Source organism: Paenibacillus tyrphae (genome assembly GCF_000722545.1).
Lineage (GTDB): Bacteria > Bacillota > Bacilli > Paenibacillales > NBRC-103111 > Paenibacillus_G > Paenibacillus_G tyrfis.
In genome coordinates this window covers 1-57671 of sequence record NZ_JNVM01000026.1, presented here as the reverse complement: position 1 = coordinate 57671, position 57671 = coordinate 1, and the positions used below count along the sequence as shown (strand labels likewise).

The window sequence follows — 57671 nt, the reverse complement described above, 5'->3', positions numbered from 1 at the left end:
AAACAGGTTGTTGCTTGCATTATTCCACTTCCGGCTGTACTTTGGCAGCTTCTTTTTATTAAAGGCATACAGCTTCGAGCCCTCGTCAAAATAAAAATACGTTTTGTTCGTGCGGACGAGCGAATTGAATTTCGCCGGGGCATACCCGGGTACATATGTCCTCTTATCTGGATCCCATAGGCTAGAAGGGACTAAGAGAGGCGTACTGGTAAGCGAGGAATTGCCGTTCTCCCACTTGTATACTGTCCCCTTGTACGAGCTGATAAAGTTCGCTCCGAACCCGAGGTCCGGCCATAGGAATGTTCCGAAAACGTTGGTCGGTCCTTGTGGTGGGTTATCCCGCTTGATAATGCTTTCCTGGCGTTCCATTTCTCTTCCCAAGCCCGCCCGTAGGACGGCGTTGCCCTCGGCAGCCCACCGGTAAACATAGTTATTGATCCGGTTATTCGTGTTCGTATCGAACAGAGCCCACGAATTTACGATTGTATTGGCATTAAACATAATAGGTGGATTCATACCCGGCTGATCGTTCTGCCCTTCGATGGCAAAGGAAACGTGCGGCGCATTATTGACAATATCCAGCGTTCGCGGCGCTTCCGGCTGCGTATCGGATGCCAGGGCGCTTTTCCCGTAATCCTCCGTCACTTGGACATCGAACAGATATTTACCGACCATGTCGGTCTTAAATACAAGCGTATTGTTGTCAAGGGATACGACTCTGCCGTCTGTCCCAAGGACATCTAGCCATGGATCGTCCTGGAAACCGTTGTTTGCCGCGTCGTATTTGAACCGCCATTTGACGGAGACGATCTGATCGCCGTCCGGTGAGTACGATTGGTTCCGGATGGTGATCGGCTGATTCCGGATACCGAGCGGCGGTACGACGATTTTGCCGACGGGAGGCAAGTCCGGGTGCACGGTAATGCTGCACGTGCTGTAGCCGGTCGATGCCATGCCCGAGATGTCCACGACTTTTGCTAGCGTGACGGTCGTTGTAACGTCCTGCAAGGTGCCGTTATAGTACTTATCGAGCTTGTTGACCCACAAATCCTTCAAATGGTCGATGGACCGTCTCGCCGGGCTCCAGCTTTTATCGGCATGGATCGCTCCGGGAGGGACGGGACGATTTTCCTTGATTTCTGCGGGCGCGGTGCAGACCGGAATGGGATTCGGTTCCATCACAGTCAAAGATACGTTTTCCGTTCTTGTCCCGCCGCGCCCGTCATCCGCCGTAGCTTTCACGGAGAATGTTCCCGGCGTATCCGCTTTGATATGATAATAGCCTTCGGCGTCGAGCGTCTTGCCCCAATCCTCGTGCAACTGCTTCGCTATTTTTTGAATCCAAGGGTGCGTACCGGAATCGAAGTCCCATTTCCACTGGATCGGATCGTTGTCCGGGTCCGAAGGCGACTTCGGGTCCGTGTACTGGTTATGAATAACGCGGACATTCACCATGTCGCCTACCAAAAAATATTCCGGCGGATAGATCCCGTTCCGATCTTGATCGTAAAACCAGCCAGCCTGAAAATAGGGCGGTTTATTGTTCGGATCGGGGAGAACCGTTAACGGTTTTTCCTTAATCCAGTCCGTTTCGCCACAAGAAGTTTGAATTTTCAGACTTATGAAGTTGCTGCCTTCTCCAAAATAAAACGGTCTCCCGTTCGGATAGGGGAATGCGCTGTTCTGCGACTGCCCTTTCACCCGATTCGTCGACCATGTCTGGCCGTTATAGTTGAACCGATATTGATGACCGAAATAAGTACAGCCTTTCGGGATTTTAAAATCAACGGGCTCCAGCTCAAAATTATCCCGGATTTTGATCGTCGGTCCGGGCCTAATTCGAAAGTCGCCGTCGATGCCGATATCGACCGGAAAATCAAACGGCTTATAGTTGTTGTCTTCCCCGCCTGTCGTACCTTCATCAATCGTATTGTCCGAATCGACATAAAATCCGGTTAAAAGCTTCCCTGGGTCCGTTACCGTATACTGAAACGTGCCCGTAATATCCACGTTCTGCTCGGCGTTCGTAAAGGATTCCTTATGAATCGTTTTGCCGTTGGAACGGTTCTGGATCAGGATCGAGAATGTTTTGTTCTTGATCGGCTCTCCGACGTTACGGAACGTGTAGGTGAACGTCGCCGGTTCGCCGATTTTGACCGGTCCATTCGATTTGAGATCGATAGGGATCAGGTCGGGAAAGGTCGGTGCTTTGTAGAATACTTCAATGCGGCCTTCGAATTTGTAGGTCTTGGCGGTCCAATATGTATCCGCACCCATTACGTAATTTCGTCCTTGTTGGTACTTGTTGTAGGTTGAATTACCTTCTGGCCAAAGTAGATAGTCCATATTTAACCGATTGTATGACGAGGTAAAAGGCTTCGATACTTTTAAGTATCCAAAACCGTCCACCTTTCTCCCAAATTCCTCAACTAGCAATCCTTCGGCTTTAGCAATTGCATTTTTGATTGCAATACTCTTAGGCTCTATTCGATCAAAATTTATAGGCTCTCTTCTCTCTTCATCAAAAAAGAACTGCGTTGGTGGGGGAACTCGATATGCCGTAGTTACTGCCGATCCATCAAATTTCCTTAAATCAGGTTCATCAAAGACAGCGTAATCCCCAGGGAAAGTTTTTCCATCGGGAGGATAGATTGTTGCATCATTAGGAAACAAACCAGGGCAAGGAGAAGGAATTGGATCCGGTGAACCAATACAACTTCCCGGGAATTGATAATGTTTCGTTCTTTCTCCTTCGGTATCCCAATACTTCCCACTAGGATCACGCCATATGATGTGTCCAGGGTTTGCATACTGTCTTCCATACAATGGAGTAGGGACGCCATCTGTTAAATTTTTGAATATAATTTGATCGTTGACTACTTCATATAAATTTACATCAATCTTTCTTTCCACACCTTTAGAGTCCTTCATATACACATCGACACGTTCTACTTTTTGAGTACCCGAGGTTAAGGAGACTGAATAATTCGTCAGGGTAGATGTTGGCTCGAAGGTTTTAAAGTTGATCGCAGCCATGATGTAGTCCGGCCGTAGAAATATAAATACGGAGAAAACTAATATGAAGATTAAGGCTGCTATTATGATTCTTTTCCATTTGCTTTTTGTAAACATAGCAGCCTTCCTCCTCTACTATCTTTTTTTGCCAAGTTCAATAGAAGTCCCATTATTTTCAAGCAATCTAAGATATACAAAACCATACTTTTTTAGATCTTTCTCAGCTTCTTTTCTTGGGGTCACTAAAAGATACCATCCTTCAGAGTTCATTCTAGGTATAAAAAAACGATCATCTACTTCATGATTCTTATCAAGCATATTTACTTGTGTAGCCTCTAAATCCGGAGATAATTGTCCCCACAATGAGTAATCCAGTGGGCTCCCCGTTTCGTTTTTTAGATCTATTTTCAAAGCAACCAAATATTCATCATCAATTGGTTTACCATCAACTTTCCTCAGTTCACCATTAAACATTGACCTAAATGCCCCGTTATTTTCCTTCAAGTCCATGATTAAAATTTGCTTGATCGACACGGTTGCTTTCGTATTCTCCAACGGCATCTTATAAGGTAGCTCAACCACATGGCTCCCCCACATCGTTTGAACGTTACTCCCCGTCAATTCCACTTCCGCATAGCTCGCTGCACGCTTATCCACTTCAAGCTTCTTACCTTGGCCCACGTCCAAAATCCGCTGAATGATCTTCACGGACTGCGCCCTTGTGGCCGATTCTTCTTTACCAAGCTCGCCGCCGGCCAGACCCGTAATCAATCCCTTCTGCGTCGCTAAAAACATAAACTTTTTCGCATCGGTGCTGTCCTCAGGCGATTGCAGCGATTTGTCCGATGCCCGGACGGCAAGGCGGGCCATTTCCATCCGGGTAATTGGCGTATTCCAGTCACCGGAAGAAAAGTCCTTGTATTGGTGAATTTCGGCTTGCACAAGCGCTGCGACATAAGGGGCATACCACTCTTTGTTATCGCCACCCGGTACCGGCTTCAAACCGGCTGCTTTTGCCGTCATGGTAATAAACTCCGCCCTCGTAACGGTGTGGCCCGGCTTGAATGATCCGTCCGGATAACCGTCGACGTACCCGGCTGCCACAATAGCCTTAATATCGGATTCCGCCCAATGCCTGGAAATATCGTTTAAAGAGACACCCGTTTTTGACTCCGCAGCCGCTTTCGGCTGCTCTGCGGCAACCAGCGTATTGGCATTGGGGCTGCAGGCGCTCATTAACATCATAGATACAACTAAAGGGACAACTCGTTTCATCAAAAATCTTCCTTTCGAGTGAATATGGATTTCTAGATTCAAAAGAACTAGGTCTATTGTACCATGACTGTGCTTAATTTACAGATTTTTCTTGCGCCAAAACACAAAAACCGCCCTACCCATTAAAGCATGGATAAGGCGGTTCTTCCGCTCATCATTCGTTGTTATATTACCATCTTATTCCGAAACCTTCAAGAGGTTTTGCAATTTTGGTCGTAATTTCTATTTTCCGAAGTCGTCTGACATACAGTATTTAGATCAAACGAACCAGGGACTGTTTAACATGAAGAAAATAGGGTTAGTAGTAACGATGTTGGCGGTTGTACGTTCAGCCTGCCGCACTGGCCGAGGGTACCATCCAAGTGAAGGTGAATCAATCGCTGCTGGGAACGGAAGCGCAGGCTCAAATGAACGCCGTCACGGTTGCGGATGCCTTCCTTTTTCTTGCAAAATCTTACCTTTAGCTCATAGATCGGCTATAATAAAGGTTTAAGAAGAGAAAGGAGCCACGCACACCATGGCAGGAAGAAAAGAAGACGAGCTCGACTTGACGCTGCTCGGCAACCAGCAAACGAAATATCCGATGAACTATGCGCCGGAGATGCTCGAATCGTTTGATAACAAGCATCCTTACCGCGATTATTTTGTCAAATTCAATTGTCCGGAATTTACCAGCCTATGCCCGATTACCGGCCAGCCGGACTTCGCGACTATTTATATCAGCTACATCCCGGACCTCAAAATGGTCGAGAGCAAGTCGCTCAAGCTGTATTTGTTCAGCTTCCGCAATCATGGCGATTTCCACGAGGATTGCATGAACATCATCATGAACGATTTGATAAAATTAATGGACCCCAAATACATTGAAGTGTGGGGCAAATTTACCCCGCGCGGAGGCATTTCCATCGATCCTTACTGCAACTACGGACGTCCCGGGACGAAATACGAACAGATGGCCGAGCACCGGCTGCTGAACCATGACCTATACCCGGAGAAGGTCGACAATCGCTAAGCTGATTGCAAGCCTGTTATAAAAAGAACGAAGCCGCACCCCCTGGCAGAAGGGGCGATGCGGCTTTTTGGCATCCGACGGCACCGAAACGTTTATAAATCTCTTTCTTGTTCGTCGCTTTTCACCGCCAAATCCATTCCGTAGAATGTACCACTGTCAGGAGTGCGGGCATCAGCAACCATTTTTTTGAAAACTACGTTGATCGTCTTTTTCTGCCTGGAAGGCATGGTCAAGGTTTGATCCCCAAGGATGTCAAGCGATTCCAAGAACGAGCCGACGAGATATCGCTGATTGCGGATGGAAGCGGTGAATTGGATATCTTGACCGCTATGGTTAACGAAGGTCAACGAACAAGTACCGGTGACCTGTTCGTCTTCTTTTTTGTAGTTGCAGCTGCTTTCGTCCTTGACGTATTCCAAGGCATAGATGCCTTTGGCCCACACGCTTTGGTAAGCTGCAACCAGTTGAGGGGGCAGCCAGAAGGGCAAAATTAAAGCGAGCAGGGTGATCTTTCTTGCATGGCGCTGCAGCGAGGCCCTGAGCGTGAACAGACCTGCGAACAGCAGCAGCAGCGAGGTGATGCCGACGTAGTTCAAGCCGCTGGTGCCTCGCGACCATACGGGCAGTCCGACCCATTGAAAAAGCCGCTCTCCGAGCGCTTTGGCATCCGGATAGGACCAATTCAAAATAATGGTGCTTGCGATGAGCATTAAAGCGATAGCAAGCCGTTGGCGCCTGCTCATTTCGCGTTCCCTCCTTCGCTCGGGAATAGAATCGTTCCGAACGCTATTTACATTAAATTAAACGTAAAATCTATGGAAAATGTTTCTTGCCTATACCACTGAAAAAAACAAACTAGTTATGACAAGAAGGAAGAAACGAAAAAAGGACCCCTCAAAAACGGAGGAGTCCTAAAAAATCTTTTAAGTAACAAACGCGGTTCTCCGTTCTACTTGGCAGCCGCAACAAGCTCCCGCGCTTCGGAGCGTCTGGCGATAGAGGAGGAGGCAGCAGCGACCTGAACCGGCCGGCCGTGACCTGCCAGCTCAAACGGAATGCACAGCGGAACGCCGGTGCGGGGGTCCGGCACAATGTCCGCTTCGATGCCGAAGACGTTCTGCAGCATCTCCGGTGTCATCACTTCCGCCGGACTGCCTACCGCCGCTACCGTTCCGCGTTTAATCGCCACCATATGGTGCGCATAGCGGGTCGCATGATTCAAATCGTGAACGACCATAACGATGGTGCGTCGCTCTTCGAGGTTCAGTTTTTCCAGCAGTTTGAGCACTTCAAGCTGGTGAGCCATATCGAGGAACGTTGTCGGCTCGTCAAGGAACAGAATGTCGGTTCCTTGCGCGAGCGCCATAGCAATCCATGCGCGCTGACGCTGCCCGCCGGACAATTGGTCGACGGGACGGTCGTGAAATTCCTCCATTCCGGTCATGGCAATCGACCAGTGTACGATCTCGCGATCTTCCTTGGTCAGCGAGCCGAAACCTTTCTGATGGGGGAAGCGGCCGTAGGTGACGAGTTCGGAGACGGTCAATCCGTCCGGGGCCGTCGGGTTTTGCGGCAAAATGGCGAGCTGCTTGGCCACTTCCTTGGTCGATTGCTGATGGATCGACTTGCCGTCCAGAAAGACGCTGCCTTGCTTCGGCTTCATCATGCGGGCCATCGCTTTCAGGATCGTCGATTTACCGGACCCGTTCGCGCCGACCAACGCCGTAATTTGTCCCGAGGGAATGCTGATATTTAAATTTTGCACAATGGATCGTTCCCCGTAGGCAATTTCCAACCGTTCCGTATATAACCGTTCCAACCCAACCACTCCCTTAAAATTTAGCTGAACTCCGAGGCAGGAGAACTTATTCAACAAGTACCGGCGAGGGCACAATGACAAGGACGATGATAATGAGAATCTTTATCAATTGAATTGTATAACAGAACGCACTGGAATTTCAACCCTTTTTGGGAATTTTCCTTGTCCGTTTTCCAACAAGTTGTGAATCCCCGATCGAAAGAAGGTGGCGCGGAACGGGTTAGAGTGCACAACCGGGTTTCTGGGCGTATAATGAATGGAGAAACAAGTGGCCTCCTCCGGCTTCATGAACGCGTCCGAACGTCATAAGAGGAGGGGAATGGAGGATTCGAATGTTAAAGCTGGGCGTATTGGATCAATCGCCGGTCATTCCGGGAGAAACGGCGGCAGACGCGATGGCGCGCACTTTAGAGCTGGCTAAGACAGTTGAGCGGCTCGGTTATACGCGATACTGGGTGTCGGAGCATCATGACACGCCCGGCCTCGCCGGTTCTTCCCCGGAAATTCTGATCGCAGCCATTGCCGCGCATACGTCGCGGATTCGGGTCGGTTCGGCCGGTGTGCTGCTGCCTCACTATAGCCCTTATAAAGTCGCGGAAAATTTCCGGGTGCTGGAAGCCCTGTACCCGGGACGGATCGATCTTGGCATCGGAAGGGCACCCGGCGGCATGCCGATCGCTTCGGAGGCGCTGCGGTACGGCCGGCCGAAGGAGCGGGAAGAGCATTTCGCTGAGATGCTCCGCGATCTCGGAGGCTTTCTTTCCGACTGGCTTGGGCCAGGACACCGCTTCGAAGGCGTGCGGGCGACCCCGCTCGTCGATACGGCGCCGGAGCTTTGGCTGCTCGGCTCCAGCGGCTTCAGTGCGGACCGGGCCTCGGAGCTGGGCGGGGCGTTCTCGTTCGCGCATTTCATTAACGGCGACGGCGGTCATGAAGCGATTCGGCGGTATTTTGCCAATTACCGGCCCGGCTCGCTCGGCGCGTCTCCTCAGGCGAACGTATGCGTGATCGTCATCTGCGCCGACACGGACGAGGAAGCGGAACGGCTGGCGGCATCGACCGATTTGCGCCTCTTGCTGCTGGAGCAGGGACAGTTCCGCCGGCCCTTCCCGACGCCGGAGGAAGCGGCTAGTTATCCGTACACCGACTGGGACCGCATGCGCATCCAGGCGAACCGGAGACGGATGATCGTCGGCGGCCCGGAGAAGGTGAGGGCGCAAATGCTTGAGTTCAGCAAGGGCTACGGGGTGGAAGAGCTGATCGTGCTGACCTATACGTACGACTTCCAAGCCCGACTGCGCTCGTACGAACTGCTGGCAGATTTATTCGGGCTCGGCCGATAATACGAAAACGGGACTCCGTTCAGACCTGACAGGTCTTCAAGGAGTCCCGTATCGCGTAATAGCGTGCTTTCCGTTCAGTGAAAAGGCTTGACGCTTTCGACGCGCAGCATAATCTGCTTGTCCAGCAGTTCGGGCCGGATGGCCGGATTGCCCGCGTTGATTCGAGGAATTTCCAATTTCGGATTGGCGCGGGCCGCCATCTCGTTCACAATGGTAAAGGCGTAACGAAAGCCCGCTTGCGTAAGAAGGTCTTGCGCCGTCTTGGAATGGATGCCGAACGGGTAAGCGTAGCTGTCTGCCGCATGATCGCTGCCGTACAGCTCATTTAGCCGCTGCGCGCAGGCTTTGGTGTCCGCCGCCACCCGGGCGACGGCCTGCTCGGGCGTTTCCAACGCGCCGTCTTCCCGCGTAAGCGGTCCGATAATCGCCGCCGTCTTCCCTTCCTTGAAATGCAGATTGTTCGAGTGGCATTGAAAATCGTAGCGCCCGGGCCGCTCGCTCAGCATTTGCCGGATCTGGTCGCGGGACAGCGCTGGAATCGACGGGGCCAGCGGGTCGTCTAAATCTTTGGTCACGACAAAATTGATGGCCGGTACGTCAAGCTCTTTCAGAATCGGATACGCGTAATCGTAGAAGCTTTTGTAGCCGTCGTCAAAGGTAACGAGCACCGCTTTGTCCGGCACGGAACCGCCATCGTAAAATTGCTTGAATTCGCCCAGCGAAATGAAATGATAACCTTTCGATTTCAAATAATTGAGCTGATCGCGAAACAAAGCGGTGGAGATGGTGCTTGAGCTTTGTTCGGTATCATGGACATGATGGTACATCAGGACGGCTACTTGGTCGCGGTAGTGCAGCGCGTCTTTATACGACCAGGCGTCAAGCGCGCCGATCAAGACTACGGCAAGCAGCAAAGCGGCCAAAACTTTTTTGATCATAGCAGGGTCTCCCTCGGGTAAAGCTGAAGCAGCTTCCGGATAAAAACGTCTATAGTCAGTTATATCGGTTCCTGGGCCGAATTTCAAGTTTAGCCACATCGTCCCGGCACAACCGGGCCAAGAAAGGGAAGTCGTCGTCGTGAAACTGGGGAAGCGCATCGGACAAGGATATACGGCAGAAGTATTTGAATGGGGGAGCGATAAAATCATCAAGGTGTTCCGGCCCCACACCGGAGACTTGATGGAATACGAATGGCGGATCAGCCGCCAGGTGGCCGGGCTCGGACTGCCGGTGCCCGCAGTTTACGGAATCGAGGAAGCTGAAGGAAAACGGGGAATCGTCTACGAGCGGGTGGCGGGTCCGACCTTGACGCAGGTGATCGCGGCGAAGCCTTGGCGCATCGCTCAAGCTGCGAGGCAGCTGGCTGCGCTGCACGCGGAAATGCATCGCCGCGAGGCTCCGGGGCTTCCGAAGCAGAAGGAGATGCTCGAACGCCGCATCCGCGAAACGTCCTTGCTGTCCGAGGAGACCAAGGCGCGGGTGATCGAGCACCTGAACCGACTGCCCGAAGAGGCCAGGCTGTGTCACGGGGACCTGCATCCCGAAAATATTATGATGACCGCTCAAGGTCCGGTCATTATCGACTGGATGACCGGCGTGAGCGGTCATCCGGATGGCGATGCGGCCCGAACGCGGCTCGTTCTGGACTATGCTTCGCTCCCGCCGGGAATGCCGAAGCCGGTGAAGCTGCTGTTTACCACGCTGCGCCGGCAGTTGTGCAGGACGTACTTGAAAGAATACATACGGCTTACCGGCAGCACGATGGAGTCGATGGAGGCGTGGCTGCTGCCGCTTGCGGCCGCCCGGCTTGTGGAGAGCATAACGGAGGAGGAGCGGAGCAAGCTCCTAGAGCTGGTGAACCGGTAGCTTAACGGGTAAGGCGAAGCCATATAAAAAAAGCACCTCTAGCACTCGGGGATTCCGATGCCGGAGGTGCTTCTAAGTTTAAGTCGACCGTCTACGACGTCTTTGATTCGCTTAGTCGCGGATTTCCACAATCAGCTCGATTTCAACCGGCGTGTGGAACGGAAGGTCGCTCGTGCCGATCGCGGAGCGGGCGTGCTTGCCGTTCTCGCCGAAGACGGCGACGAGCAGGTCGGATGCGCCGTTCATGACATACGGTTGGTCGCCGAAGCCCGGTGTGCTGTTGACGAAGCCGAGCAGCTTGACGATTTTGACCACGCGGTCGAGGTCGCCCAGGTAGCCTTTCAGCACGGCTAGGCAGTTGATGATCGTTTGGCGGGCCGCTTCTTGGCCTTGCTCGATCGTAACGTCTTTGCCCAGCTTGCCTTCGTACATCAATTCGCCGTTAATGCGGCAATCTTGACCGGACAAATAGAGCAGGTTGCCTGTCCGGTTGCAAGGGATGTACGTAAAGCGCGGCTCTGGGGACGGGGGCAAAGTGATGCCGAGTTCTTGCAAACGTTGTTCGATTTGGGACATAAAAATAATACCTCCGATAGTTTCGTTAAATTAATGGGTGCAGCACGACGCTGCACGAATAAGTCCGCCTTCGCGGGCATGCGTGTGTTGGTCGCCGGTGAGCGTTGTTTTGCCCGCTACAATGACGTGCGAGATGCCGTTCGGATACTGTCTCGGTTCTTCGAACGTGGCAAGATCCTGGATCGTATCCGGATTGAAGACGGTCAGATCGGCGGCATAGCCGGGAACGATCAGTCCGCGCTTGCCCAGCTTGAAGCGCTGCGCCGGGAACGACGTCAGCTTGCGGACCGCCTCCTCTAGCGACAGCACGCGCTGGTCGCGCACGTATTTGGCGAAGACGCGCGGGAACGTGCCGTACAGCCGGGGATGCGGCTTGCCGGTTTCGCAGGTCAGGCTATCGGAAGCGATCAGCGACTTTTCATAGCGGACCACCTGCGAGACGTCGTCGTCCGACATGTGGAAGTACACGATCGAGATGCGGCCTTCCTCCTCCAGCAGCAGGTCCATCATGCAGTCCGCCGGGTGCTGGCCGCGCTCCTCGCTGATTTCTGCGATATGCTTGCCTTCCAGATGCCGGTTCTTCTCCGTATGCACCGCCGAGATGACGACGCTCTGCCAGCCGGTGGAGCAGACGAGGTTGTCCCAATCGTCCTGCTCGCGGCCGAGCTCCTCGCGGATGCGCGCGCGCAGCGAAGGATCGCGGAACGCTTCCAGCGTGCCTTCGATTCCGCCTTCGAGCACCCATGGCGGAAGGACGGTTGTCAGCGTCGTAGAGCCCGCATGGTAAGGGTACACGTCGCAGGTGACGTCCATGCCGCGGGCCCGGGCGTCCTCGATCAGCTCCAGCGCCTCCAGCACCTTGCCCCAGTTCCGCTTGCCGGCTGCCTTCAAGTGGCTGATATGCAGCGGCACGCCGGCTTTCTCCGCAATCCAGATTACTTCCCTGACCGAAGGAATCAGATTGTTGCCTTCGCCGCGGATGTGCGTGGAGAACAGCCCGTCGTACTTCGGCAGGATGGAGCACAGCTCCGCGATTTCTTCCTTGGCCGTGTAGCTGCCGGGGGCGTATAACAAGCCGATGGACAGCCCGATGGCGCCGGCCCGCAGCCCTTCCTCCAGCATCAGCTTCATGCGCTCCAGTTCGTGCGGCGCAGCCGGACGGTTCGCAAAGCCCATGACAGCGATGCGCAGCGCGCCGTGCGCGACATAGGTGGCGACGTTCTCCGACGGGCCGGAGCGGGCCAGATGCTCCATGTACTGCTCGACGGTTTCCCAGGGCCAAGCCCAGTCCGTCTTGCCCAGCACCGGTTGGACGTAGCTCTGCAGCAGCTCGGCGCGCTCCTTCACGAAGGGAGCCGGCGCGAGTCCGCAGTTGCCGACGACTTCTGTCGTCACGCCCTGCCGGATTTTGATCTCGCTGTGCGGATGATCGAAAATCATCAGGTCGGAGTGGCAATGCCCGTCGATAAACCCGGGAGCGATCACTTGGCGGTGCGCGTCGATGACGCTTCTCGCTTCCTGCTCCACCCGGCCGACGGCGGCGATCCGCCCGTCTTTCACACCGACGTCGCCGAAAAACCAAGGGTTTCCGGTGCCGTCCGCAATACGTCCGTTACGAATGATAAGATCCAGCATGATTTCGAGCCTCCCCGCTTACTGCAGCTTGCCGCGCGCCAGAACGGCCCGCTCCTCATAGTTGTCGCCGCTCTTGAAAAACACTTTGTCATGCAGATTGACCGTGCTGCAAATATGATTCGGGATGATGTGCAGCACATCGCCGGCTTTCAGGCTGGAAGCTTGGGCAGCGGGACCGAGCCGCAACATGCCGTGCTCCTCCGACATCCGCTCCAGTACCGCGTCCTCCAGCTCGACGACGTGCCCGAAGCCTTGCAGTTGCATCGGGTCCGTGTTCGGCTGCACGTCGGTGGCGAACGTCTTGCTTCCTCCGTCTACCACGGCCAGATTGGCGGCTGGCCGGCTGACGACGGTCACACGGACGGCGCCGGCGCAATCGCCGAGCGAGCAGACGCCGAGGCGGGCCTGCATCCGGTCCTGGAACACGTAAGTGCCCGGCCGGATTTCGGTCACGCCTGGGACCGCAGCAGCTTGAACGCCTGTCGGCGTGGAGCCTACGCTGACGTCCGCGATCGGCACGCCCTGCGCGCGAATGCGGTCCGCGAGCTCGGCCATCAGCCGGCCTTCCTCGGCGCCGGCCGCTTGCAGATCGAGCGTCGGCTTGCCGCCGAGCAGCGCGCCGCGGAACGTGTAGATGCCCGTCAGGCGCAGGCCTTCCATTGCGTGGATAGCGGATGCCAGCGCTTCCGACTGATCGTACGGTACGCCTGTCCGGCGCAGACCGGTATCGATTTCGAGGCGGACCTGCAGCTCGCGCCCGGCCTCAAGGGCGGCTTGGGACAGCAGCTTGGCCCCGTCCAGACTGTCGACGCCGACGATCAGCTCGATTTGCCCGCTGAGCCGTATCGCACGTGCGATTTTGGCCGGGGTGACGAGGGGGTAGGCGACGAAAATGTTCTTGATGCCGTGCTCCGCCATCACTTCCGCCTCGGACACTTTCGCGACGGTGATGCCTACCGCGCCGGCGTCCAGTTGCTTCTGCGCGACCCATGGCATTTTGTGCGTTTTGGCATGGGGCCGCAGCGCGATGCCGAGCCTTTTGGCCGAGTCGGCCATGGAACGGATGTTGCGCTCCATGATGTCCGTGTCGATGATTACGCTGGGGGTATCCAGTCGGTCGTTCATCGTCTCACTCACTCCCATAATATTTCGAATATTCTGATAAATATAAGAGCGCCGCCCTGATTCGAGCTGATTTCCCCTCTTCAGACCGGTCGTTTCCGGGGGCTGGATGGTCCCCGGGTCATTCTGAGAAAGATACTAACATAATCCAGCGTGAAATCAAACAAAAAGTTTTTTTGGTTGAAAAAAAGTATGTTAGCTTCCCCCTGAAAATGTGCTAGTATTAAGGCATCGCAACGCTTACAATTCCATTTTCAAGATAAACGGGGGAACGACACAATGAAACGGTGGCTGTCGAAGTCGCTCAAACACAAGCTGTCCCTGCTGCTGCTGATTGCGATTGTCCTGCCGCTGCTCGCCACGGGAGCGGTTTCGTACAAAATAGCGACCTCCGCCACGGAGGAGAAGGCGAAGCAATCGGGCATGAACACGCTGCGTCAAATTGCGGACAAGCTGGAGTTCGTTATACAGGACGTCGAGAACATGTCCCTGTTCATTATCGGCCAGCGGGAGGTTCAGGCGTATCTGGACAACGACCGGGAGGACGTGGCCCGCTATACGCTGAACGTCGGCTTTTTGACCAATCTGGCCTTTTCCAAAAAATACATTTCCAACATCACGATCAATTCGGTCAACGGCTATCCGCCGCTGTCGAACACGACGGTGCTTTATTCGGGCCTGCCGGACGTGCTCCGCAAAAATGAGGAAATTTACCGAAACAGCACCAAGTGGTGGACCCCGCTGTACGAGAATCAGACGACGGAAGGGCTGAAGAAAGTCGTCTCCCTTGTCCGTCCGATTCGCAACGTGAACAACTTCAAGCCGCTCGGCGAGCTGTCGATCAGCCTGGACGAAGCGGAGATTGCCCGCTACTTGAAGGAATCCGGCTGGGAAGCCAAAGGCTTCGTGCTGCTGCTGGACGCAAACAACCGGATTTTATCCGGCGGCGAGTCCGCGTGGCTGAACCGTCCGGTCAGCGAACCGTTCCCGGATATCGGGCCGATGGCGGAGGCGAGCGGCGTTCTCAATTACGGCCACGGGGACGGGCAGAAAACAATTTTGTACTACACGCTCCCGAGCCTGAACTGGAAGCTGGTCGGCTTCATCCCGACCCAAATCTATACGGCACAGAACGTCTATGTGCTGACGGTTACCGCGGTAGCGGTCGGCATCTCGCTGCTGTTGGCCGCCGGACTGGTGCTTTATTTCATCCAGTGGGTGACGCGGCCGCTGACCCGGATGACGCAGACGATGAAGGACATCAACCCAGACGAGCCGATCCCGACGTACGAGGTGAAAAGCAGCGACGAGGTCGGCCTGCTGCTGCACAGCTACAACAAGCTGAGCGACCGGATTCAGCGGCTGAAGGAGCAAGTGCAGCTGAACGAGGCGAAGAAAAAAGAAGCCGATATCCTCGCGCTTCAGGCGCAGATCAATCCGCACTTTTTATACAATACGCTGTCCTCGATCCATTGGATGGCCTTGATGAACCAGGATCGGCAGATCGCCGAGATGGTCGGGGCGCTCAGCGATTTTCTCCGGTTCAGCCTGAACAAAGGCGAGGAGTTTTGCCCCGTGCAGCAGGAGATCGCGCATGCCCAGAACTATGCTTACGTACAATCGATCCGTTTTCCCGGCCAATTCGAGATGGAGGTTTATATCGACCCGGCCATGCTCCAGCAGCCGATGCTTAAGCTGCTGCTCCAGCCGCTGATCGAGAACAGTCTGATTCACGGCATTCAGAAAAAGCAGGAGCCCGGCTTCGTCTATGTTCACGGCGAGCTGAGCGGCGCGCGGATGAAGTTTGTCGTCGAGGATACGGGCATCGGCATCGAGGCGGACAAGCTGCGCGAAATTCGCCGCCAGCTTGCTTGGACGGGGAACGGTGCGCCGGCGGCCAAAACGAGCTACGGCTTGCGCAACGTGCACCAGCGCCTGCTGCTGCATTATGGCAGCGAAGCGGGACTGACGATCGATAGCGAGCCGGGCAAAGGCACCCGCGTTTCTTTTAGCATTCCGGTATTGGAGGAGCCCGCATGAAAATTTTAATCGTAGACGACGAAGTGATTATAAGGAACGGGCTGTGTACCGTCATCGACTGGAAGGAGCTCGGCTTGACGCTGCTCCCTCCGGCTTCGTCTGCCGAGGACGCGCTGGCGCGCATCCCGACGGAGAAGCCGAATATTTTACTGACGGACATCCGCATGCAGGGAATGGACGGCATTCAGCTCGCGCACGAGGTGAAGCGGCTGCTCCCGGATACGGAAACCGTCATTCTCACGGGATACGACGACTTTGCGTATGCCCAGCAGGCGCTGCGCGAAGGAGTGACCGATTATCTGCTTAAGACAAGCCGCCCTGAGGAAATTATTAAAGCGGCGATGAAGGCGAAGCAGCGCATCATGGACAAATGGGAGAACGCCAAGCAGGAAACGATGCAAACGGCGGCGCTGCGCAGCCAGCTGCTGGATCGGCTGCTGATCCAGGGCGACGAGTCGTCTCTGGCGCCGGTTCAGGCCTGGTTTCGCAAAAACGGCGTGCAGCCAGACGAATCGTCTCTGGCGCCGATGCGAGTGCTGTTGCTTGCCGCAACGGGCTGGGGGGACGGAGCGCTGGCCGGTCTTCTGCTCGGAGCAGCCGAAAATATGCTCTACGAGCTGCTTCCGGCGGTGACGATGCTGAAGGCCGACCGAATCGTGCTCGTCGTGCGTGAGGAAGCCCGCGTGTCGGACTGCGGCGGCTTGGAGCGGGCCATTGATCGGGTGCGGCAGACGTTGAAATGTACGGTTTTCGCGGCGCTCGGCCGCTCCGTGGCTTCGTACGGCGAGCTGCAGGCCTCTTACCGGGAAGCCGGGACGGTGTTCGCGTACCGCGGACTGCTCGGGGCCGAGGGGCTCTACACATCCGCGGATATCGCGGACCGCTGCGGCGGCCGGACTGTCTGCTCCCAGAAGGAGGAGTCGGAGCTGGCGGCCATTCTGATGAGCAACAATGGGGCCGACCTAAGGCATTGGGTGAACCGGAAGGTGCGGGAGCAGCTCGAAGATCCAGCGGCCACGCCGTCTTCGGTGCAGGCGTTTCTGCAATCGATGGTTATTGCCGGCCACCGCTGGCTGGAGCGGTCGCAGGGCAGCGGGAAGCCGGAGGCGGCTCCGGCCGCCCTCCGCACGTTCGAAGTCGATTCGCGCGCCGAGGACGAGGTGTTCAAGCTGCTATCCTCGGTGATGGCGACGTTCCACGAGGCGATTGCCGACAAGCCCTATGCGTATATTCAAAAGTCGATCGTCTACATCAAGGAGCATCTGGATCAAAACTTGTCGCTGCAGCAGGTGGCCAAATTCATTCACTTGAACCCGAACCACTTCAGCGAAGTGTTCAAACGGGAGACGGGGCTGAACTATATCGAATTCGTCACGCAGGAGCGGATGCGGCGGGCCGCGGAAATTTTGCAGGAGTCGCAGGCGAAAATCAGCGAAGTGGCGTGCCGGGTCGGCTACGAGGACATCAAATATTTCAGCCAGCAGTTCAAAAAGCATACCGGACAGACGCCGTCGGAATTCAGGCAATCGGTCAAAGACTGAATTTTTTCCACCCTAGGGCCGAAATCTCTCCCGTTACGCTTCCCGGGGATTGTCCTCTATACTGAAGCAGTACACACATATACAAGGAGGGTTCGTAAGATGAACAAAGCGGCTACAACGGGAGTCCTGTTGACCCTCTCGCTTTCGCTCCTCGCCGGCTGCGGCTCGGGTGGGGATCAAGCGGGCACAGGCGGCAGCGCGGGCGGAGATAAAGGAAAAGCGTCCGAAAAAGTAAAGCTTTCGCTCTGGCATAACTTTACCGGCGACGATCTCCGCGCCAAAACGATGCGGGGGATCATGGAGCAGTACAAGAAGGATCACCCGAACGTGGAATTGGATATTCAGGGCATTCCGCCCGATGGTTACAGAGCCCGTTTGAAAACGGTTGCGGCGGCTAACGAAATGCCCGACTTGTTTGTGATGTGGCCCGGCGTCATGACCAAAGAATTCGCCGGAGGCGATCTGCTTCAGCCGATCAACCCGCTGCTGGACAGCAAAGCGGATTGGAAGAACGGCTTCCTGCCCGGCTCCTTCGACGACTTCACGCTGAACGGCAACATTTATGCAGCTCCGATGGGGCTGTCGCCGACGTCGATTTTATACTACAACAAAGCGATGTTCGATAAATACAATGTCAAGCCGCCGAAAACGTGGGACGACATGATGAGCCTGGTCGAAACGTTCAAGAAAGAAAAAATAACGCCGATCGCTCTCGGGAACAAAGCGGCATGGCTGGCGCAATCCAGTATTTTGAGCTCCTTGGCCGACCGGGTGACGGGGACGGAATGGTTCTTGAGCGCGGCCGAGCAAAAAGGCGCGAAGTTCACCGATCCGGAATTCGTGCAAGCGCTGGCGTATCTGCAGCAGCTTAGCAAAGCGGGCGCGTTCCAGGACGGCTTCAACAGCATCGACAACACGCAGATGGAGCAAATGTTCGCGCAAGGTAAAGCGGCGATGATGATCGACGGCGGCTGGGCGCTGACGAACCTTGCAGCCAATGCGTCCAAGGAAGCGCTGGCCGGCATGGACGTAACGGTACTGCCTTCCGTTCCGAACGGCAAGGGCGACCCGAACTCGATTTCCGGCGTCGTCGGAACCGGTCTCGGCATGAGCAAGAAAACGTCCGGCGCGAGCAAAGAGGCGGCTTACGAGCTGATCTACGCCATGTCCGGCCCGGCGGCGCAGAAAGCGACGCTGGAAAGCAACCAGCTCGTCAGCTACAAGGTCGATCTCGATACAAGCAAAGTGTCCTCGCTGTTCGCCAAAGTCCACAATATGGTAGGCACCGTGAAACGGACGCCGGTTTATGACGGACGCCTGAGCTCGGCCGCAGCCGATGTCGTGAACAACGGCCTGCAAGAGCTTCTTATGGGCGCCAAGCCCGAAGACATAGCGAAGAAAATTCAAGACGCGCAAGCCAAGTCGGTCGGCGCAAAATAAGATGGGCCGCGCGATTCCAGCTCTTCACCGGGGCTGGAATCGCCAGTTCCGGAAGAAGGAGGGGATTCCATGACGGCAGCGGCACGTATTAGAGGGTTTATTGCGATAGGTCTTCTCCCGGCCACGCTGATTTTCGTATTTTTCGCGATTATACCGATTTTCTGGTCTGCGTATTACGGCTTTTTCGATTGGAAAGGCATCGGGGCTGCGAAGTTCATCGGTTTCGACAACTACGTGGAAGTGATCCGCGACCCGATTTTCTGGCTTTCGTTCAAGAACAACATGCTGATCGTCGCCGCTTCGGTGTTCGGTCAAATTCCGATCGCGCTTATTCTGGCGCTTGTGCTTACAAGCAGCTCGCTCTTTCACCGGATGATCCGCGCTTCGGTATTTATGCCGATGGTGCTTTCCTCGGTTGTCGTGGGGATCATTTGGAGCTACATTTACCACCCGCAAATCGGCATTTTGAACTTCCTGCTCGACGCCCTTGGCCTCGAATCCTGGAAGATGCAGTGGTTATCCGATCCGAAAATATCCATGTATATGCTCATGATCCCGATTATTTGGAACTACATCGGGCCGTACATGATTATGTTTATTGCCGCGCTGCAAAATATTTCCCCGGAAATTGACGACGCTTCGCGAATCGACGGCGTCGGGCCGGTGCGAAAATTGTTCTCGATCACCCTGCCGATGATTTGGGATACGATCAAGGTAGCCGTCGTGCTCTGTATCTCGGGCAGCTTGAAGGCATTCGATCTAATCTACGTCATGACAAACGGAGGACCGGCGCACTCGACCGAACTGCTCGCTTCGTATATGTACAACAACACGTTCAACGTCTTCCGCTTCGGCTACGGCAGCGCTGTCTCGACCGCGATCATTATTCTCAGCCTGCTGCTGATCCTGGGAAGCCAATACCTCATGAAACGCAACTACCGATAATGGAAAGGAGGGACCCGTCATGGAACAAGCTTTGTCAGTAAAAACGGGAAGCGCCACGGGCAAAGCCGGGGCAAAATGGAGCCGCGGGCTTATTAACGTCCTGCTCACCGCTTACGCCCTCGTTACGCTTTATCCTCTGTTCTGGCTGTTCGTTAGCGCTTTTAAAACAAACGATGAGTTTCATTCCAAGCCGTTCTCCTTGCCGGAGATATGGCAGTGGGACAACTTTGTACGGGCTTGGGAAGTATCGGCGATGGGAACGTCGCTTGTCAACTCGACCATCGTTACCGTCTTGTCGTTGGCTTTGACACTGGTGCTCGGTGCGCTGGCGGCTTACGTGCTGGCACGCTTTGATTTTAAACTGAAGCCTTTGTTCATGGGTTTGTTCTTGCTTGGCATGCTCATTCCGATTCACAGCACGCTTGTGCCGCTCTTCGTCCTGATGAAAAAGGTCGGGCTGCTTGATACGTACGCGGCGCTCGTGTTTCCTTATACAGCGTTTGAGCTGCCGCTCGCAATCTTCGTCGTCGCGGCATACTTGACTGCAATTCCGAAAGAGATCGAAGAAGCCGCGCTGATCGACGGCACGGGGTATTGGGGCATTTTCTTCCGCATGATGCTGCCGCTTAGCTTGCCGGCCTTGTCGACCATAGCGATTCTTGGCTTTTTGCGGTTCTGGAATGACTTTGCGTTCGCGCTCGTCTTTATCAGCAAGCCCGCTTTAAAAACGATTCCGCTCAGCTTGTCCGTCTTTGCCACCGGGTATTCAACCGACTACAAGCTGACGATGGCTGCGATGTCGATCGCGGTGCTGCCGACCATTATCGTCTACCTGCTGTTCCAGGAGCAGATTATGAAAGGGATGACGGCGGGGGCGGTCAAGGGATAAATTGATCTCATGCGGGGGGAAATATTTGCAATTCACAGATCTGGACAAATGTGGTAGTATCCGGGTGGAGAGAGGGGGAACAGCATGGCTAGTTTGAAAGTAGCTGTGATTGGCGCAGGTTCAATTTCGGAAATGCATTTAACTTCGTACCAAAATCATCCCGAGGCAGAGCTCGTCGCCGTCTGCGACCTGGTGGAAGAACGGGCGCGGCAGGCCGCCGACAAGTTCGGCGCGAAAAAGGTGTACACCGATTACCGCGAGCTTCTGGCGGACCCGGAAGTGGAAGCGGTCAGCATCTGTACCTGGAACAACTCTCATGGCGAGATCAGCATAGCGGCGCTCGAAGCGGGCAAGCATGTACTGTGTGAAAAACCGCTGTGCACGACCGTCGATAAGGCGCTCGAGGTGGAAGCGGTGGTTCGCCGGAGCGGCAAGCTGCTGCAGGTCGGCTTCGTGCGCCGGTACGGGACGAACACCAAGGTGCTGAAAAAATTCATCGACGCGGGTGAGCTCGGCGAGATCTATTACGCGAAAGCGTCCTACCTGCGGCGCCTCGGCAATCCGGGCGGCTGGTTCTCGGACATCGAGCGTTCGGGCGGCGGACCGCTGCTCGACATCGGCGTGCATGTGATCGATCTGTGCTGGTACTTGATGGGCCGTCCGAAAGTGAAGTCGGTGACGGGCAATACGTACAAGAAGCTGGGCAACCGCTCGAACGTGCAAAATTTGAGCTACTATCAGGCGGCGGACTTCGATGCTTCCAAAAACACCGTCGAGGACATGGCGAACGCGTTGATTCGCTTCGAGAACGGCGCTTCGTTGATGGTGGACGTCAGCTTTACGCTGCATGCGAAGAGCAACGAGGTAGCTGTGAAAATATTTGGCGAGCGGGGCGGCGCGGAGGTCGAGCCAGACTTTACGATCGTCACGGAAAAGCACGATACGATTTTGAACGTGACGCCGCAGATCGACAATTCGACCTTTGATTTTATGGCAGGCTTCCAGAACGAAATCAATACCTTCGTCGACTGCTGTCTCGGACGGGCCGAACTGATCAGTCCGGTCGAAGATGGCGTAGAGCTGACCAAGATCATCTCCGGCATCTACGAGTCGAGCGAAAAAGGCATCGAAATTCAATTCTAAAACCGAGTCCGGTGAATGGCGCGCTGCGCGGGGGGAAGAAGTCCGCCGGCTCTGCTTCGTTCACCGGACTTCTGAATATGGAGGAGGGCGGAGATGAAATTGACGAACAAAATCGGCGTGATCGTCGACAGCTTCGGTGTCGGGGTTCGCGAAGGGCTGCGCAAGGCGAAGGAGGTCGGCGCCGACGGCGTACAGATTTACGCGGTCAGCGGCGAGATGGACCCGGCCGCGCTGACGGCGGAGGCAAGACGCGAGCTGAAAGCGTACATCGCTTCGCTGGGGCTCGAAATTTCCGCGCTCTGCGGCGACCTGGGCGGGCACGGCTTTCAGGACGGCGAGGCCAACCCGGCGAAGGTCGAGAAGTCGAAGCGCATTCTCGATCTGGCGCTCGATCTCGGCACCAACATCGTAACGACACATATCGGCATTGTGCCTGAGGATACAAGCGGCGAAGTGTACCACAATATGCAGACGGCCTGCGAGGCGCTGGGACAGTATGCCAAGAGCAGCGGCGCTTATTTCGCCATCGAGACCGGCCCGGAACGGTCCGCTCATTTGAAAAGCTTCTTGGATACGCTCAGTACGAACGGCGTCTCGGTGAACTTCGATCCGGCGAACATGGTCATGGTCACGGGAGACGACCCGGTGGAGGGCGTGCGGCTGCTTAAGGATTACATCGTTCATACGCATGTGAAGGACGGCATCCGGTTCCGCGAGGTAGACCCGCGAGAAGTGTACGGCGCGCTCGGCTTCGAGCCGATGGATCATGGCAAAATTGCGCAGATGGTGACGTCCGGCGAGATTTTTAAGGAAGTGCCACTCGGTGAAGGGCGGGTGCCGTTCGACGCATATTTTGCCGCGCTTCAGGAGATCGGTTATCAAGGCTATCTGACGATCGAGCGCGAAGTCGGCGTGCAGCCGGAAGTCGACATCCGGCTCGCGGTTGATTTTATTCGCCGCTATAAATAACGAGCGCAAGCAATGGAAAACTCGGTGAATAACAGCGAAGGAGCGACGAGCATGAAAATTGCGCTGAGCGTATGGAGTGTTCATTCTTATTTTAACAGCGGCGAGTGGTCGCACGAGGATTTGGCTGAATTTGTGGTCAATGAGACGAAAGCGACCGGCATTGAGGTGCTGACGCGGTATTGGAAGCCGGAGGAGCTGGAAAGCTTCCGCGCTGCGCTCGACCGCCATCACTTGGAAGTAGCCGCAATCGGGGCGTCCAACAATTTTTCCTTCAGCGATCCGGCCAAGCGGGCAGAGCAGGTTCGCGGGATTACGGGCGCGGTCGATTTGGCCCGGACACTCGGTACCCGCATCGTCCGCGTCTTTGCCGGCGACGTGCCGCCGGACGGCAGCTCCTATGACGAGGTCAAAGGCTGGATCGTCGAAGGACTGAGGGAAGCTGCTGCCTACGCTGCGGAGAAGGACGTTCTGCTGTGTCTGGAAAACCACGGCGTATTCGCCGGAAAGGCCGATCAGGTGCTCGACATCTTGCGGGAAGTGGACTCGCCGTTCCTGCGCAGCACGTTCGATACGGGCAACTTCCTGCTCGTGAACGAGCACCCGGGAGAAGCGCTGGAGACGCTGCATGCGCAAGTCGCCCATGTGCACTTCAAGGACTTCGTCCGCGTGGACGATAATTACACAGGGCGTTCATATCAAGCATTGTCCGGCGACCGATTTGCCGGACGTATCGCCGGCGAAGGCAGCATCGACCTGAACAGCTTAATTACTAGATTGCGTCAAGCTGACTACGACGGCTGGCTGACCGTCGAGTACGAAGGCGACGACGAGCAAAAATCCGGCGCTATCCGTTCGGTCGCAAACCTGGACCGAATTTTATCTACTATTATATAGACGCAAAAAAGAGGGCAGACAACGGGGGCGAGAATGCGGTTTTTGACTAAGAATAGAGAGAGACATACAGAGGTGGGGTATCCACTTGAGAAGCGATAGCGCCCGCCTTTGTCTTCGGGAAATGTCCGCTGATAAGCGGCTTCCAATCAAAATTTCCCGAGAACCCGGGGTCCCCGCAAAGTAATCGGACTAAGCTTCCCCGATTCAACTTCACTTTGTGGGGTGGAGCAGCGGTCGGAAGTGGATACCCCACCCCCACGTACACCTCTATTATCTCACCTGACACTTTCTCAACACTCCGAAGGGCATCCAAGCCCTCTTTTTTGCGTTCACTCCGCAAATCGGTCCGCCACCGAGCTGGCGCCAAACGACATCGGCTTAATCCGCGCTTCGTAGCCGATAGAAGTGACCCAGCCGCAAATTTCCTGAATCAGCACCTTCGTCTCGCCCTGCTGGCCGATGTCGATGTGAATTTCCAGCGGCCACTGGGAAGTCAGATCGCTCATTCCGCTGCGGTTCAGCAGCTCGACCAGCTCCAGACTGAGCTCGGTTTCGCGGTAAATGCGCGTGCGCAGATCGAAGAGCGGACGGCTGCTCCGTTTGCGATAAAAAAAGCGGGCTCCCTTGCCGATCCGGTGAATGATAACGGCCGTGACGAGCGTTGTGCTGCGCCGGGTCGTATGGGAATCCGTTCCGATAACCAATTTATAGCTTGCTTCCTGATCTTCTTGGACAAAGTCGTGCAGGATTTTAACCATTTCCTCCAATGCAACGGAACCTCTAGTCGGGCTAAGGAACATCATCTGTCATCCAACTCCCTCCAAGATTGAAAATGACCCCATAGCTATAGTTTACGCCAAAAAACGTTAAAATAGTTTAAATTTGCAGCGGATCGACTGGAATCGGAACTTGGAATGCAACGAATAATCAACGGAATAGTAAAGGACCAAACGAGGTGAAAAAAAGAGGATCGGTGGAATAGAGTAGAGCTTGTTAAACGCAAGCCGTTTGTATAAAGGAGCCAGGTCCCTTAAAAAAGGGCCTAAGCCTTACGGCCCAGGCCAATTAAAAAAACATCCTCTTTTATTGTAAAGTAACGGGAGATTAAATTCAAATCATTCGACATTGGTAAATTTCAATAAAATTCTGAAAAATAATTCAAAATAGAGCGCTTTCATCATATAATGGAATTAACCTGTCAGCGGCATCGCTGTAAAAGGAGGCTTAGCGCCATGGAGGGAAGATTTTCCGTCGGACTTGTTATAGGAACGATGCTCAGTATACCGCTGTGGGTATCCGCTATCGGGTGGATGAGGCTTGCAGGTTCCGCTGTAGAATATTTATTTCGTTATCATATCATCTAATGATTGGGCAGAGTGCTGCGAAGATGGCCTGGGGACTCGTCCCGGACGTCTTGCTCCTCCGTTTGTCTATCGTCATAAGACCGCACTTTCCGCAGGCGAAAGCTTCCGGAAGAACGCGGTCTTTTCTTTATCCTCTGGCATTGGGGGTATGTTCCTTTTTGTCGAAAAAACAGGTAAAATAAAGGAAATACGCCTGTTATTCGTACGATAGGAAGGGGAGAGAGCACGTATGAAAATGATGCCGGGCCCGTCCAAAAAACCGGAATGGGGAATCAAGGCCAAAGCGGGGACGGCTTGTCTTTTTCTGCTGCTGACGCTTCCCTGGCCTATCGCGCAAGCAGGTTTTATGGACCGGGTGAAAGACATTTACGACATGCCGGAGCAGATCGGACAACTTCAGAATCAATATAATGAGACGAAGCAGGAGCTGGAGCGAAACCGGGAACGGCTTGAGACGACGCTCAAGCGCTCAGAGGAAGCCGCGGAGCAATACAAAGCGACGGAGCAGCGGCTGATGGAAGAAAATCGCGAGCTTCGAAGCCGAAACGAGCAGTTGGAGCAGCTGATCCGGCGTTTGGAAGAGGCGGAGCAGGCGAGTGCGCAGCGCACGAGACAAATCGTTCGAACGGCGCTGACGGGAGTACTGCTTGTGGTGCTCTATTTTGTTCTGATGCGCGTGATCCGGCTGGCCGTATGGCGTCGGAACCGCAGCGCAAGCCACCGGGGAGGGAACGGATGAAGATTCATGTGGAAGAAGGAGCCGGAAGCGAAGGACAAGCGGCAGCCGTAGAGCTTGCCGTCGGCGAAGCCGCCTTGGTGCTGCATCCGAAGCAGATCATCGCCTTTCAGGGCCGTTCCGGGAGCCGGGAGGACCGTCTGCTGAATGTGGCCGGAATTTATCGGAAGAAGCGTTGGATCGAGTCGCGTTTGACCGGCCCTGCGCGCTTTGTGCTGGGCGTTCCGGCAGGCTACAGCTTCCGGGCGATGGAGCTGCCGGAGGATAGCAGCCTGCTGTTCGACATCCGGTATGTGCTGCTGTATAGCGAGGGGATGAAGCTGCAGAGCCGGTTCCAAAAAATCAAGCAAGCCGTTGTAACGCAGGATTGGATACGGATGAAATTTTCCGGTGGCGGCACGCTCGGTCTGCTTAGCTGCGGTCCTTTATGTGAGCTAACGATCGATCCGTCGGAACCGGTCTATGTCGATATCGGCTGTCTCGTCGCTTATCCGGAGGAAGCCAAGCTGCAGCTGTGCGTGTACGGCAACCCGCTTGCAAGCCAGCGCATGAACTACCATTGGGAAATTACCGGCTCGGGCAAGGTGCTTTTGCAGCCTTCCAGACCGCGATTCGGGCTGGCCGACCCTTTGCAGGGCGACTCCTTGTTCAAACGGATTTTGAGAGAAGCGCTTCCGTTCGGCGGAGTCATTATAAAGTAAAATTTAGTGGGCGGCAGCATACGGGCGGAATCTTCTCCGGGAAACGGAGCTGTCTTCGTGTTTACGATCCAAGTCCGCTGCACCCAAGATAAGATGGCCGTACGGCTTTAGCTGTCCGGCCCTTATTTTTGTCCGCTGTTGGATGGAAAAGCAACCTTTTTTGGATTGGCTGCGTATTAATTATGGTTTCCTGTGGATTGCTTTTCAAATTCTGTAAAAACAGCTTCATCAAGAGAAAGGATTGAGAACCTATGACCACCTCTGCGCCGGGAATGGGCAATTTATTTCGCAACCGGTTTGTACAAGTCATCCTGCTGTCGGGCTTGCTGCTGCAAATCGGCATTTGGGTGCGCAACTTTTCCATTTTGCTGTTTGTCGTAGATAAGACGAACGGAGATGCGTTCGCCGTTTCGATGATCTCGGTGGCTGAATTTGTGCCGATCTTTATTTTCTCGTTTATCGGAGGTACGTTTGCGGACCGCTGGAGGCCGAAGCGGACGATGGTCTGGTGCGATATTCTCAGTGCGGCATCCGTTTTTGCCGTGCTGCTCACTCTGGTATACGGCACCTGGAAGGCCGTATTTTTCGCCACACTGGTCTCGGCCATCCTCTCCCAGTTCTCGCAGCCTTCGGGGATGCGCCTGTTCAAGCTGCACGTGCCCGAGGCGCTCCTTCAAGCGGGCATGTCGATTTATCAGACGATGTTCGCGCTGTTCATGGTGCTGGGGCCGATTCTCGGTACTTTCGTCTATCAGCGTTACGGCATTGTGGTAGCCATCGCCATCATGGGCGTCGCTTTTCTGCTGTCCGCCTTGGTACTTGTTCTGCTGCCGCCGGATGCCGAAGTGGAGACTGCCAAGGAGCGCACTTCGATTCGCGAGGAAATGGCCGCCGGCTTCCGCTATGTGCTGTCCCGCAAGCTGCTGACTACGCTCGGTCTTTGCTTTATGATCGCCGGTTTCGCGATCGGCTTTATTCAGCCGCTCGGCGTCTTTTTGGTCACGGAAAGACTTGGGCTGCATAAGGAGAATTTGCAATGGCTGATGACCGCGAGCGGCATAGCGATGATTGTGGGCGGCGGACTTGCCATGGGGCTGTCGAAGAAGTTCGCACCCCAAGTGCTGCTCATGATCGGCTTGACGGTCAGCGCCGTAAGTACGGCTCTTACGGGCTTTTCGACGGTGCTGTGGTTTACGCTGTTCGCCCAGTTTCTCGCAGGCTTGGTGCTGCCATGTATTCAGATCGGCATTAATACGCTTATTTTGCAAAATACGGACGCGGCGTTTGTCGGACGGGTGAACGGCATTTTGAGTCCGATTTTTATGGGCTCGATGGTCGTGACGATGAGCTTGGCCGGCAAGCTGAAGGAGCTGTTTTCGATCGTGGGGATGTATGAAGCGTCGGCCGTTCTGTTTGCACTGGGCGTGCTCGTCATGCTTCCGGTCATGCGTATGCCGGCAAAAGCCGGAGTGCCCGAAGGGGAAGCGGGCAGTCACTAAACGGACAGCAATCGCAAAGTAAAGTCGAGCCTGCATATAATAAGTACACGCTAAGCCTTCGGTCTAAAAGACCGAGGGCTTTATTCATTTTCAGGGTATATATACCATCCCAAAAATATTTTTTCTACTGATTGATACTCATCAATATGGTTAATGCTGATTTTTGGGAGCGTCTCCTAGATCAAATCGGAAAGCCGGGGATAGAGTTGCAGATCAAGGTTATTACGTTCAATATGCACCATGGAAGAGGAATAGACGGAAAACTGAACTTGAACCGAATCGCCGAAGCTGTAGAAGAAAGCGAAGCGGACTTCATCGCTCTAAATGAAGTCGATCGATACTTTTCCAAAAGAAGCGGCTACATGGATCAAGTCTCTTGGTTAGCGGAACGGTTAAAGATGCAATCGGCCTTCGGAGCGGCCATTACATTGAAGCAACAAGACAGCTCTGTGATCAGACAGTATGGAAACGCCCTCTTGTCCCGTCATCCTATCGTTTCGAGTATGAACCATCTTATGGACTTCGGTATGATGGAAGGCCGATCTTTATTGGAGGCCGACATGCTCATGATCGATAGACCGCTCAAAATGTATGTTACCCACCTCAGTTTGAATCCGGGCATACGCCATAAACAAATCGATTTTATCGCGGGCAAAATTACGAAGGACCGTCCGCCTGTTATCATCGCAGGAAATTGGAATATGAAGCGCGGCGGTAAAGCATGGAGAAAAATAGCGGGAATTTTTCAGGACTGTTATTTGGCGACACAGACCTCTTGCAACACGTTTCCGTCGTTACGTCCCGTTCTGCAGATTGATTACATTTTCACCAGTCGGGATATCGATGTTGTTTCCGTAGAGGTGATTAAAAAGATACCGGCAGCCTCTGACCATTTACCGTTAATTGCGACGTTAATCCTGAATTGAGGGCCTCTGCATAAAGTTCGGTTAATCATGCAAAAATACCAGAGAAATCATTGGTACAAAGGAAAGGTTATACATAAATCCTCTTGCCGGAGCGAAAGCTGCTCTGGAGCTGATATGACAGTGCATTAAGAAGGGAAGCCGGTGGTGATGAAAAAAGTAATCCTTCTTCTGGTGGATTCGTTAATCCCGAGCGTACTGGAAGAGTGTATGCGAAACAAAACCGTACCGGCTCTTCAATTTTTGAAGGATCGCGGAAGGTATTGGCCGGATTGTGTAACGGTTTTTCCTACGATGACCGCTTCCGTGGACAGTTCTTTGCTGACCGGGGTTTTTCCCGATGTACACCGGATTCCCGGGCTCATTTGGTATGATCCTCAACAGAAAGCGATTATCAATTACTTAAACGGATGGAAGTGTGTTCGAAAACTTGGATTTTCGAATTGTGTCAAAAACGTTCTATATAACCTCAATGAGAAGCATTTGAGCAAGCAAGTGACCACTTTGTTCGAGGAGCTGACGTTGAGGGGAAAGACATCCGCCTCCGTTAATACGGTTATTCACCGTGGAAGTAAAAAACATCGTATACGACTTCCCTTCTTGGTGAATCTGGCAACCGGGTTTCGCATGGTCGAAGATATTAACGGACCGGAAGTTTTAACATTGGGAGCGATGGTTCAGACCGATCTCGATCGGACCATTCCCCGTAAGCTGAAAAGCACGAGACATATGTACGGGATTAATGACACCTATGCGGTAAACGTAACGAAAACGCTTGTTCAATCCAATCGTCAACCGGATTTTATGCTGGTTTATCTTCCGGATAACGACCGTGAAGTCCATAAGAAAAACCCTGCTCACGCCGAGGAGGCTTTAATCCGCGTGGATCGGCACATCCAGGAGATTTTAAATTTATACGGATCTTGGGACGATGCCATCAACCAATGTGTATTTATTGTGACGAGCGATCACGGACAAACGAGAATCGGAAAGGAACAAAGCTATAATATAGACCTCGACAAGCTTTTCGCTCCCTTTCGGGTTCATCAATTAGGGGAAGAAGTGAAAGATCCTGACTTGATCGTCTGCAATAATGAGCGGATGGCATACGTCTATCCTTTGAAGCCGGATAAACAACAGCAAATTTTGCAGCAGCTTTCATCGGAATCGCGAATTGACCTGATCGCTTGGAAAGCGAATCAAGGCGTGGTTGTGAGGGAGGGCGGCTCCGGCCGGGAAGTTTATTTTAGATCGGGCGGAAATATAGAAGACATTTATGGTGCCAAGTGGACGATAGACGGCGAGTGGGCGACGTTGGACTTGCATTTCGAACAGGGGAATATGAGTTACGGGGATTATCCCGATGCGCTCTCCAGGTTGTACGGTGCGCTGTATTCGCAAGATATTTTCATGTTTGCGATTACCGCCCGGCCGAGATATCAATTTAAAAGCAGGCTCTATCCCCTACATTTGAATGGGGGAAGCCACGGGTCGTTGCATAAGTATGATTCTCTGATCCCGCTGATCGTGGCCGGAACGGAGAATCCTGTGAAGGAACCGACGCGACTGGTTGATTTAAAATCATTTATTATCGAGCTTGCTGAGTTTGACGATAGTGGAAAGTGTATCGAATGAAAAAACGCCTCGCTGTCCGGCGATGAATCGCCGGGAACGGGGCGTTTGCTGTTCCAAACGGGGTTACGGAGTGTAAAAGTTTTGTGTGTAGTAAATGTGCATCGAGCCGCCGAAGCTGACGCCTACGCCAAGACGCTTGATGTCGCTCAGCAGGTTTTTGCGGTGGCCCTCCGAGTTCATCCAGCCGTGGTGTGCGAAGATGGCGCTGGCTTGTCCGGCGGCGATATTCTCGGCTGCAGCACGGTACGTAATGCCGTCCTGCTTCATCCGGTCGAACGGGCTGTGTCCGCTCGGATCGTTATGGTCGAAGTAGCCTTGGGCTCCCATATCCTGACTGTGCTTACGGGCCGTTTCCGCCGCTTTGTCGTCCCAGACGAACGGCTGCAAACCGAACTTCACCCGGGTGGCGTTGGCGAGATCGAAGCTCTGAAGCTCGAACGAGCGTGCGAGCCTGTCGCTGCCTTCCGGATAAAAGGAAGCAAACGCCTGCTCCGTCGGCTTTTCGATAACCTGCAAGCCCGTGACCATGCTGCCGCGTTGGATATCGTAGAAAAAGGTGACGTAAGCTCCGGCGATTTCGTACGTGCCGTATTCGCCTTTACCGTAATTGATCATGAAGCGGGTATTTCCCTTCATAATATAGGAGACAGGACGGCCGTACTGCTTCTCGACTTGGGCTTTGCTCGTGCCGTCTGCGATCCCGCTGTCCGTGCGCCAGTTGGCTGACGGCGAATACAAGGCAACGACTTTGCCGCCGCTTACGCCGATTTGGGCATAATCTTTATAGTCCTGGTTGTAAATATACCATTGGAAGCTATATTCGCTTGCGTCTTTCCGCGCCGGCTGCCCCAGCTTCTGCACGACCGCATCGGCGGAATCACCGATGGCCACGCCTTTGACCGAGACGACGGCTTGAGCTTGGGAGGCCGATGGTACGTCCGATGCTTCCTTGGAAGAATCGGGGGCGGGACGGAGCGCGGAAACGTTTTGCTTCAGATTGCGGATGAATTGAACCGCTTCCGCCCGCGACAGGCGATCCGCCGCTTTGTAGCCTTCGACGGTCGCAGCCGTTTTCCCCCGGGACAGCCCTTTATCGAGCAGGTAGCGGATGGAATCGTTCAAATTGAGCGCTTGCTGCTGCGTTGCTGCGATCAGCCGGGCGACATGGCCGCGGTTGTAGGAATTCCGGTCCGTATTTTGGAGCAGCGGCCAATGGCGGGTGGCGGCATAGGAATAATAAGGCTCGTACCACGGGGCCCCGGATTCGGGCGCGGGCATGGCATTGTCCGGATAGGCGCGCAGCAGCATCGCGAGAAATTCCGGCTCGGAAACGACGGCATTCGGACGAAACGTACCGTCCTCGTAACCGTTGACGATGCCGTTTTGCACCGCCCACGAGATCGTTTCGGCGCCCCAGTGACGGCTTGTATCGGTAAACGCCGAAGCGTCGGCGGCATTCGAAGGGATGGAAGCGGAAAAGACAGAAGCGAAGCTTAATGCCATGGTCAGAGCATAGGTTAACCAACGTTTGTTCAAAACGCATTCCTCCTTTTGCCTGATGATATCGTTTCCATTAACTATATAAGCCGTTTCTTTCCTTGTCTATGTTAATCTTAACCAGCAAGGGGCGGTACAAGGGGGCGGCAGCCGCAATAAAAAGTTGACTGAAAGCGCTTGCTTTCAAAAGAAACTTCGATTGCCAAGTCATAATTTGCGGCGAGCCCGCATACTTAATCTGAGACCGTAGGACAAAAAAAGCATCATCCTTCAAAGCCGATATGCACAAAGGGGGTTGCGTCTTGATTCAATTCCGGGATGTGAACAAGCACTATGGTCATTTTCACGTATTGAAAAACATCAATTTGACCATTGAACCGGGCGAGGTCGTCGTCGTGATCGGACCGTCCGGTTCGGGAAAAAGCACACTGCTCCGCTGCATCAACCGGCTGGAGACGATATCCGGAGGGGAGCTGACGGTAAACCATATCAAGGTTCACGACAAGAAAACCGACATCAACAGTCTGCGGCGCAACATCGGCATGGTCTTCCAGCATTTTAACCTATATCCGCACCGCACGGTGCTGGAGAACATCACGCTGGCCCCGATGAAGGTACTCGGTCTCTCGCGTCGGGAGGCCGAGAAAACGGCCATGAATTATTTGAACAAAGTCGGCATTCCCGACAAGGCGAAATCCTATCCGTCGCAGCTGTCAGGCGGGCAGCAGCAGCGCGTGGCGATAGCGCGCGGGCTCGCCATGAAGCCGAAGATCATGCTGTTCGACGAGCCTACGTCGGCGCTCGATCCGGAGATGATTGGAGAAGTGCTCGACGTCATGCGCGACTTGGCCCAAGAAGGCATGACGATGGTCGTCGTCACCCACGAGATGGGCTTTGCCCGTGAAGTGGCCGACCGGATCGTCTTTATGGATCAAGGGCAAATTCTCGAGACGACGCCTCCGGCCGAATTTTTCGAAAGTCCGCGCGAGGAGCGGGCGCGCACGTTTCTTAGCCGGGTGTTGAATCACTAATCTGATTTTCATATTGGGAGGAGACTGGATGGTGAAAATGCTTAAAATGAAGAAGCTGTTTTCCTTAACGCTCGTTTCGATGCTCATGCTGACGATGATGGCGGGCTGCGGCACCAAGCCGGCGGAGCAGTCGGGAGCCGGGGGTGGAACGCCCACGAAGCCGGAGGCGGCGGCTTCCACGATCGAAGCCATTAAGAAACGCGGCAAGCTTGTCGCCGGGGTCAAATACGATACGAAGCTGTTCGGGCTGAAGGACCCGGGAACCGGTAAGGTCGAGGGTTTCGATATCGATATCGCCAAGCGGCTGGCGAAAAGCATTTTGGGCGACGAAACGAAGGTCGAGCTGAAGGAGGTTACCTCCAAAACGCGCATTCCGATGCTGCAAAACGGCGAAATCGATATCATAATTGCCACGATGACGATCAACGAAGAGCGCAAGCAGCAGGTCGATTTCACGGACGTTTATTTCAAAGCCGGCCAGTCGCTGCTCGTGAAGAAAGGCAGCGCGATTCAATCGATCGCCGATCTGAAGAAGGGCACGAAGGTGATGGCGGTCAAAGGCTCCACGTCGGCGGTCAACATTCGGGCCAAAGCGCCCGAGGCGACCGTGCTGGAGTTCGACAATTACCAGGACGCGTTCACCGCGCTTAAAGCCGGTCAAGGGGATGCGCTGACAACGGACAATGCGATTTTGCTCGGGATGGTGAAGCAGGACCCGAACTTCCAACTGGTCGGGGGCAATTTCACCGATGAGCCGTACGGGATGGCGATCAAGAAGGGCGACAGCGAGTTTGTCGCTTACGTCAATAAGTTTCTCAAGGAGTTGAACGCGAGCGGCGAATACGACAAGCTGTATGAACAGTGGTTCGGAGAAAAGCCGGCGAAATAACAAGCTAAGCTTACATCCTTGTTGTCCGAAGGGAGGCTCAACCGGACATGAACGACCAACTCCTGCGTTTCGATATTTTGATCAAGCACTGGGATACCTACATGCTCGGCTTCGGCAATACGGTCAAAGCGAGCGTGATCGCGCTGCTGGCAAGCTTTGTTTTGGGAACGGTCATCGCCATATTTCGAATCGCTCCACTGAAGCCGCTTAACTGGCTGGGCACGGCATACGTGGAATTTATCCGCAACATTCCTCTGCTGCTGATCGTTCTGTTGATTTATTTGGCGGCTCCGACGCTCGGCCTGCCGTTCGACGGCTTTACGTCGGGGACGATCGCGCTATCGATCTACACGGCGGCCTTCATTGCGGAGGCGATTCGGGCGGGCATTCAAGCGGTTCCGCGGGGCCAGACGGAGGCAGCCCGTTCGTCGGGGCTGACGTACTTGCAAACGATGCACCACGTGGTGCTCCCCCAAGCGATCAAGATCGTCGTTCCGCCGCTCGGCAACCAATTTTTGAACCTGGTCAAAAATACGTCCGTGCTGGGCGTCGTCGCCGGTCTGGACCTGATGTATTTCGGCGACATCGTCTCGACGCAGACGTTCGTCACGTTCAGCGTCTATATTTTTATCGCGCTGTTCTATCTCGCGCTGACGATTCCGCTAAGCTTCGGCGTTCGGTACTTGGAGAAACGGATGGCGTTCTAACGCCCGGCGCGGGAGGAAGGGGGAAGCGATATGGATTTCGCCGGAGCTTATGCCCCGGAAAATCTCAAGTTTTTGATGCAGGGGCTTTATGTGACGTTAAAAGTGGCCTTTTTCTCGATCATTTTCAGCTTTATCCTCGGCTCTCTCGTCGGCACGCTCAGATATGCGCGCGTTCCCGTGCTTTCTCAGGCGCTGGCGGTGGCCGTAGAGACGGTCCGCAATTTGCCGCTCCTGCTCATTATCTTTTTCACACGCTTTGCACTGCCCGAGGTCGGGCTGAAAATGTTCCAAAATGCCGAGTACGCCGCGATCGTAGCGCTTACCGTATTCGAAGCGGCGATGATTGCCGAGATTGTCCGCAGCGGCCTGCTGTCGATCGAGAAGGGGCAGATGGAAGCGGCCCGCTCGTCGGGGCTCACTTACATTCAGGCTTTGTGGCATGTGATTTTGCCGCAGGCCTTGCGCCGGATGGTGCCGCCGCTCGTCAGCCAGTTCATCTCGCTGCTCAAGGATACGTCGCTGGCGACAGTTATCGTGCTCGCCGAGCTCATGCACAATATGCAGATCGTAGCCGCGAAAAACCCGAACTGGGTGATCCCGGTTTTTATCGCCGGAGCGTTGATCTATTTTGTAGTCAACTACGCGTTGTCGCTGCTGGCCAAACGGCTGGAAGTCCGGCAAACGTAGACTGGAATAAAATGGTTCGACGTCAAAAAAAGAACCGTTCGCTTGGGTTCCTTGGAAGGGCCGGCGAGCGGTTCTGTTCTTTTCATAGACTACGGGGCTACTTCTTCTTGCCGGTGTCGCAAGCGCCCGCCTCGCGGGAGACCGTCTCCTCCGCCAGCTTGTCGCCGAATTGGTCAAGGCGTCCCGGCTGGCTGGCCGGTCCGTCGTTGTCCGGCTTGTTGTTTCTTCCTGCCATGTCTGCTCACCTCCATTCTATTGGTTAGCGTACCAAGAGGCGGGGCGAATTATTTCATCATTTTATCCAAGTCTTCGATTTGAGGATGAATGGAGAGGACATGCTTGAGTAAAAACGGGCAACATAGGAGTAAGGAAAAAGAGAAAGCCATTTCCATACAAAGGAGCGACGGATGATGAGCAAACCGATCCAAGCTTATTTTCATACGGAAAACGAAGCCGAGGACGTTCGGATCAAGCTGCAAACGTACCGGGTGGAGCAGGTCGAAATCGGAGAATTGGACGAGGGGCCGGACCGCGATACGCCGCTGCTGTTTCCGATTGCTATCGCAGGCACGGGGACAATTCCCGCGGGCGTCGGTTATGCGGGCAGCGAAGCCGGACCGATTGCCGCAACCGGCGCGGCGGCCGCCGGCACTTATTTCGGCTTCGGTACGTTGGACGTAACTGGACACGACAAGGACGGCGACGGTGTGGACGACCGGGAGCTCCGCTACGCGCTGAGCGCGAAGGTGGCCGAGGAGCAGTACGACGAGATCGTCGATCTGATCCGCCGCCACCGGGGGCACGTGGCTAAGCTGGACTGAAGGCTGCTTGCTGTTCGCTGCCTGCGAGGAAAAAAATGCCCGCTTGCGGCACGGAAGCGTGTTCCGGCCGGCAGCGGGCATAGACGCGAATTTAAAAGCTTTAAGTGCGGCGCCGCGTCAAATGAATGAACGTAATGGCGAGCGCGAAGACAAGCACCGATCCTTTGATGATGTCAAAGGCGTAGTAAGGCAGGTTGAGCATCGTCAGCCCGTTCAGCAGCACGCCGATCAGGACGGCGCCGAAAAACGTGCCGATCACATTCGGCTTGCCTGCGCCAAGCACGGAGAAGCCGACGAACACGGCGGCGACCGACTCCATCAGCAGCGGCGCTCCGGCATCGATCTGCCCGGAGCCGACGCGTGCGGCGAACAGAATGCCGCCGACGGCGGCGAAGATGCCGGACAGCACGTAAGCGAACGTGCGCACGCGGTTGACGGCGATGCCGGAGAGGCGAGCCGCCTCTTGGTTGCCGCCGGTCACGTACATTTGGCGGCCCCAGCGGGTATACGTCAGAAAGACGTGAACGAGAACGACGGCGATAATCATCAGCACGACCGGCACCGGGATGCCAAGCAGCTTGCCTTGGCCGATCCAGAGGAACGCCTCGGTGAATTTGCCGGGCGCTTTCGATCCGTCGGTCATCTGCATGTTGTTATAGATCGAGAAGCCTTGGGTATACGTTTTGTGCACGCCGCCGATGATGTACATTACGGCTAATGTCGCCAGCAGGTCCGGGATGCGGACTTTGACGATCAAGAGCGCATTCAGCAGTCCGATGACGATGCCGATCAGCAGCGGGACAATGAGTACGACGATAAGCGGAAGCTGGAACCAGACCATCAGCGTCGCCGTGACGACCGTCGTCAGCGAAACGGTAGAGCCGACCGAGAGGTCGAACCCGTCAACGATCTGCGAGAAGGTCACGCCGATCGCGATGAACGTAACAATCGAGATGGAGCGGAGAATGTCCGCCATGTTGTCGTAGGACAAGAAATTTTCGTTAACGATAGAAAAAATCGCAATGACGGCGGCGATGATGAACAAGGCCCCGTATTTATAAGAAACATCCAGCCATTTGCCTTTCACTTGCTTATGCCTCCCCGCTGCTTGCATAGTACAATATTTTCTCCTGCGTCGCTTCGTCGCGGGACAGCTCTTTCACGATCCGTCCGTAGCTCATGACGAGAATCCGGTCGGCAATGCCGAGAATTTCCGCGATTTCGCACGATAAGTACACGATGCCTTTCCCTTCCTGGGCGAGTCGTCCGATCAAGCGGAAAATATCGCTTTTGGCGCCGATGTCGACGCCTTTGGTCGGTTCGTCGAACAAATATACTTCGGCGTCCGTCGGCAGCCATTTGCCGACCGCCACCTTCTGCTGATTGCCGCCGCTCAAATATTTGACCTGCTGCTCCCGGTTTGGCGGCTGAATCCCGAGCTCGGCGATGCGGGCGTCCGCATTTTCCGTCTCCTTGCGGCGGTTGACGAAGCCGAGCCGGCTGAGCCGCTCAAGGAGCGTCAACGCGAGATTCGCCTTCACCGACAGCTCGACGAGCACGCCTTGCTTGCGCCGCTCCTCCGGGATGAGCGCAAGCCCAGCGCGAACGGCATCAACCGGGGCGCGGAGCTTCAGCCCGCGTCCGTGCAGCCGCAGCTCGCCTGCATCCAGCGGGTCCGCGCCGAACAGAAGGCGCGACAGCTCCGTTTTGCCCGCGCCGACCAGTCCAACGACGCCGACGATTTCGCCGCGGCGCACCGTCAGATCGACGCCGCGCACCTTGGTGCCGCTTGTCAGACCGCGCGCTTCGAGCAGCGGCTCGCCGATGGCGACCTCGGCCTTCGGGAACTCCTCCTCGAACGGCTTGCCAAGCATCTCTTCGACGACGGCTTGCGCGTCCGTGCTCGCCGCCGCTTTCGTCGAGATGCGCTGCCCGTCCCGCATGACGGTGACCCGGTCGCTGATGCGGAACACCTCGCCGAGCCGGTGCGAGATGAAAATGCAGCCGACGCCGTCGGCTTTCAGCCGGTTCATGATGCGGAAGAGCTGCTCGGCTTCTTCGCCAGAGAGCGGGGCGGTCGGCTCGTCAAAGATAATAAATTTCGCCTTTTGCGCCAGCGCCCGGCCGATCAGCACCAGCTGCTTTTGGGCGATGGAGAGCTCACCGGCCTGCTGCCGGACGTCCAGACCGGTCAAGCCGATATCGGTCAGCACGCGGGAAGCTTCCCGCTGCAGACTGCTCCAATCGATCCAGCCGCGCCCGGCGGTGAGCCGGTCCAGCATGATGTTTTCCGCGACAGTCAGCCTTGGAACAAGTGCCGTATCGACCTCTTGATACACGCATTGGATGCCGCTGCGGATGGCGTCGAGCGGACCGGCGATCGACAACGCGGCCCCGTCGATCAGGATGCTGCCCTCATCGGGCCGGTAAGCGCCGGACAGCACCTTCATCAGCGTGCTTTTTCCGGCTCCGTTCGCGCCGAGCAGCGCATGAATTTCGCCGCCGCGCACCTCGAAATCGATTTGATGCAGCGCCCGGACGCCGGGGAACGATTTGGATATGCCTTTCATTTCTAGTCGAGCTGCGGAAATGGTCATCGGGACAGTCTCACGCTCCTTCAACGGAAAATCCCACCGGCTCCGCAGCGGGTGGGATTGGTTATTCAGATGGTTACTTGGCCGCCGGTTTCTCGGCTTTTTTCAGCCAGTCGGTGTAGCCTTGCTGGCTGTTGCCCCAGCCTTTTACGTGCTCGCTGAGCTGAGTGGTCGAGATTTGCTGCTGCGGCAGCTGCTCGCGGGAGACGAATACTGGGTCGAGGACGACGTTGTCCGGCGTTTGGTCGCCGTGAAGCTTTTGGTACAGGTAACGAACCTGAATGCGGCCGATATCCTTCGGATCGACAGCGGCGGAAGCGACCCACGGGCTCTTCTGATCCTGGATCATTTGCAGATCCTCGTCGCTCATATCGATGCCATATACTTTAATTTCCGTGCGGCCCGCTTGCTGAATGGCCCGCGAGGCGCCTTTGGCGAACTCGTCCCAAGCGGCCCATACGGCCGCGATGTCGCCTTTGTTCGGGTATTTCTTCAGGATCGCTTCCATTTGCGCTTGCGTGTCCAGAGCGGTGTTCTGCGAAGCGGCGCCGAAAGCGGCGACTTCCTTAATATCCTTGTTTTTGTCCTGGAATTCTTTATAAGCGACTTGACGGCGTTCCATCGGGGCGAAGCCCGCAACCCAGATTTTCACGATGTTGCCTTTGCCGCTGATGTCTTTCGCCAGCTTGTCCAGCGTCATTTCGGCCATCTTGGCGTCGCCCTGCTCCAGCACGGTCACGCCCGGAACCTTCAGATCGGCGTCGAAGGCGACGACCGGGATTTTTTTCTCCAGCGCCCGCTTCACACCTGCTTCAAGCGCTGCCGCGGTCCCGTGGTCGAGCAGGATGCCGTCGACCTTCTGGTTGATGGCGGCGTCGAGGTTCGAGGCCATCTTGGCAAGATCGCCATCGGCCGGAGTGACGGTTACTTTGCCGCCGAGCTTCTCGACCTGCTCCTTCACGCCTTCGATATACTGCGCGGAGAAGGTGCCGAGGTTGATTTGCATAATAAGCGCGATCTTTTTATTCGCAAGCGGGTTGTCCGCGCTGCTTTGGGCGTTCGCGCCTTCCGCCGGCTTTCCGCCTTGCTCCGAAGCCTGCGGTTTCGCGCCGCAAGCGATCATGCTGATCGAAAGCACGAAGATGAGTACCAGCAGGCCGCTTTTTCTCCAATGTGACATGACGATAAGTTCCTCCCCCGAATGACTGTAATTATATAATTCCAATGGAATTAGTAGGTGATAAATACTTTACCACTCTTATTCATAAACGGTCAATATGTAGGGGAATATTTTTAGAGATGATCCTTCAAAAATCTACAAAATACGACAATTCGAATCATACCACTCATAGTAGCACAGACCTCTCCGGTTGGGAACGGGGAAAATGGGCGTTTTCCGAATATTTATCCGTCAACATAAGGGAAAATGTAAAAAAACTCCGTCATCGGATGATGAAACGGAGGAGGTTAGCGGTTATTGTACGGATTCGTTCCAGGGGCGAGCAGGGGAAGCGCCGTTTTCAACGAAGCAAAAACGACACGGCCACGATCGCAATCGAGACGTAATGCAGCAGATCGAGCCACGGCTTCTTCGGACGCAACAAAAGTTGGAACGTCATGTGCGCGGAACGGATGACGATCAGAAACAAGGCGATTTGCACGAGCGCTACGGGCATGCCGGCTCCCTCCAGGTTCATAATGGTATCTATCACAGCTTATGCGCCGTTTTTCGGAACATACCTCGGATGGGCGCTGCTGCATCGGCTTTCCTGCAACATTTGGCAGACCCCGTCCGTCTAGTAAATAACTCCGGAGTAAACGGTGAAAGGTGGTTCTTGATTATGATGAAAAAAACAGTGGCACTCCTGTCGGTGGCAGCGCTGTTCGGCAGCTTGGCGGCCAGTTCGGCTTTGGCATTCAACGATTTGAGCGCCGATCAGAAGGAGCCGATCATGGCATTGAAGCAGCGCGGAATCGTCAGTGGAGTGGACGGCGAGCATTTCGTCCCAACGGGCCAAGCCAGCTATGCGCAAACCGTTCATATGCTGGTCAAAGGGCTGAATTTGAATATGGATACGATGCGCTTCATCAAAAAGCCCGAAGCATCGGACTATTATACGAACGTGCCGAATAACGCGTGGTACGCCGAATCGTTCGTGATCGCCCAATTGAACGGGCTGCCGATTCCGAAGGATGTCGACCCGAACGGCACGATTACCCGCGAGCAGTATGCAGATCTGCTAATCCACGCGATCGATACGAAAGGGATGTACCCTGTGATCGAAATGTTCGTTGCTTTCGCCGATCAGGACGACATCGATCCGAAGGTGAGCAGCAGCGTGCAGCGGATGGTACTGCACAAGCTGATCACGTTGGGAGAAGATACGAAGTTTTATCCGAAGCGGGAGCTGACGCGCGGCGAAGCGGCCGTCTGGCTGCACAGCGCGATTAAGTTCGTCGAATCGTATGCGAATGCGCAAAAGCCGGCGCCGCAGGAAGACGTTAAAGTGACGGTGGAAAAAGTGAACGACGACGTGAACAAAGTCGTGCTGTCCCGCGGCGAGAAGCCGACCGGCGGCTACGGTATCGCGATTAGCAGCATCCGGTTCGAAGCGGACGGCCGGGCGGTGATTACGTACACTTTGACCGATCCGAAGCCGGACAGCATGAACACCCAGGCGATTACCGAGCCGACGGCGGAAACGTACGTATCGTCCAAATATAAACCGGTAGCCGAGCCTGCCGCCGCAACGAGCGTCAGCCCAGCCATTCCGAAATCCTAACCGGCCTGAGCGCCGCAAGAAAAGGAAGGAACCGGATGTCCACCAATCTCCAGGGAGGGAGCGGATATCCGGTTCTTTTTTCGTGCTGTCGTTTATCATGGCGCCGCTCCGGATTCAAGGGAAATTCCCGGGTAAAACGGGTATAATACCCTTAAAAGCTATCTAATCGATAGCGTGCGAAAAAAGAGGAGTGGTTCACCATGGACAAGCGGTATGCGGACGTAAACGGCACGAGGCTGGCCTACATCGACCGGGGTCAAGGAACCCCTGTCATTTTGCTTCACGGCTTTTGCGGGAGCTCGGCCTATTATGACGAAGTCGCGCCGCTGCTCGAAGGCCGCTGCCGGTTGATTATACCGGATCTGCGCGGGCACGGCGCATCCGACGCCCCCGAAGGGACGTATACGATGGAGGCGATAGCAGACGATATCGCCGCGTTAATTGAGCGGCTGAATATCGGCCGTCCGGTCGTGCTTGGCCATTCGCTGGGCGGGTACGTGACGCTCGCGCTGGCCGAAAAGCACGAGGACAAGCTGCTTGCGTTCGGCTTGCTTCATTCGACCGCGTTTCCGGACGACGAGAAGGGCAAGGAAGGCCGGCTGAAGGCAATGGAGACGATCCGGGAGCAAGGGCTGCCGGCGTTTATTGAAGGATTGATTCCGAAGCTGTTCGCTCCGGCTCATCTGGAGACGATGCCGGAGGCGGTGCGCAAAGCGAAGGAGATCGGCCTGGGCACCAGCGCGGAGGGCGCGGTCCGTACGCTGGAAGGGATGAGGCAGCGGCCGGACCGCAATGCCGTATTGTCCGCAGCGCAGGTGCCGGTGCTGCTTGCCGCCGGAACGGGCGATCAGATCATTCCGCCGCAGCGTACGTTTTCTGTCGACAAGGAGACTTTTCAGCGCAGCCAGATCGACGGAGCCGGCCACATGAGCATGATGGAAGCGCCCGGCGAGCTGGCACAAGCGGTCCTTGCGTTTACGGCGAAGCTTTAATCGACTGAAAAAAAGGGATGACGGCGGCCGTCGTCAGGCTGAGCCTCGACGCGCGGACGCTAGTCATCCCTTTGCGTTTAATTTTAATGCATCAAATCGGACACATGCTGGATCTGGATGAGATTGGTCGTGCCCGTGCTTCCGAGAGGCACCCCGGCCGTTATAACGACCAGATCGTCGGCTTCCAGCAAGCCTTCTTTTATTCCGCGGCTGACGACGGAGGAGAACAGCTCGTCCGTCGAGCTAACCGGCTCGCCCAGGATCGGGACGACGCCCCAGACCAGATTCAAATTCCGCATGACGGTTTCATTTGGCGTGATCGCTATGATCGGAGCGTCAGGACGATATTTGGACACCATGCGGGCGGTGAAGCCGGTCGCGGTGGAGGTCAGAATCGCCTTGGCATTCAGATCGTCGGCCGACCCGACGACAGCTTGGCTGATCGCCTCGGTCACGCTGCTGCGGACCAGCACGTGGCCCAGCTTGTGCTTGCGGTATTCCGGCGACGATTCGGTCTGCTCGGCAATGCGCGCCATCGTGGCGACCGATTCGACCGGGTATTTGCCCGAGGCCGTTTCTCCGGACAGCATCACGGCGTCGGAGCCGTCAAACACGGCGTTGGCGACGTCGCTCGCTTCCGCGCGGGTCGGACGCGGGTTGTTTTGCATCGAATCGAGCATATGCGTTGCCGTAATGACCGGCTTGCCGGCCCGATTGCACTTTTGGATCATCTGCTTTTGAATAATAGGTACGTCTTCAACCGGAATTTCCACGCCCAAATCCCCGCGCGCCACCATCAAGCCGTCCGAAGCTTCGAGAATTTCGTCCAGATTATCGACGCCTTCCATGTTTTCGATTTTCGAAATGATTTGAATGTCAGGCGCCCCATACTGCTCCAGAAGGTGCCGCACTTCCAGCACGTCTGCCGCTTTGCGGACGAACGACATGGCGATCATATCGATGCCTTCCCGCACCCCGAAACGGATGTGCTCGATATCCCGCTCTGTCACGCCGGGCAGCGAGGTGCTTACGCCAGGAAGGTTGACGCCTTTGCGCGCCTTCAGGACACCGCCGTTCAAGATCCGGCAGCGGATTTCCGTGTCTGCGATTTCTTCCACCTTCAGCTCGATCAGCCCGTCGTCAATCAGGATGGACGTGCCGACAGCCACATCCTTCGGGAGGTCCGGATACGATACGGGAATGCGCTGCCCGTCCCCGAGAATCGGCTCGGTCGTCAGCACGACCTGCTCGTTTTGCTTCAACGTGTACGAGGCGTCAATCAGCTTGCCGGTGCGGATTTCGGGGCCTTTGATATCGATCATAATGGCAATGGGCCGGTTCAGTTCTTTCCCGGCTTGCCGGATATTTGCAATGCGGCTGCTGTGCTCGGCCGGCTCGCCGTGGGCAAAGTTCAGCCGGGCGACGTTCATTCCCGCCTCAATCAGCTTTTTCAACTGCTCCACCGTCTCGCAAGACGGGCCGATCGTACATACAATTTTCGTTTTTCGCATGGGTCTCATTCTCCTTCGGCTTGTCCGGACATCGGGGATTCCGTCATCTCCGCATTTTCCGGGCAGGTGCAAGATGTCTGTAATGACCGTATTGTAACGAAAAAATTGCCGTTACACTATGAAATATAGTACACTTTTTGTAAAATAGTTTGATCATCTTGTGAAGGAGGTTCGGGAATGATTCGGCTCATGGCTTCGGCCCACGATTTGGGGCACGGGTGGAACATCGCCTCCGAGGACAGCCCCTCAGCCTATTCGCTCCATGCCGTGGCCTACGGGAAATGCTGCTACTGGGTCCGCCACGAGAAGATCGTGATGGAAAAAGGCGACGTGCTGTTTGTGCCGCGCGGCGTGCCGTTTTATGCCAAGAGCATTCCGACCGTCGCTCACGAGAAATACCGCGTCGAGTTTACCGCAGAGCCGGAAGAGGGCTGGCTGCCGGTGCTGGACGAAGCCGGACCGGTTGTGTTCAAGCCGAGAAATATGGACCTGCTGCTGCGGCTGATGAAGAAGCTGCATGCGCAATGGACGGACCGGCCCGATTATTACCAAGTGAAGTGTCTGAGCCTTCTGCTTGATCTATTGGCTGAGTTCAATCGGGACTATGACGCCTTCCGCAGGCCGGATGTCAAGAGCGCGCAGACCGCCCAGATGAAAAAGTATGTTCAAGAGCATTACCGGGAAAAAGTGACGAAGGAAGAGCTCGGCCGGTTTATCGGCAAAAGTCCCGCTTATGCGGCAACGATCTTCAAGGAAACGACCGGGCAAACGATCGGGGAATACGTCCATGCGCTACGGATCGAAGCGTCCAAATATTTGCTCCGGCATTCGGAGCTGACGATAGGCGATATCGCCGACCACCTGGGCTACTGCGACCAGTCGTATTTTCAGCGCACCTTCAAACGAATCACGGGCGAGAAGCCTTCCCTCTACATGAACGATCGGGAAAAGAAGCGGTAGGTGGCAGCTCTCCATTGACGCAAGTTCAGAGGGCGGGGTATACTGAAAATATAAAAGTGAGTGATCACTCATTTCGAATTTGAAGTCACGATCTTCGTACAACGGAGGCGATAACGATGGTTCATCGCGTGATGGAAAAAGACGTTTGTATTGCGGGAGGCGGCCCAGCCGGACTCGTTCTCGGCATGCTGTTGGCCAAGGCCGGCGTCGACGTCGTTGTGCTGGAAAGTCATGACAACTTTGACCGCGAATATCGCGGGGAGGTGCTTCAGCCGCGTTTTTTGCAACTGCTGGAGCAGGTGAATTTGCGGAGCTATATCGAATCGTTCCACTCGTCGAAGGTGCGCAAGGGCGCTCTTTATTACAAAGACAAGCGTCTCGGCGAGTTCAGTTTCGACAACATCTCCAAGGAAATCCCGTACGCGCTCTGGATGCCGCAGCCTATTTTGCTGCAGGCGCTTTACGACAAAGCGAAGTCGTTGCCTTCCTTTGAGCTGCTGTTTCACGCCGCAGTGAAGGAGCTGCGCTATGAGGGGGAGCGGGTAACCGGAGCGATCGCCCAGACGCCCGAAGGAACGCTGGAGGTACGCGCCCGCGTTACGGTCGGAGCGGACGGCCGCTTTTCGGCAGTCAGCCGGCTGGGCGGGTTTGAGACGGAATATGAGCACATCGCGGGCGACCTGATCTGGTTCACGATTCCGAAGCCGGACGATTGGGGCGACGAGCTGCGGCTTAAAATAACCGACGGCTACGGCTACATCATTTTGCCGAAATACCCGAATTGTCTTCAGGTCGGCGTCGCCGTGCCGTTAGGCGAATGGAAGGCGATCCGTGAGCACGGCATCGAGCCGTTCCGCCAAGAGCTGCTGGCCGCGCATCCGGCATTTCGGGAATTTGCCGAAGCGCTGACCGATTTCAAGCCGTTTGTGCTTCTGCAGGTCAAGGATTTTTACGTCAAGCAGTGGGCCAAGGACGGCTGCCTGCTCATCGGAGACGCGGCACATTGCGCTTCTCCCGTCGGTGCGGTCGGCGTATCCTTATCCGTCACCACGGCCGTCATAGCGGCGGACGTCATTTACGATGCGCTCCAGGATGGCGACGTGTCCGCAGATCGTCTCGGGCGCGTTCAAGCGCTGCGGGACGGCGAAATTCGTTCAGTGCACAAAATGCAGGCGCGTGCGGCAAGAATGCTTTTTGCCTCGACACCGTTCATTCGAACGCTCGCGCCGGTTGTTATTTCTCTGATTACACGGACCAAGCTGCTGGCGGCGGTTCAGCGCAGGGTGCTGAGCCTGTCCGGCAAAGTGCCGATTCATGAACGGTTTACTTTTCAAGATTAGATGGAGTTCCACACATCACCGGTCCTGGGGCGTATTAGGCGTCTGCCGGGACCTTTCTTTTTTTGAGAAGCGCGACAAAAAGAGCGTATGGTGTACAATAGATAAAGAAAGGCTTGCGGAAGGGGGCGGAAAGGCGATGGAGAACAGCTCGCGCAAAGATACGGAAGCGGAGCGGCATCCGCTAGTGTTTTACGACGGAGTGTGCGGATTTTGCCAACGGGTCGTGCAGTTCATAATTCCCCGCGATCGAAGCGCCGCCTTCCGGTTCATCGCCATCCAGTCCGAGACCGGAAGCCGTCTGCTGCTACGGCACGGGCTTGATCCCGCCGAGTTGAATACGTTCGTGCTGCTTGAGCAGGGACGGGTGTACACGCGATCGACTGCGGGACTCCGGGTGCTTCGCAGGCTGGACGGAGCGTGGCCTTTGCTTTATGCGTTTATCGTAATTCCGCGGCCGCTGCGGGATTTAGCTTATCGCTGGATCGCCGCGAACCGGTACCGTTTTTTCGGCAAAAGCGACTCCTGCATGCTGCCGCCCTCCGAAGTGCGGGAGCGGTTTCTCGATACGTGAGGGCATACTGTGTTTTTTCGTCTCGCCTAGCGGTTGCGATACTGTCCCGGCGGAACCCCGACAAGCCGCTTGAACATGCGGATAAAATGCGAATAATCGTTGAAGCCCGAGCCTTCGCAAGCGGCGGTAACGTTGTGCCCCTCCTGAAGTAGCTTTTTGGCGCGGGCAATCCGTTTGAGCAAAATATATTCGTGAATCGTGCTCCCCGTATGCTTGCGGAAGAGACGGCTGAGATAATAGCGGTCCATATAAAATTGCCGCTCCAGCGCTTTCAGCGTCAAATCGTGCTCCAGATGCCCGTCGATATATTCGAGCAGCGGCCCCAGCTTTTCGTGCGTAGCGGCCGGGCTGTAGCCGATGTCCGAGCGATGGTCGCGGAACGCCTGATTGACCAGCACGAGCAGCTCGATCATGCACGCGGTCAGCAGCAGATCGGCTCCGTCTTGGGGCTCGGAAAGCAGAAGCTCGGCCTTCTTGAACAAAGCGAGCGCGGCATCCAGCCGGGGGCCGCTGAGTGCAATCCGGTTGGCCTCCCCTTGCGGCCGGTTGACGAAGCAATCGAGCAGGGGGAAATCCGAGACCAGCGCCAGACCGGCGGCGATGGAAGGATCGAAATGGATGACGACATTTTCATACGGCGCATTCGAACGAAAGGTCGGCTTATGCAGCTCCCGGTTGTTTAAAATGAGCATATCGCCATAGCTGAGCGGATATACGTTTTTATCGATCAGATAGTGCACGTCTCCGGTGATAAAAAAGTAAATCTCGAACCGGTCGTGAAGATGAAAATCGATTTTTGGAGGCGTTTCCATTCGGCGGTGGGTAAAGTCGAAATACTTGTTTTTTCCATGGATGTGCATGGCCGTCTTCCTCTGTCGGGTAAAAGTCAAAAAAAGCAATAAATTTAGCAATCGATGCAAGGAATATGTTTTTATTATACGTCATGATGGAGATATTCTACCACTGAAGAAACTAGGTGAACCCTGTGAAACGTTTAGGTACGGCTCTGATCGGCTGCGGCGCGATTGCCGCCGTTCATTTGCAAGCGATCGCCAAGCTCGGCTTGGCCGATTTGAAGGCGGTTGTGGACACGGACGAAACGGCCGGGCGGCGAACCGCGCATCAGTACGGCTGCGATTATTACGCGGATTACCGCAACATGCTGAAGCGCAGCGATATCGACGTCATCCACGTATGCACGGGCCATTATCTGCATGCCCCCATGACGGTTGATGCGCTGGCGGCAGACAAGCATGTGCTGACGGAGAAGCCGATGGCCGAGAACAAGGCGTCGGCACGTACGATGCTGGAGGCGGCGGCGAAGCATACGAGCGTGCAGCTCGGCGTCATTTTTCAGAACCGGTACAATCCCGCTTCGGTCCGAATGAAGCAAGCGATCGATTCGGGGGAGCTCGGCAAGCTGCTCTGCATGAAAGGCATCGTGACTTGGCACCGCAGTCCGCAGTATTACGAGACCGAATGGAAGGGCCGCTGGGCGACGGAGGGCGGCGGCGTGCTTATCAACCAAGCGATTCATACACTCGATTTGCTGCAGTGGTTCGGCGGCGAGATAGAGAGCATCAAGGGCTCGATTTCGACCGATGCGCTCGAAGGCGTCATCGAAGTCGAAGATTCGGCGCACGCTCATTTGGTATTTGCCAGCGGGGCGACGGCGGTGTTTTATGCGACGAATGCCTACGGCGTCAACTCTCCAGTGGAGGTGGAACTGGTGTTCGAGCAAGGTCGGCTGCATTTGTTGGGCGATACTTTGTATCTGCATCGGAACGGCACATCGACGGTTCTGAGCGAGCCGGTACCGAACGATCTTGGGGAAAAATCGTACTGGGGCGTCAGCCACGGCTACCAAATCCGCGATTTTTACGAGCATGTACTGGAGGGACGGCCTTACCCGCTGAACGGACCCGAGGGCTACAAAGCGCTCCGGCTCGTGACGGACATTTACGAATCGTCCCGCAGCGGACAGCGGATTCGTTATACTTCTCCTTAACAAAATGAAAAAACGAGCCTCCGGCGCATAAAGCACCGTGGCTCGTTTTTCTGCATGTTACAGTTTTTCCAAGAAAGCCGTCACTCTCTGCACATACTCCGCTTTGAGCGGTGGATAGTTCTTGGCATGCCCTTCCGCCGCAGTCGTCCACAGCTCGAACTTATCCTTGTGCTTTTCCCACATCGACTCGCTGTTGCTGTAGGGAATCGAAGGGTCTTTCGTGCTGTGAATGAACAGCACCGGCCGCGGGTAAATGCGGTCGACCGCCGCGAGCCCGTTCACCTGATCCGTATCGACCCCGATCATCGGAGGCAAAATGCTCAAGATCAGCGGCGTAAAAGGAAAGTTGGGCAAGTTCGACCAAACGGGCAAATTGTCCTTCAAATAGCGGGTCAAATGATTAAACGGACTGTCCGCCACCACGCCGAGAACGGACGGCTCTTCTGCCGCGGCAAGCAGCGAAGTGCTGGCTCCCATCGAGAAGCCGAGCAGCGCCAGCTTGCCTGGATGATTCTTGTTCATCCAATCGATGGCGCCGAGCAGATCGTGCTTTTCATAGTAGCCGATCGAAGTCATGCTGCCTTCGGACTCCCCGGCGTTGCGAAAATCGAACATCAGCACGCTGTAGCCCCGGTCCGTCAGCTCTTTGGCTAATGATAACGCTTCGGCGCTTTTTTGCAATCGGTTGTTCTTGTACCCGTGGGCCATAATGATGTTCGGTTTGACGGCTGCGCCTTCTCCTTCAGTTACTTTGCCCGGCAAGTACCAACCTTTCAGGGTCAGTCCGCCTTCGCGGCTCGGAAATTGTACGTTTTCGTAGGCGAGCCCGAGGCGTTCCGGCGAATCATCCAGAGCCTTCGGCACAGGGTGGGACAGCTTCCATCCCACATAAACCGAGATTCCTATGCAAGCGATCACCGCTACTGCCAGCAATCCGAGGACGATTCGCAGCCATAACGGGCTCCTCGACATGCTTCTTCGCCTTCGCGGCGCTCTCGATATCGCAGGGGTTGGTTTCATAGGTCGCGTTCCTTTCTTTATCCAAAAACGGTCTGATTCTAAAAACAATCCCCATTATACGACAGGATCGGATAAGGGGACAGGGTCTATTTCTTTTTTGCGGCTTTCTTCGCGCGCATGGTCCATCTGGCGTACCCGTAAGACAGTGCCAGCCCGGCGCACAGCGTCAGTAGGGCGTATCCGGCATGGGACATCGCCCACAGCAGAGGGACGTCAAGCAGAAGCAGGCAACCGGCATGAATGCGGAAACGGACGGCTGCGGCCGAACGCATGCGCAATTCCGGCGGAAGCGGGTAGATATACGACCAATCGGAGTGGCGGTACGCTTTTTGCAGCTCTTTAAGCTGGAGCATCGTCAGTCCCGCAAACAGGGCGAACAAGAAGACGGCAAGCGCATCGCTGCGGGTCCAGGCAATCAATAAGAAGCCGAGCGCCGTCAACCGCATCGTAATTCCGCCCAGCTCGGAGCGAAGCCATACCAATGTGAACAAGTAACGGTAAGTATGAGCCGAATCGTACCCGAAGCCTCCCAGCCCCCGGAGAAGCTTCATCGGCGCGCGAATTGGCGTCGGACGGTTCGGGATGTCCGCCACATCGATAAAATAGTTCAGAAGCCTGAAAATCCGCGCCCGCTGTCTTTGCTCCGTCTCGACGAGCCTTAGCCAATTCAAGATTCGTTTGCCGCCCATAAGCCGCAGCGTCCCGAGGTAAGCCAGCAACACGGCGAAGACGGCCAACGTCCCCGTCCATAACGGCAGGCGGAGCAGAAGCAGCGCCGCTGCGGCGGCAACGATCCAACGAAGCGCCGACCATAGAGCGATCGGCAGACGATCCGTCTGCTTTAGCTCCAGCCATGCGCCGTGGATCAGCACGCGTTTCGCGAGAATCGCCATGATCAGCACGTGAGCGAATTGAACGAGGCTTCCGCCGGCCGCCATGGCATACATCGGCCAAGCCGCCATCCACACGGCAAGCAGCAGTAACGACTGTATCCAAAATGACCGCATTACCGCCCGATGCATATAAACCGACAGCTTCGTTTCCATCGGAAGCAAATAGATGAAGTCCGCGTTCCTTATGTAGGTCCGTACCGGGGATAAAGCCAAGAAGGGCAGGAGTACGAGCGCTGCGGTCTCGCGAAACGGAAAATCCGGCGGAGCCTCGTTTAGTAACCGGGTATAAAAATATCCTCCGGCCAGCATAATCAAAATAGCCGCGTAAGAGAAGCTTTGCAGCGCATACCCGGCATAGGGGCGTACTTCCCGCCAAAACTCCGAAGTTCGTTTGCTCCATAGTGCAGAAATATCCGAAGGCAGCTCGTGTTTGCTCATCGCAGCGTCACGTCCCGGGTTACCAGGCTGCAGAACAAATCGTCAAGCGAAGCTCCGGGCATATCCGCCTGCTTTCGCAGCGACACCACATCCCCCTCAGCCGTCAGCCGGCCTTGATGAAGCAGAAGAAAACGGTCGCCGTACCGTTCGATCGTAGACAGTATATGCGAGCTGATCAGAATGGCTCCGCCGCTTTCTTTGACACGGACCATTAGCTCCAACAGTGCCCTGATGCCGAGCGGGTCTAGGCCGAGAAAGGGCTCGTCAATAATATATAACGCAGGCCGTACGAGAAAAGCGCTCATGATCATGACTTTCTGCTTCATCCCTTTGGACAAATGAGCCGACAAACGGTTCCAGCTGGCGGTCATTTGGAATTCGTCCAGCAGGGCGGCCGCCCGCTCTTCGAAAGCGTCTTTAGGGATGCCGTAAGCCATTGCGGCCATTTCGAGATGCTCTTTCACCGTCAATTCTTCGTATAATAGCGGGTTTTCCGGGACGTAGGCATACGTCTGCCGATAGGCTGTCGGGTCTTGCTCCACGGATCTGCCGTTGAGTAGTATTTGACCGCTATGCGGCTGCATCAGTCCGAGAATGTGCTTGATCGTCGTACTTTTGCCGGCTCCGTTCAATCCGATCAGGCCGACCATCTCTCCCGGACGAACCGAGAACGACAGCTCGTGCAGTACCGGCTTTTTGCGGCTGTATCCGCCGGTCAGCTTTTCCACCTTCAATAAAGGCTGCATGTCCATTCACCTCATCGCTATTGTACCTTGTTTTCCCCGGAAAAGAAAAAATGCCGCAGTCGCGGCAAATTTTTCTCGTTTTTAATTAAAGCTATTTGCTTCGCACGGGAGAGATGAACCAGTAAGCCATCCCGACGAAAATGCCGCCGCCGACGATGTTGCCGAGCGTGACCGGAATCATATTATTAAACCAGCCGCCAAGCGAGATCGCTTCGGGATGCTGCGGCAGCAAATAGGCCAAACTAAGCAGCGTCATATTGGCTACGCTATGCTCGTACCCGCTGGCGATAAAAGCATACAGACACCACCAGATGAGCACCAGCTTGGCGATGTCTTCCTTCGCCCTTCCGGCCATCCATAAAGCCAAGCAAACAAGCCAGTTACACAGAATGCCGCGGAAGAACGATTCCCAGAACGGAAGCGCCATTTTTTTGGCCGCAGCGGCGAAGATCAGATGCTCCGGCGCTGCCGTTTTGAAAAGACCGGTACCGACGATCAGCAAGGAAAGGATTACGGCTCCAGCCAAGTTCCCAAGGAATACGATGACCCAGTTTTTCAGCGTATCGGTTACCGTCGTTCGGCGGGCAAGTGTGCTCATTGTAAAAAACATATTATTCCCGGTAAACAGCTCCGAGCCCGCGAAGACGACAAGCGTCAGCGCCAAACCGAAGGACATCCCCATCACCATAGGCTGGAAAGGGGACTTCGCAGCCGCGACCGGCGCTCCGACAGAGAAAATCAATATAATACCTAGCCCGACGTACGCTCCGGCCAGCAAAGCGGACACTACATAGCGGGCGAGATTTTCGTTCATTTTTTCTTTCTTTTTTACAGCAGCTTCAACGATTGCTTCTACGCTTGATGTAAACATACGGTGGTCCTCCCCGGTTACTCTTCTGCGTTGTATAAAAGTCGGTCAAGCTTTTCAGCTTTGCGCGGTTTGGACTGCAGGCGCAGCGAAGTAAACTTGACCGCCTTCCACTTTTGCCGGAAACGTCAGCACTTGTCCTTGATCGGGAAGCTGTACGAGCCCCGTAGTCAAATCGATTTTCCAGTCATGAAGCGGGTCGTACAGGTAATGCCCCGATACGATCCCTTCAGCGAGCGGTCCGCCTTTCGGATGCGGACTGCGATTTTCCAGCGCATAGACTCCACCGTCCGAAGTGCGGAACACGGCAATTTCCCATTCGCGCCACTTCACGGTGCGTCCGATTTGCGGCAAAAACTGATCAAGCGTTCCGATCGGATAAAAAGTTTCCTGTTCTTTCATATATTCCATACTCCTTCCCGTATCCAAAGTTTAGTTTATTGGGCTGCCGGCTCCAGGTTTTGGAACAAGGCCGTGCGCGTATCCGTATCGTTCAGCATTTTGGTCCACGGATCTTTAACCTGCGCCAATGCGAATTCGATCCGTTCCACCAGCGCTTTGCGGCTTTCTATATCGTCAACGACCGCCTTGCGGATCGTTTCCAGGCCGATTCTCTCAACCCACTCCGAAGTCCGCTCCAGATATTTTCCGGTCTCCCGGTAATATTGGATGATGGCTGCGCACAGCTCGATCATCTCTTCATCGGTTTTTACTTTGCAGAGCGAATCCGCCAAACGCGCTTTAATTCCGCCGTTGCCGCCGACGAACAGCTCCCATCCGCCGTCATTGCCGACGATGCCGATATCTTTGGTGCACGCTTCGGCACAGTTTCGAGGACATCCGTTAACGGCCATTTTGAATTTGGCCGGCAGGTCCAGACGCTCGAATTTGCGTTCGAGGAATGCGCCCATACCCATCGAATCCTGGGTGCCGAAGCGGCAAAATTGCGCGCCGACGCAGGTTTTAACGGTCCGCAGCGATTTCGCGTAGGCATAGCCCGAAGGCATCCCCAGCTCTTCCCAAACTTTGGGTACATCTTCTTTTTTCACGCCGATCAGATCCAGCCGCTGACCGCCGGTTACTTTAACGACCTTCACATCGTACTTCAGCGAAACGTCGGCGATTTTCTTCAAATCCTCCGGCGTCGTAACGCCGCCGTACATCCGCGGAACGACGGTAAAGGTTCCGTCTTTCTGAATGTTGGCGCTCATGCGTTCGTTCACGAAACGCGATTCCTTCTCATCCTGAAATGTATCAGGATAAATCATGCCCAAATAGTAGTTCAACGCAGGGCGGCACTTCGAGCAGCCTTCCGGCTGGTTCCAATCCAGCACATGCATAATTTCTTTCGTTGAGGTCAATCCTTTAGCTCGGATCTCCGCGACAATTTCATCGCGGCCGAGAGTTGTGCAGCCACAGATGCCTTGCTTGACGGAAGTCTTGAAGCCGTCGCCAAGAACATGCTGCAAAATTTGCTCAACGACCGGTTTACAGCCGCCGCAAGACCGCGTTGCGCCCGTACAGGCTTTAATTTCATCGACCGTCGTCAATCCTTGTTCCGTAATGGCGTCGACAATCGTCTTTTTGGTGACGCCGTTACAGCCGCACACGATTTCCTCATCAGCCATGGCTTCCACCGAAGCCGCGCCTTTCGCTCCACCGCCGCAGCAGCCGGTACCCATGAGCGAGTCGTAAATTTCGTCGGTCATCACGGTTTTTTGCTTGATCAGCTTTTGCAGATTGGCCGATTCCGTAATATCGCCGAAGAGCACCGCTCCCACCATCACATTTTGTTTCAGCAATATTTTTTTGTACGTTTGCTTCCATTCGTCCTTAGTGGCAATGACGACATGCTCCGGACCTTCGATAAATTCGCCTGTGGAGAACACGTCCACACCCGATATTTTCAGCTTCGTCGATACGACGGAGCCTTCATAAGGGAGCGTATCTACGCCGCACAGATGTTTGGCAAGTACCATGCCTTGTTCAAAAAGCGGGGCAACCAGTCCGTAGCAAACGCCGCGGTGTTCATTGCATTCGCCAACCGCATAAACGTCCGGCATGGAAGTTTGCATGTAGTCATCTACCACGATACCGCGCTTCGTCCAGATTCCGCTTGCTTGCGCTACAGCCACATTCGGCTTGATACCCACGGCCATGACGACGAACTCCGCCTCCAGCACCGTATTGTCGGCAAACCGCAGCCCGGCGACACGTTCGTCTCCGAACAATTCTACCGTCTTTGCGCCCATCGCAAATTTGATGCCTTGACGCTCAAGCTCCGCCTTCAGCATCGATGCTGCTTGATGATCCAACTGGCGCTCCATCAAATCGTCCATCAGATGAACGACGGTCACATCCATCCCGAGATGAACAAGACCTTTGGCCGCTTCCAGCCCAAGCAGCCCTCCACCAATCACGGCCGCCTTCTTGTAAGACTTGGCTGCCTCCAGCATCTGCTGGCAATCCGAGATATCGCGGAAGCCGATCACGCCTTGCTTGTCGGTGCCGGGGATAGGTAGAATAAACGGATTCGAGCCCGTCGCGATAATGACTTTATCGTATGGAACACGCTCTCCATTTTCCGTTACGATCTCATGAGCCGCTTGATCGATATGCGAAACCGTCGTTCCGGTATGAAGCGTAATGTTGTTTTCTTTGTACCAATCCCATCCATTTAATACAATATCGTCGAATGTTTTGCTGCCTTCCAGCACATAGGAGAGCAGAATACGATTATAGTTGGGATGCGGCTCACTGCCAAATACGGTAATCTCGAAGCGCGTTGTCAATTTCAAAATTTGTTCCACGGTACTGATGCCAGCCATTCCGTTTCCGATGACGACAAGTTTTTCTTTATTGAGGGTCATTGTCCGGCCTCCTCGAAAGCTCTGATTTTTCTTGTGTATAAGGAAAGTATACAGGGAAGCTAACGAAAAATTAGTGATTTATTTCACAACTATGCGATATTTATCACAGAGGAGCGTCAAATGTGACAAATTTAGTACGACTGCAAGCTGTGCCTCATGTTATTCGCTGCCAAAACGCGAAAAAGACCGCCGAACTCCTGGCTGGCCTAACCGGAAGGGCGATCTTTTTTCATATCATTATGGCGAATTCACGGCTGAAGCTTACGGCGATAGCGCAGATACAGCAGGCAGCTTGCGGCCACGACGGCCGGTACGGCCAAGTACTGCATCGAAAAGGGCGCAATCGCCAGACAAAGCGCTGACGATGTCAATGCGGCCAAACGTCCGGCTTTGTCGCTCCACAGCAGCTTAACGCAGGCAAACGAAGCTACGATATAAACAAGAATTCCGAGCGTGGTGGGCACCAAAATTAAGCGGTCCACGGAAAACGAAGCCGTGTAGCTGAAAGCCAGCGTCAAAGTATTCGTTACAAATAGAAAGAACACCGAGCGGTAAGGCGTCCCGCTCCTGCTCGATTTCGCAAACCATTGCGGCAGCTTTCCTTCGACGGCCAGCGCATACCCGAGGCGGGAAGAACTGGCGAGGTACACGTTCAGCGTGCCAAGACAAACGATACAGGCTACAACCACGGTTGCCAGCCCCGCGTTTAATCCGAGCGCCCGGTTCATCAACGCAGCCAGCGGCGCTTCGGTCCCGATGTCTCCGTACGTATGCGTTCCAATCGTCACCGCGGATAACAGCGTATATACGGCGCCGATAATAAAGACGCTTGCCCATGTGCAGCGCATCACGTCCCGCTGCGGGTTGCGGAACTCCGGTACGAGATGGGTGATGCTTTCCCAACCGAAGAACGCCCAAAAAATAAGCACGCACGCTTGCCCGATTCCGGTCAATCCGTGAGGAGCGAAAGGGCGGAAGTGGACCGCATCGATGGCCGGAAGGCTGAAGGCAATCGTTAGCACCAGCAGGACGAGAACTATCCCGCTTAATCCCAGTGACACGAGCCCGCTGATACGCATCCCGAGCAGATTCGCAGCGAGCGCCGCTACTAGAAATAGAAAGGCGAAGCCGTACAGCCATTCGCCAGCCAGTCCGAAAACCGTAACAATATAAGAAGCGCCCGTTAATCCGACGACAGCTTGTCCTGTCGCGACCCATGCAAAAAAGAACCAGCCGACGACAGCGCCGGACTTTTCTCCGAACGCCTGCTGCACGATCGTTGCGATCCCGCCGTAGTTTTCGTATTTCAGCGCAAGTCTGGCAAACGTGTAGGCAATCGGAACGCTTAATAAGGAAAGCAGGAGCCAAGAGATAATCGCCGCTGGCCCGGCGGCGTCCGCCGTGTATCCCGGCAAAATCAGAATGCCCGATCCCAGAACCGCCCCCATATATAGAGCCACGCCTTGGGCCATCGTAATTGTTCGTTTCGTCATCCGCGCCCCCCGCTTCTTATCTTTATCTTCTTTTAATAGATTAACATGAAAGAGGATATTTTTGAGAACTCTTGCGCATATGACAGCAATTATGTTATAGTGTCATTCCGGCCGTTTGAGCCGGTCACAAGTTACCACGCAGGATAAGCGTAAAGGCTGAAAAAATTGGACTTGCATCTTCTCCGTGAAATGTGGTAAAGTTACTTTCGCTGTCTCATGCAGCACTTGATTACAACTTCTGCGCTTGCGGGCTCGTCCCCTGGAATGGAAAAATAAAGTGCTTGCCAAACAGAGAGCAAATATGATAGAGTAATGATCGTTGTCTTGAAAGCCTCGCTTAATTGAAACGGCCGAATGGCCTGAAAAAATTAACAGTTGCAATCAGACAAACGATGTGGTAAGTTAGTCTTCCGGCTGTTTGGAACAAACGGTTCGGAGGCATACTAAAACCGAATTGCCCTTTGAAAACTGAACATCGAGTGAGTGTCATATAAGAGAATGAAAATTCTCGTCAGTAGTAAATTTTGAGCTTATCAGCTTTTCTTTAATGGAGAGTTTGATCCTGGCTCA

General features: G+C 54.9%; 53 protein-coding genes (1 of these 53 running past the window's edge). 29 read left to right on the top strand and 24 right to left on the bottom strand.

Annotated features, from left to right (window positions below):
- Positions 1-2277, bottom strand: the start of a protein-coding gene (locus ET33_RS27425) for a fibronectin type III domain-containing protein (protein WP_036689828.1). The gene continues 4116 nt to the left of window position 1, outside the view; only the first 2277 of its 6393 coding nucleotides appear in the window; the start codon lies at positions 2275-2277; its stop codon lies beyond the left edge, outside the window.
- 873 nt (positions 2278-3150) lie between these two features.
- Complete coding sequence (locus ET33_RS36710) at positions 3151-4290, bottom strand: S-layer homology domain-containing protein (RefSeq protein ID WP_051775678.1); 1140 nt, start codon at positions 4288-4290, stop codon at positions 3151-3153.
- A 320-nt stretch (positions 4291-4610) separates the two neighbouring features.
- Between ET33_RS36710 and ET33_RS39025 the strand changes: the two genes are divergently transcribed.
- Both ET33_RS39025 and queF read left to right on the top strand, forming a co-directional pair.
- Positions 4611-4754 (top strand): hypothetical protein, encoded by a 144-nt coding sequence (locus tag ET33_RS39025; protein ID WP_161783572.1) that lies wholly within the window; start codon positions 4611-4613, stop codon positions 4752-4754.
- 53 nt (positions 4755-4807) lie between these two features.
- Entirely contained in the window at positions 4808-5302 is a 495-nt protein-coding gene (queF, locus tag ET33_RS27410; RefSeq protein ID WP_036689824.1) for a preQ(1) synthase, read from the top strand.
- Between the two features lie 92 nt (positions 5303-5394).
- Here queF and ET33_RS27405 read toward each other — a convergent pair whose 3' ends face one another.
- Positions 5395-6045 (bottom strand): hypothetical protein, encoded by a 651-nt coding sequence (locus ET33_RS27405; protein WP_036689821.1) that lies wholly within the window; start codon positions 6043-6045, stop codon positions 5395-5397.
- A gap of 206 nt (positions 6046-6251) precedes the next feature.
- Complete coding sequence (locus ET33_RS27400; RefSeq protein ID WP_036689819.1) at positions 6252-7121, bottom strand: ABC transporter ATP-binding protein; 870 nt, start codon at positions 7119-7121, stop codon at positions 6252-6254.
- A 332-nt stretch (positions 7122-7453) separates the two neighbouring features.
- Between ET33_RS27400 and ET33_RS27395 the strand changes: the two genes are divergently transcribed.
- Complete coding sequence (locus tag ET33_RS27395) at positions 7454-8464, top strand: LLM class flavin-dependent oxidoreductase (RefSeq protein WP_036689817.1); 1011 nt, start codon at positions 7454-7456, stop codon at positions 8462-8464.
- Positions 8465-8538: 74 nt separating this feature from the next.
- Here ET33_RS27395 and ET33_RS27390 read toward each other — a convergent pair whose 3' ends face one another.
- Positions 8539-9402 carry a polysaccharide deacetylase family protein gene (locus tag ET33_RS27390; RefSeq protein WP_036689813.1) on the bottom strand — a complete coding sequence of 288 codons (864 nt, stop codon included), beginning with the start codon at positions 9400-9402 and terminating at the stop codon, positions 8539-8541.
- Between the two features lie 139 nt (positions 9403-9541).
- Between ET33_RS27390 and ET33_RS27385 the strand changes: the two genes are divergently transcribed.
- Positions 9542-10330, top strand: a complete 789-nt coding sequence (locus tag ET33_RS27385) for a phosphotransferase family protein (protein WP_036689810.1) — start codon at positions 9542-9544, stop codon at positions 10328-10330.
- 111 nt (positions 10331-10441) lie between these two features.
- Here ET33_RS27385 and ET33_RS27380 read toward each other — a convergent pair whose 3' ends face one another.
- Genes ET33_RS27380 through ET33_RS27370 form a run of 3 tightly spaced genes read right to left on the bottom strand, consistent with a single transcriptional unit; the run spans position 10442 to position 13666 of the window.
- On the bottom strand, positions 10442-10906 hold the full coding sequence (locus ET33_RS27380) for a RidA family protein (RefSeq protein ID WP_010495738.1): 465 nt from the start codon (positions 10904-10906) through the stop codon (positions 10442-10444).
- Between the two features lie 30 nt (positions 10907-10936).
- Positions 10937-12541, bottom strand: a complete 1605-nt coding sequence (locus ET33_RS27375; protein ID WP_036689807.1) for an N-acyl-D-amino-acid deacylase family protein — start codon at positions 12539-12541, stop codon at positions 10937-10939.
- 18 nt (positions 12542-12559) lie between these two features.
- On the bottom strand, positions 12560-13666 hold the full coding sequence (locus tag ET33_RS27370) for an alanine racemase (RefSeq protein WP_081890525.1): 1107 nt from the start codon (positions 13664-13666) through the stop codon (positions 12560-12562).
- A 276-nt stretch (positions 13667-13942) separates the two neighbouring features.
- On the opposite strand from ET33_RS27370, the gene ET33_RS27365 reads away from it, so the two are divergent.
- From ET33_RS27365 to ET33_RS27330, 8 genes are all read left to right on the top strand, one after another.
- A complete protein-coding gene (locus ET33_RS27365) occupies positions 13943-15703 on the top strand; it encodes a cache domain-containing sensor histidine kinase (protein ID WP_036689804.1) in 1761 nt (586 codons plus the stop codon).
- Positions 15700-17244 carry a response regulator gene (locus ET33_RS27360; protein WP_036689802.1) on the top strand — a complete coding sequence of 515 codons (1545 nt, stop codon included), beginning with the start codon at positions 15700-15702 and terminating at the stop codon, positions 17242-17244. The genes ET33_RS27365 and ET33_RS27360 overlap by 4 nt, the downstream gene beginning before the upstream one ends.
- A 99-nt stretch (positions 17245-17343) precedes the next feature.
- Complete coding sequence (locus ET33_RS27355; RefSeq protein WP_036689799.1) at positions 17344-18684, top strand: extracellular solute-binding protein; 1341 nt, start codon at positions 17344-17346, stop codon at positions 18682-18684.
- A gap of 69 nt (positions 18685-18753) precedes the next feature.
- Positions 18754-19629 (top strand): carbohydrate ABC transporter permease, encoded by an 876-nt coding sequence (locus tag ET33_RS27350; protein WP_036689797.1) that lies wholly within the window; start codon positions 18754-18756, stop codon positions 19627-19629.
- 19 nt (positions 19630-19648) lie between these two features.
- Positions 19649-20518 carry a carbohydrate ABC transporter permease gene (locus tag ET33_RS27345; RefSeq protein ID WP_036689794.1) on the top strand — a complete coding sequence of 290 codons (870 nt, stop codon included), beginning with the start codon at positions 19649-19651 and terminating at the stop codon, positions 20516-20518.
- An 84-nt stretch (positions 20519-20602) separates the two neighbouring features.
- A complete protein-coding gene (locus ET33_RS27340) occupies positions 20603-21661 on the top strand; it encodes a Gfo/Idh/MocA family protein (RefSeq protein WP_036689791.1) in 1059 nt (352 codons plus the stop codon).
- A 93-nt stretch (positions 21662-21754) separates the two neighbouring features.
- Positions 21755-22630, top strand: a complete 876-nt coding sequence (locus tag ET33_RS27335) for a sugar phosphate isomerase/epimerase family protein (protein ID WP_036689789.1) — start codon at positions 21755-21757, stop codon at positions 22628-22630.
- Between the two features lie 51 nt (positions 22631-22681).
- Positions 22682-23524 carry a sugar phosphate isomerase/epimerase family protein gene (locus ET33_RS27330; protein WP_036689844.1) on the top strand — a complete coding sequence of 281 codons (843 nt, stop codon included), beginning with the start codon at positions 22682-22684 and terminating at the stop codon, positions 23522-23524.
- A gap of 329 nt (positions 23525-23853) precedes the next feature.
- Here ET33_RS27330 and ET33_RS27320 read toward each other — a convergent pair whose 3' ends face one another.
- The gene (locus ET33_RS27320; protein ID WP_036689785.1) at positions 23854-24327 is read right to left on the bottom strand and encodes a ribonuclease H-like YkuK family protein; all 474 of its coding nucleotides are present in this window, start codon (positions 24325-24327) and stop codon (positions 23854-23856) included.
- A 429-nt stretch (positions 24328-24756) separates the two neighbouring features.
- Between ET33_RS27320 and ET33_RS40320 the strand changes: the two genes are divergently transcribed.
- The 6 genes from ET33_RS40320 (at position 24757) to ET33_RS27295 (ending at position 30382) form a co-directional block, all read left to right on the top strand.
- On the top strand, positions 24757-24888 hold the full coding sequence (locus ET33_RS40320) for a hypothetical protein (RefSeq protein ID WP_258959267.1): 132 nt from the start codon (positions 24757-24759) through the stop codon (positions 24886-24888).
- 229 nt (positions 24889-25117) lie between these two features.
- Entirely contained in the window at positions 25118-25627 is a 510-nt protein-coding gene (locus tag ET33_RS27315) for a coiled-coil domain-containing protein (protein ID WP_036689782.1), read from the top strand.
- A complete protein-coding gene (locus ET33_RS27310) occupies positions 25624-26325 on the top strand; it encodes an AIM24 family protein (RefSeq protein WP_036689779.1) in 702 nt (233 codons plus the stop codon). Before ET33_RS27315 ends, ET33_RS27310 begins: the two co-directional genes overlap by 4 nt.
- A 251-nt stretch (positions 26326-26576) precedes the next feature.
- Positions 26577-27824, top strand: coding sequence for an MFS transporter (locus ET33_RS27305; RefSeq protein ID WP_036689776.1), 1248 nt, complete (start codon positions 26577-26579; stop codon positions 27822-27824).
- A gap of 146 nt (positions 27825-27970) precedes the next feature.
- A complete protein-coding gene (locus ET33_RS27300; protein WP_036689843.1) occupies positions 27971-28750 on the top strand; it encodes an endonuclease/exonuclease/phosphatase family protein in 780 nt (259 codons plus the stop codon).
- A 147-nt stretch (positions 28751-28897) separates the two neighbouring features.
- The gene (locus tag ET33_RS27295; protein WP_036689773.1) at positions 28898-30382 is read left to right on the top strand and encodes an alkaline phosphatase family protein; all 1485 of its coding nucleotides are present in this window, start codon (positions 28898-28900) and stop codon (positions 30380-30382) included.
- A 63-nt stretch (positions 30383-30445) separates the two neighbouring features.
- On the opposite strand, the gene ET33_RS27290 is transcribed toward ET33_RS27295, so the two are convergent.
- A complete protein-coding gene (locus ET33_RS27290; RefSeq protein WP_036689771.1) occupies positions 30446-31918 on the bottom strand; it encodes a CAP-associated domain-containing protein in 1473 nt (490 codons plus the stop codon).
- A 263-nt stretch (positions 31919-32181) separates the two neighbouring features.
- Here ET33_RS27290 and ET33_RS27285 point away from each other — a divergent pair, with 263 nt between their 5' ends.
- Genes ET33_RS27285 through ET33_RS27270 form a run of 4 tightly spaced genes read left to right on the top strand, consistent with a single transcriptional unit; the run spans position 32182 to position 35193 of the window.
- Entirely contained in the window at positions 32182-32910 is a 729-nt protein-coding gene (locus tag ET33_RS27285; RefSeq protein ID WP_036689768.1) for an amino acid ABC transporter ATP-binding protein, read from the top strand.
- Positions 32911-32956: 46 nt separating this feature from the next.
- Positions 32957-33799, top strand: coding sequence for an ABC transporter substrate-binding protein (locus tag ET33_RS27280; RefSeq protein ID WP_407668119.1), 843 nt, complete (start codon positions 32957-32959; stop codon positions 33797-33799).
- A 47-nt stretch (positions 33800-33846) separates the two neighbouring features.
- Positions 33847-34506: an amino acid ABC transporter permease gene (locus ET33_RS27275; protein ID WP_036689765.1), complete on the top strand. Its 660-nt coding sequence runs from the start codon at positions 33847-33849 to the stop codon at positions 34504-34506.
- Between the two features lie 30 nt (positions 34507-34536).
- Entirely contained in the window at positions 34537-35193 is a 657-nt protein-coding gene (locus tag ET33_RS27270; protein ID WP_036689762.1) for an amino acid ABC transporter permease, read from the top strand.
- Positions 35194-35290: 97 nt separating this feature from the next.
- Here ET33_RS27270 and ET33_RS39365 read toward each other — a convergent pair whose 3' ends face one another.
- Entirely contained in the window at positions 35291-35428 is a 138-nt protein-coding gene (locus ET33_RS39365; protein ID WP_167336450.1) for a hypothetical protein, read from the bottom strand.
- Positions 35429-35603: 175 nt separating this feature from the next.
- On the opposite strand from ET33_RS39365, the gene ET33_RS27265 reads away from it, so the two are divergent.
- The gene (locus tag ET33_RS27265) at positions 35604-36014 is read left to right on the top strand and encodes a hypothetical protein (protein ID WP_036689760.1); all 411 of its coding nucleotides are present in this window, start codon (positions 35604-35606) and stop codon (positions 36012-36014) included.
- A gap of 100 nt (positions 36015-36114) precedes the next feature.
- Here the strand turns inward: ET33_RS27265 and ET33_RS27260 are convergent, their stop codons facing one another.
- From ET33_RS27260 to ET33_RS39360, 4 genes are all read right to left on the bottom strand, one after another.
- Complete coding sequence (locus ET33_RS27260) at positions 36115-37101, bottom strand: ABC transporter permease (protein WP_036689841.1); 987 nt, start codon at positions 37099-37101, stop codon at positions 36115-36117.
- A 4-nt stretch (positions 37102-37105) separates the two neighbouring features.
- Positions 37106-38611, bottom strand: a complete 1506-nt coding sequence (locus ET33_RS27255; protein ID WP_036689757.1) for a sugar ABC transporter ATP-binding protein — start codon at positions 38609-38611, stop codon at positions 37106-37108.
- A gap of 73 nt (positions 38612-38684) precedes the next feature.
- On the bottom strand, positions 38685-39788 hold the full coding sequence (locus ET33_RS27250; RefSeq protein WP_036689754.1) for a sugar ABC transporter substrate-binding protein: 1104 nt from the start codon (positions 39786-39788) through the stop codon (positions 38685-38687).
- A gap of 340 nt (positions 39789-40128) precedes the next feature.
- Positions 40129-40320, bottom strand: coding sequence for a hypothetical protein (locus tag ET33_RS39360; protein WP_152570712.1), 192 nt, complete (start codon positions 40318-40320; stop codon positions 40129-40131).
- 129 nt (positions 40321-40449) lie between these two features.
- Here ET33_RS39360 and ET33_RS27245 point away from each other — a divergent pair, with 129 nt between their 5' ends.
- Positions 40450-41391 carry a protease complex subunit PrcB family protein gene (locus ET33_RS27245; protein ID WP_036689752.1) on the top strand — a complete coding sequence of 314 codons (942 nt, stop codon included), beginning with the start codon at positions 40450-40452 and terminating at the stop codon, positions 41389-41391.
- Positions 41392-41591: 200 nt separating this feature from the next.
- A complete protein-coding gene (locus ET33_RS27240; protein WP_036689749.1) occupies positions 41592-42383 on the top strand; it encodes an alpha/beta fold hydrolase in 792 nt (263 codons plus the stop codon).
- Positions 42384-42466: 83 nt separating this feature from the next.
- On the opposite strand, the gene pyk is transcribed toward ET33_RS27240, so the two are convergent.
- Positions 42467-43894 (bottom strand): pyruvate kinase, encoded by a 1428-nt coding sequence (gene pyk, locus ET33_RS27235; protein WP_036689747.1) that lies wholly within the window; start codon positions 43892-43894, stop codon positions 42467-42469.
- Between the two features lie 177 nt (positions 43895-44071).
- On the opposite strand from pyk, the gene ET33_RS27230 reads away from it, so the two are divergent.
- The 3 genes from ET33_RS27230 (at position 44072) to ET33_RS27220 (ending at position 46765) form a co-directional block, all read left to right on the top strand.
- Entirely contained in the window at positions 44072-44854 is a 783-nt protein-coding gene (locus tag ET33_RS27230; protein WP_036689744.1) for a helix-turn-helix transcriptional regulator, read from the top strand.
- A 116-nt stretch (positions 44855-44970) separates the two neighbouring features.
- On the top strand, positions 44971-46194 hold the full coding sequence (locus ET33_RS27225; RefSeq protein ID WP_036689742.1) for an FAD-dependent monooxygenase: 1224 nt from the start codon (positions 44971-44973) through the stop codon (positions 46192-46194).
- 136 nt (positions 46195-46330) lie between these two features.
- Entirely contained in the window at positions 46331-46765 is a 435-nt protein-coding gene (locus ET33_RS27220) for a thiol-disulfide oxidoreductase DCC family protein (RefSeq protein WP_036689739.1), read from the top strand.
- A gap of 26 nt (positions 46766-46791) precedes the next feature.
- Here ET33_RS27220 and ET33_RS27215 read toward each other — a convergent pair whose 3' ends face one another.
- On the bottom strand, positions 46792-47625 hold the full coding sequence (locus ET33_RS27215; RefSeq protein ID WP_036689736.1) for an AraC family transcriptional regulator: 834 nt from the start codon (positions 47623-47625) through the stop codon (positions 46792-46794).
- A 125-nt stretch (positions 47626-47750) separates the two neighbouring features.
- Between ET33_RS27215 and ET33_RS27210 the strand changes: the two genes are divergently transcribed.
- Entirely contained in the window at positions 47751-48773 is a 1023-nt protein-coding gene (locus ET33_RS27210) for a Gfo/Idh/MocA family protein (RefSeq protein WP_036689734.1), read from the top strand.
- Between the two features lie 57 nt (positions 48774-48830).
- Here the strand turns inward: ET33_RS27210 and ET33_RS27205 are convergent, their stop codons facing one another.
- From ET33_RS27205 to ET33_RS27175, 7 genes are all read right to left on the bottom strand, one after another.
- Complete coding sequence (locus ET33_RS27205) at positions 48831-49745, bottom strand: alpha/beta hydrolase (RefSeq protein WP_036689731.1); 915 nt, start codon at positions 49743-49745, stop codon at positions 48831-48833.
- A 134-nt stretch (positions 49746-49879) separates the two neighbouring features.
- Positions 49880-51124 carry an ABC transporter permease gene (locus ET33_RS27200; RefSeq protein ID WP_051775674.1) on the bottom strand — a complete coding sequence of 415 codons (1245 nt, stop codon included), beginning with the start codon at positions 51122-51124 and terminating at the stop codon, positions 49880-49882.
- The gene (locus ET33_RS27195; protein WP_036689728.1) at positions 51121-51870 is read right to left on the bottom strand and encodes an ABC transporter ATP-binding protein; all 750 of its coding nucleotides are present in this window, start codon (positions 51868-51870) and stop codon (positions 51121-51123) included. Before ET33_RS27195 ends, ET33_RS27200 begins: the two co-directional genes overlap by 4 nt.
- 91 nt (positions 51871-51961) lie before the next feature.
- The gene (locus ET33_RS27190; RefSeq protein ID WP_036689726.1) at positions 51962-52741 is read right to left on the bottom strand and encodes a formate/nitrite transporter family protein; all 780 of its coding nucleotides are present in this window, start codon (positions 52739-52741) and stop codon (positions 51962-51964) included.
- Positions 52742-52795: 54 nt separating this feature from the next.
- Positions 52796-53140 (bottom strand): nitrite reductase small subunit NirD, encoded by a 345-nt coding sequence (nirD, locus tag ET33_RS27185; RefSeq protein WP_036689723.1) that lies wholly within the window; start codon positions 53138-53140, stop codon positions 52796-52798.
- A 35-nt stretch (positions 53141-53175) separates the two neighbouring features.
- A complete protein-coding gene (nirB, locus tag ET33_RS27180; RefSeq protein WP_036689720.1) occupies positions 53176-55608 on the bottom strand; it encodes a nitrite reductase large subunit NirB in 2433 nt (810 codons plus the stop codon).
- Between the two features lie 248 nt (positions 55609-55856).
- A complete protein-coding gene (locus ET33_RS27175) occupies positions 55857-57101 on the bottom strand; it encodes an APC family permease (RefSeq protein ID WP_036689717.1) in 1245 nt (414 codons plus the stop codon).
- Positions 57102-57671: the final 570 nt, after the last annotated feature.

What these genes read in the sequence shown, in the direction of transcription:
- ET33_RS36710 (WP_051775678.1), bottom strand. Translation starts at nt 4,290, where the DNA reads ATGAAACGAGTTGTCCCTTTAGTTGTATCTATGATGTTAATGAGCGCC.
- queF (WP_036689824.1), top strand. Translation starts at nt 4,808, where the DNA reads ATGGCAGGAAGAAAAGAAGACGAGCTCGACTTGACGCTGCTCGGCAAC.
- ET33_RS27405 (WP_036689821.1), bottom strand. Translation starts at nt 6,045, where the DNA reads ATGAGCAGGCGCCAACGGCTTGCTATCGCTTTAATGCTCATCGCAAGC.
- ET33_RS27395 (WP_036689817.1), top strand. Translation starts at nt 7,454, where the DNA reads ATGTTAAAGCTGGGCGTATTGGATCAATCGCCGGTCATTCCGGGAGAA.
- ET33_RS27390 (WP_036689813.1), bottom strand. Translation starts at nt 9,402, where the DNA reads ATGATCAAAAAAGTTTTGGCCGCTTTGCTGCTTGCCGTAGTCTTGATC.
- ET33_RS27380 (WP_010495738.1), bottom strand. Translation starts at nt 10,906, where the DNA reads ATGTCCCAAATCGAACAACGTTTGCAAGAACTCGGCATCACTTTGCCC.
- ET33_RS27375 (WP_036689807.1), bottom strand. Translation starts at nt 12,541, where the DNA reads ATGCTGGATCTTATCATTCGTAACGGACGTATTGCGGACGGCACCGGA.
- ET33_RS27370 (WP_081890525.1), bottom strand. Translation starts at nt 13,666, where the DNA reads ATGAACGACCGACTGGATACCCCCAGCGTAATCATCGACACGGACATC.
- ET33_RS27365 (WP_036689804.1), top strand. Translation starts at nt 13,943, where the DNA reads ATGAAACGGTGGCTGTCGAAGTCGCTCAAACACAAGCTGTCCCTGCTG.
- ET33_RS27360 (WP_036689802.1), top strand. Translation starts at nt 15,700, where the DNA reads ATGAAAATTTTAATCGTAGACGACGAAGTGATTATAAGGAACGGGCTG.
- ET33_RS27355 (WP_036689799.1), top strand. Translation starts at nt 17,344, where the DNA reads ATGAACAAAGCGGCTACAACGGGAGTCCTGTTGACCCTCTCGCTTTCG.
- ET33_RS27350 (WP_036689797.1), top strand. Translation starts at nt 18,754, where the DNA reads ATGACGGCAGCGGCACGTATTAGAGGGTTTATTGCGATAGGTCTTCTC.
- ET33_RS27345 (WP_036689794.1), top strand. Translation starts at nt 19,649, where the DNA reads ATGGAACAAGCTTTGTCAGTAAAAACGGGAAGCGCCACGGGCAAAGCC.
- ET33_RS27340 (WP_036689791.1), top strand. Translation starts at nt 20,603, where the DNA reads ATGGCTAGTTTGAAAGTAGCTGTGATTGGCGCAGGTTCAATTTCGGAA.
- ET33_RS27335 (WP_036689789.1), top strand. Translation starts at nt 21,755, where the DNA reads ATGAAATTGACGAACAAAATCGGCGTGATCGTCGACAGCTTCGGTGTC.
- ET33_RS27330 (WP_036689844.1), top strand. Translation starts at nt 22,682, where the DNA reads ATGAAAATTGCGCTGAGCGTATGGAGTGTTCATTCTTATTTTAACAGC.
- ET33_RS27320 (WP_036689785.1), bottom strand. Translation starts at nt 24,327, where the DNA reads ATGATGTTCCTTAGCCCGACTAGAGGTTCCGTTGCATTGGAGGAAATG.
- ET33_RS40320 (WP_258959267.1), top strand. Translation starts at nt 24,757, where the DNA reads ATGGAGGGAAGATTTTCCGTCGGACTTGTTATAGGAACGATGCTCAGT.
- ET33_RS27315 (WP_036689782.1), top strand. Translation starts at nt 25,118, where the DNA reads ATGAAAATGATGCCGGGCCCGTCCAAAAAACCGGAATGGGGAATCAAG.
- ET33_RS27310 (WP_036689779.1), top strand. Translation starts at nt 25,624, where the DNA reads ATGAAGATTCATGTGGAAGAAGGAGCCGGAAGCGAAGGACAAGCGGCA.
- ET33_RS27305 (WP_036689776.1), top strand. Translation starts at nt 26,577, where the DNA reads ATGACCACCTCTGCGCCGGGAATGGGCAATTTATTTCGCAACCGGTTT.
- ET33_RS27300 (WP_036689843.1), top strand. Translation starts at nt 27,971, where the DNA reads ATGGTTAATGCTGATTTTTGGGAGCGTCTCCTAGATCAAATCGGAAAG.
- ET33_RS27295 (WP_036689773.1), top strand. Translation starts at nt 28,898, where the DNA reads ATGAAAAAAGTAATCCTTCTTCTGGTGGATTCGTTAATCCCGAGCGTA.
- ET33_RS27280 (WP_407668119.1), top strand. Translation starts at nt 32,957, where the DNA reads ATGAAGAAGCTGTTTTCCTTAACGCTCGTTTCGATGCTCATGCTGACG.
- ET33_RS27275 (WP_036689765.1), top strand. Translation starts at nt 33,847, where the DNA reads ATGAACGACCAACTCCTGCGTTTCGATATTTTGATCAAGCACTGGGAT.
- ET33_RS27270 (WP_036689762.1), top strand. Translation starts at nt 34,537, where the DNA reads ATGGATTTCGCCGGAGCTTATGCCCCGGAAAATCTCAAGTTTTTGATG.
- ET33_RS39365 (WP_167336450.1), bottom strand. Translation starts at nt 35,428, where the DNA reads ATGGCAGGAAGAAACAACAAGCCGGACAACGACGGACCGGCCAGCCAG.
- ET33_RS27265 (WP_036689760.1), top strand. Translation starts at nt 35,604, where the DNA reads ATGAGCAAACCGATCCAAGCTTATTTTCATACGGAAAACGAAGCCGAG.
- ET33_RS27255 (WP_036689757.1), bottom strand. Translation starts at nt 38,611, where the DNA reads ATGACCATTTCCGCAGCTCGACTAGAAATGAAAGGCATATCCAAATCG.
- ET33_RS27250 (WP_036689754.1), bottom strand. Translation starts at nt 39,788, where the DNA reads ATGTCACATTGGAGAAAAAGCGGCCTGCTGGTACTCATCTTCGTGCTT.
- ET33_RS27245 (WP_036689752.1), top strand. Translation starts at nt 40,450, where the DNA reads ATGATGAAAAAAACAGTGGCACTCCTGTCGGTGGCAGCGCTGTTCGGC.
- ET33_RS27240 (WP_036689749.1), top strand. Translation starts at nt 41,592, where the DNA reads ATGGACAAGCGGTATGCGGACGTAAACGGCACGAGGCTGGCCTACATC.
- pyk (WP_036689747.1), bottom strand. Translation starts at nt 43,894, where the DNA reads ATGCGAAAAACGAAAATTGTATGTACGATCGGCCCGTCTTGCGAGACG.
- ET33_RS27230 (WP_036689744.1), top strand. Translation starts at nt 44,072, where the DNA reads ATGATTCGGCTCATGGCTTCGGCCCACGATTTGGGGCACGGGTGGAAC.
- ET33_RS27225 (WP_036689742.1), top strand. Translation starts at nt 44,971, where the DNA reads ATGGTTCATCGCGTGATGGAAAAAGACGTTTGTATTGCGGGAGGCGGC.
- ET33_RS27220 (WP_036689739.1), top strand. Translation starts at nt 46,331, where the DNA reads ATGGAGAACAGCTCGCGCAAAGATACGGAAGCGGAGCGGCATCCGCTA.
- ET33_RS27215 (WP_036689736.1), bottom strand. Translation starts at nt 47,625, where the DNA reads ATGCACATCCATGGAAAAAACAAGTATTTCGACTTTACCCACCGCCGA.
- ET33_RS27205 (WP_036689731.1), bottom strand. Translation starts at nt 49,745, where the DNA reads ATGTCGAGGAGCCCGTTATGGCTGCGAATCGTCCTCGGATTGCTGGCA.
- ET33_RS27200 (WP_051775674.1), bottom strand. Translation starts at nt 51,124, where the DNA reads ATGAGCAAACACGAGCTGCCTTCGGATATTTCTGCACTATGGAGCAAA.
- ET33_RS27195 (WP_036689728.1), bottom strand. Translation starts at nt 51,870, where the DNA reads ATGCAGCCTTTATTGAAGGTGGAAAAGCTGACCGGCGGATACAGCCGC.
- ET33_RS27190 (WP_036689726.1), bottom strand. Translation starts at nt 52,741, where the DNA reads ATGTTTACATCAAGCGTAGAAGCAATCGTTGAAGCTGCTGTAAAAAAG.
- nirD (WP_036689723.1), bottom strand. Translation starts at nt 53,140, where the DNA reads ATGAAAGAACAGGAAACTTTTTATCCGATCGGAACGCTTGATCAGTTT.
- nirB (WP_036689720.1), bottom strand. Translation starts at nt 55,608, where the DNA reads ATGACCCTCAATAAAGAAAAACTTGTCGTCATCGGAAACGGAATGGCT.
- ET33_RS27175 (WP_036689717.1), bottom strand. Translation starts at nt 57,101, where the DNA reads ATGACGAAACGAACAATTACGATGGCCCAAGGCGTGGCTCTATATATG.